A 52,693-nucleotide genomic window follows, 5' to 3' on the forward strand; every position below is an offset into this window, starting at 1 on the left:
TTTTTATTGATTCGACAAAAAAGGCTGCTGACCCTGCCTTTCAAGGCAGTTTGTCAGCAGCCTCAATCGCCTGGTCAAGTGTAACATGACCAGGCGATTTCTCTTGCTCCCACTGTGACGGGAGACTGTCTCCTCTTTCTCGTTCACACATTATATGACAACACACGCCACCGCGCCATTCTTCATTGTTTCGTTCCCGCCAGGATGATGGTCAGCATAGGCCCACTCGATGGACTCCTTATATATCTTCTCTATTTCATTGATGCGCACTTTAAGGGTCGGGGTCAACTCCCCCGCCTCGGCTGACCATTCCTTAGTGAAGAGCACGGCCTTTTTCGGCCGTTCGAACGGAGCGAAAGATTGCGTGACACGTTTGATTTCATCACGCAACAAGGCTTGCACCTCCCGATCTTGGACAAGTTCGGCAGGCGGTGTCGGCGCAACCCCTTTTTGCTCCATCCAGCCGATGAGGCTCGGAAAATCGGGAACCACCAACGCAACCACGTACTTGCGCCCATGCCCGACCAATGCGGACTGCGCAATGAACGCGCTTTGGTTCAACGCGAGCTCCACCGGCTGCGGGGCGACATTTTTCCCTGTGGACAATATCAGCATGCGCTTCTTCCGCTCCACCACCCGCAGGTATCCATCATGGTCCAGCTCTCCGACATCACCGGTATAGAGCCACTCTTCACTCTGTCCGCTTCCGGTCTCCTTCCCCTTTTTGTAATAGCCTTTCATGACGTTCGGACCCCGCACAAGAATCTCCCCATCCTCCGCAATGCGCACTTCCAGGTTGGGCAGTGGTTTGCCAACCGTGCCGATTTTGGCCCGCGCGATCGGATTGATGGAAATCACTGGGGATGATTCGGTCAAGCCGTATCCTTCGAGAACGGGCAAATCGACAGCCCAAAAAAACCGAGCAATGACAGGGTCAAGGGCGGCACCGCCGGAAATCATCCCGCGGAGACGTCCGCCAAACTTGGCATTCACCTTGCGATAAACCAATCGATCCGCCAGTTTCCATTGCCACCGCAACTTTGGCGGCAATTCATCGAAGATCAACTTGTCTACCGGCGTTTGCAGATAGTAGTCATATCGTTTCAATCCCACTTGGACCGCCCAATCAAACACTTTGCGGCGAAACGGGGCACTCATCGCCATTTGCTGCTGCACCTTGGCATACACTTTCTCAAGCAACAAGGGAACGCTGGTCATGACCGTCGGTTTCACTTCCTGCAAATTTTCCTCTATTTTATGAATGCTTTCGGCATAGGCAATGGTTGCCCCGACAGACAAGGGCATAAACTGCCCCGCCATCCGCTCAAAGACGTGGGACAATGGAAGATAAGAAAGCAAGACATCATCGTGGCGCGCCTCTAGGCACCAAAATTGAACTCCCTCCATATTGGACAAGAAATTGCCGTGGGTCAGCATCACTCCCTTGGGTTGGCCTGTCGTTCCCGATGTATGAATGATGGTGGCCAGCTGGTCGCGGTCAATCTCTTTCCATCTTCGCTCCCAATCGGGGAACGGATGATCGGCGCCGCTTCGTACCAACTTGAGATAGGGAAGGATTTTCTCCGACTCACACACCGTCCCATCGGAGTGCATAAGCACAATATGGCTGATGTCCGCTTCTCCGCGGAGCACTTTCTCCAATTGCGCCTCTGATTGGACCGCTACCATCCGACAATCGGCATTGCGCAGGATATAAGCGGTTTGCTCAGGTGAAAGGGTGGGGTAGATCGGCACACTTACCGCCCCCAAACTGCAAATGGCGAAATCGAAGATCGTCCACTTTGGATTGTTTTCCGACAAAATCGCCACTTTGTCGTTCTTGCCGATGCCAAGGCCTGCCAAACCAGCCGCCACTTGCCGGACTTCTTCCCAAACATCGTAATACGTAAGGCTCTGGTAACTCCCCCCACTTTTCCACATCAGGGCCGGTTTGTTTGGAAAAGACGCTACGGAACGCCAAAGCATGTCCAACAGATTTTTTGCCTTCATCGCAAGACCTCCCCCACTGAAAAAGGCGCTACCCCTCGGACGGCTTAAATATATTGGCTGACATCATATTGGCGCAAGATCTTTTCCATCTTCATCGCGAGCCCGATATTGCCTTTGATTTTTAACTTGCCGGACATGAAAGCCGCAGTTCCGCTGATATTGCCCAAAAGCATATCCTTGAAATCACGCACTGACATTTGCAGGATGCAATCAGCCTCGGCCGGTGCGCCTTTTTCGGCCTTCACTCGGCCTTCTGTCAGGTGAAGCTGGAACGTCGCGCCATCATCCCCTGACAGGTCATACTGATAAATGGCGTTTATGCCTTGCACCGACTTTGGATTTTCCCCCAATACTCGCTCGATCATGCTGAACACTTTATCCAGATTGAACTCCTCGCCCATGTGTGATTCTCCTTTCTCAAATGCCAAGGCCCGATCCGGCTTTTGCCGATCATAAACCGGTGGCAATCACTTTTTTTTGGATTTGCGTGGTGCCCTCGTAAATGGATAGGATTTTGGCGTCCCGCATCCATTTTTCAACCGGGTAATCCCTCATATAGCCGTATCCTCCGAGAATCTGAACGGCATGGGTCGTGACTTCCATCGCCATCTCCGCCGCAAAAGCTTTGGCCATGCTCCCCTCCACGGCGCAAGACTCCCCCCGATCGGCCAATTCAGCCGCGCGCCATGTTAACAGCCGCGCCGCATCGATCTTTGTCTTCATATCGGCCAACATAAAAGAAATCGCCTGGTTATTAAAGATCGGCTTGCCGAATTGAATGCGCTGTTTCGCATAGTCCAGCGCATATTCGTAGGCAGCGCGTGCCACTCCCACAGCGGCAGCCGCCACCGCCGGACGGGAATATTCCAGCATTTTCATCGCGCCAATAAAAGCCATGTTTTCTTCCCCCAGCAAGTTCTCTTTGGGCACGCGGACATTTTCAAAGATCACATCGGCGGTATGGGAAGCCCGGATCCCCATTTTCCGCTCTTTTTTTCCACCTGACAGCCCTGGAGTGGAACCGGGGACAATAAAAGCCGAAACACCGTGATAGCCCGCATCAGGATCCGTTTTGGCAAACACGACATACAAATCGGCGATTCCACCGTTGGTGATAAAACATTTGCGCCCGTTGATCACCCACTCGTCCCCATCCCGTACGGCCCGGGTTTGGATCGCCTTGACATCAGACCCGGCATTGGGCTCTGTCAACGCCATTGCCCCAAGTCGTGGGTGATTCGGGTCACACAATTGGGACAGCCATTTGCGCTTCTGCTCTTCCGTTCCCATATAATAGATCGGCAAGCCGGCCAATCCAAACGCCAACAGGGAAGTCGCAATGCCCGCGCATCCCCAAAACAACTCTTCCCCAATGAGACAAGCGGCCATCACACTCGTTAATCCGCCACCCCCGTATTCTGTTGGAGCGGCATAACTGGTTAAACCAATCTTGGCCGCCTTCTGGAGAACTTCCCGTGGAAATTCCTCTTTCTCGTCATATTCCGCCGCCACCGGACGAATCTCTCTTTCCGCGAAGCCATGGGCCCATTTCCGCAATTCAGCTTGTTCGGCCGAAAGTTGAAAACTCACACCCGCCGAAGGTTCTTTCTTGTTCCCAACCATGCTGTCCCCTCCTTTTGAATACCAGTACGTACTGGTACGATCGAGTAAAAAAAAGCCGGATAGGGATTGACTCCTCCACTTAAGCCATGGCGCAATTCACAAACGAAGCAACCACAATCCGGTTCAGCAAACGGGCCAGGCGATCCAGATCATCCTTTTCATCGGACGATGAAAGTTTTTGAATCACAACCTCGTTGATGGCCCCCACCATTGCCAGAGCGACCACTTTGGCTTCCCCGTCGGGCAGGGAGGCCTGCGCTCCAGCTTGCACCGTTTGATAAATCAGCTCCGCAAAGCTTCGATGCGCTTCGCGACGCGCCCGTTCGACCGCCTGACTGACGCCGACCGATTCCACCAACAATAATTTGGCGACAGCCGACCGTGTCACGCATATCTCCATATAGCGTCGAACCCCAACATAAGCTTTATATCCCATCCTCTCTTCAGATTCGACCACCCTTTTCACATCTTCCATCATTTCATCGGCCAACCGTCGGTACAGAGAGGCCAACAGCTCTTCTTTGCTTTGAAAATATTGATAGAACGTGGTTTTTGACACTCTCGCCCGCTCGACGACTTCAAGGATTGAGGTTTGTTTGAACCCTTTGCAATCAAACAAGTGCAGGGCGGCATAGAGCATTTTGTTTCTGGTTTCACTTGGCATGTTGGTTTTATGCAATAAACTCATCATTCCACTTCCTGTAGGCCGGGTTGAACCGGTCAAGATGAACGGCTCGTATCATACCGAACATTCCGATGATCTTGAGTTGATTCATCCCTACTTGGCGTTCTGCCCAACAATCCAATTATTCCTTCAACCGCCTTATTGGTGTCAGGTCCTTTTGCTACAATGGTAATTTCCGCTCCATGAGTGCGATCCAAGGTGATCACCTGCAAATATTCTTCGTTTTGTTTCAATACTACATCCGCCTCATATTTTCTCGCTTTCCTTCACAATTTCCCAAGCCGCTTCTAACAGAAAAGACCGTTTTAACATGACCATTTGGCTGATTGGAGATTCATTTCCCGGCTCAGGTGGAGGGGGCTTTTCATTCCCCGGCTTATTGACCATCTTCTTATGATCCCACCTTTTCTCACCTCGTTTCAAATGGGCCATCCAACTCAATCAACCCTTCATTTGATCTGGATTCGCGCTTTTTAAAGCGCTTCCATTTTATATCGACTTTCAAGCCGCCTCCTTATCACGAATAATATGATTATTCTAAATCGTATGCAACCCTGAGAATATAGGATTCTCCCTCCCTATATTTATAGGGAATACTTTCATCTGATCAGAAACTGTTTAACTCTTTCATGTTTGTTGTATAATAGTAATTAGACATATTATTCTGTTATATAATATTTTCATTCGTTTTTCTGATAATATCATGTCATCCGTTCGACTTACCCACGAGAAAGTCAGACTCATTTTTATCCGAAAAGAAGCCCAGAAGCATAAACCAAGGAAGGAACGGTCACCATGAAACGAGTCAGTTTTTTGTCCCCTCCGCTCCTCTCCCCTCAAGAATGGGAAAAAATCTTTCATTCCGTGAAATCCGGCACCCCTGAATGTTTGACACAATGGAAAATAAAGCTCTCCACCTTTCCCTTCTCCGCAAGCCAAAAACAAGCGGCCCACCAATTGTTTCAGTACTTGCTTGAGGGCATCGACCAGGCAGCCGATTTCCCCACATATGAGAAAAACTTTTCCCGACTGGTGTTACAGCAGATCCCACTGTTGCAGTTGAGCCAGGTCATCGCCGTCATCGACATCTTTGAAGAAATCCTGTTTACCCTCTTGCTCCAAAAACTAAGCCATCCAGACATCTTGACCAGCTACCGTTGGCTTCACTCCCTGGCGCTGACCCTTTCTTATTCCGTCGCCAATATCGAAACGAATCCGCCATTGGGAGAAAATACCATCCCCGATAATCCAGCGAAACATCGGGAAGCTGTGGTGCGATTGGACGAACTTCTTCTCACCGCGAGATCACTTGAACAGATGCTGACAAGATCTGTCCGTTTTATCACAAAAGTCTCCGGATTTGAACGCGGCGCCTTGTTCTGGTATTCTCCACTCACCCAAACAGTGGAGGGCATATATGGCTATGGCGTGGACATTGGCGACATTCGGCGCGTCCGGGACATGGAACACAATATTTCCGGCATCACGCAAGCCATTAAAGGAAACCGGCCCATTTATATACGAGATGCCCAACTTTACCTCCCCAAGCATTATGTGGAGCAGTTTGGGTTGACCGCCCTCATGGCGGCGGTCCTTCGCGGCGGAAAAGGACAAAATGCCGGTTTTCTGCTTTTGGACAAACGGGGCCGGGCCTTTGACCCTGATCCGGAAGTGGTCCAACAACTGGCGGAGCTGATGTCACGCGTATCCCTAAACCTTGGTTCGCGGCTCTATGAAAATGACTTTCCTTCTCCAGCGGCTTCCTCCCCCCTCACGGTGCGGGAAACGAAAATCCTGCAAATGATCGCCGATGGCCAATCCACCAAACTGATTGGGGAAGCTCTCCACATCAGCGAATACACCGCCGCCGAATACGCCCACTCCGTCCTTAAAAAATTAAAAGCCGCCAATCGGGCAGAAGCCGTCGCCAAAGGACTTCGCCAAGGGCTGATACGATAAGGCCCCTCTATGTGAAAGTCGCCCCTCACTTTCCATCAGGAAGCAGGGGCGAACGTGTTCTTCAAATATCAAAACTCGATGATTTCCTCTTGCTTGATTTCCAATTTCAGACTCTGGGATGCGTTGTGCAATGTATCAGCAAACAGCAAGGCATCTTTTTGATTGTCAATGATTACGGCAAACATTTCATTGTCGCTTTTTTCACTTCGATTCCATACATCCCTTTGGCAAATCGGCCCGCAAAGATATTGACGGTTTTTGCGTTTAAAGCGCACTTGATTCCCTCAGTATCGGGATGAATGAATCGAGCTTAAAGAACCCAGCTTTCGTTTCAGCTTCTCCAATTGCAAGGAGGCGTACGAAAGGGCTTTGATAAAAGTCCGCCCGCTTTTTTGCTGCCTCAATAAAGTAAGCGGAATGTATTTTTGAATTTCCCCCTGATGATGCGGCGATCCATGAACATCATCCAATTCGATCAGCTCCAGATTGAGTGCATGGTTTAACAGGAACATCTTTTCTTCAAAAGGGATGATCTCATCCCGAAGATTAAAGATGTAATGCAAGGGGATACGAAGTCGTCTGATCTCTTGCTTCGAAATGGCGAATTCCCTGAGGTACTCCGGCAACAGACATTCATCCAACCGGCACTGGTGAGCCAAAGTCTGCTTGATGATGCGGGGAACTTGCGTCCAATGTCTCTGATCATGGAAAAAATAATGAAGTGGTGTTTCAATGGCCGTAATGCCTTGGATTCTGGAATCCGCTATGGCCGCCCGGATTCCCAACAAACCGCCAAACCCCATGCCGACCAGGTAGGCTTGGCTCACATTGGCCCGTGTTGCCAGTTGGTCCAATAGGGAGGAAATCATTTTATGCGATTCAGGTTGACAAATAAGCGGATTTTCCCCCACACCCGGCCCTTCAACGACAATCACGGAAAATCCCAGCTTCGGTCCCAGCAACAACAAGGAGCTCCATTGTTCTTTTAAAGAAAAAATCCCTCCCATCACAATCAACACCGGTTTTTGCGGATCACCAAATCCCGAAAGATACACGGGAATGGAACCGTTACGGTCATGCACTTGCGTTTTTTCAACAGGAACTTCCAAATCAAACACCCACTCATTGAAGGTTAACAGGCATTTGTCCAAACACTTCTGACGAACAGGGGAAGATACGTATGGAAATCTTCCCAGGCTGTAACATAAATAGGCTTCCATTTGTTTATTTTCCTGATAAAGCCGATCCCCTTCAGCCATCCATTCCGATGCCCAATCCCCCGCACCTGTTCCTTTATCATGATGAATGCGCCCCAATACGCTTTTTATCATCTCAGGATTCAATGGCAGTGAACTCGCAGACAACATCACAAACCGTTTGGATTCTTCCAAATCACTCCACAAATCGATTCGCCGCCCTTTCCCTATCATCCGCAAATGATTGATTATTCTATTTATTGATTATATAATTCGTCTTTAAATTGAATTGACCGGGACCTCTTTCATGCCATTCACCCTTTTTCACGATGAAAATGACAAAATCATCCAGTAAAAAGGCATAAAAAACCACCGGGGTTACCCAGTGTTCCGAAAAATCACCATTGGTTCACCCTCCCAAAACGCTTACGAGGTTAGCTGTCGGGTTCGGGCCTCAAGAGTAGCCCTTCCTAGATGGATTCACCCCAAGTGGCTTGACGCCACAATGTTGGTTCCCCCGCTCCATGACGGATTCAGCGAATAGACCATGATTTACTTTGAAACATATCTTACTCCTACACAAGCATATTTTCAAGCTATTTTTCTCATCGCGGAAAGTCGCCCAACAAATCGTGGAAGTTTGCCGTGAACATAAAATCACCCACATTGTCATGGTCATGTCGGCCCGGACCCGTTGGGAAGAGATTTTGAAAGGGTCAATCATCACACATCGAGAGACAACCATTTTCTTGATTCTAGATTATTAGCCTAAAAATAAAGGTTGTTTAGCAATTGTTGTTTTTGCCATTAATTCTTGCCCAAACCTTTTCAATTTCGCATAGAATCAAGCAATGATTCACATAATACGTACTGATTCCACCCCGGTTTTCGGCCGGGAAAATCAACATCACTTGGGTAGGTGTAAAGCACATGGAAAACGTTCAAGACTTGAAACACACACTTTCTTACCTCCACTCCGAACTGAACCGCATTGAAACGATGGCGGGAACATTGTCCACCATCGAACGCGAGCATTTTAACAGACTCACCAACTTTGACCATCGTGAATTGGTTGACATTGCGGTTGAGGAGCAAAATGCCGCCCGTCAGCTCGGCACCATCAAGCAAATGTGTTTGGCGATGGCGCAAAAGGTGGAAGGCATCAAAAACGCAATCGACCGTGGCAAACTTGGGGGGCGTGCCAACCGTGATGAACTTCATTAAGAGATGGATCCGTTCCACAATCAACGAAACGGTAGATCAAGCGATTACGCGGGCCATCCGGGATCAATACATAGAAAACTTGTTTGAAATGGTGCCTGCCACGACGAAAGTGGGCGTCACCAACCTCATGGAAATCGCCATGAGGGCCAATCAAGGAACCCCGGTTTCCCGCCCCTTGGGAAGCCCAATTCATTTGTCCCCATGGGAGAAGATCCTGTTCAATCCCGTTCACCTCTTCCGTTTTCCCACCCCTGAAAACGTCGGGATTAGCACATCCGTCACCATTGGGCACCGCGCCAAAAAACCGATGACCCTTTCCATTCCCGTCATGATCGCCGCCATGTCTTTTGGCGGCGCGCTAAGCAAAAACACCAAAGTGGCCTTGGCCAAAGCGGCCACTGCGGTCGGCACAGCAACCAATTCCGGTGAAGCGGGACTTTTGAAAGAGGAACGGGAGGCGGCCAGCCTATTCATCGGTCAGTACAACCGCGGGGGGTGGATGAATGATCCGGACAAATACAAGCTCCTTGACGCGATCGAGATCCAACTGGGGCAAGGTGCCCAGGGTTCCACCTCGCAACGCACCGCCGCCCATAACATTGGGGAGGACTTCAGGGAAGTTTTCGGCTTGCGCGAAGGGGAAGATGCGTTGATTCATTCCAGGTTGCCTGGTGTCAATTCCAAAGAAGATTTCATTCGATTGGTCAGGCGGCTCCGCGATGAAACCGGCGTGCCGGTCGGCTTGAAAATCGCCGCCACGCATCATCTCGAGCAGGAATTGCAGATTGCCGTGGAAGCGGAAGTCGATTTTATCACAGTAGATGGTGCCGAAGGGGGAACGCACGGGGGTGCGCCCACTTTGCAGGATGATGTCGGCTTGCCCACTCTCTTCGCCGTCACCCGGGCTTCCGAGTTCCTGGCGCGAAAAGGGGTTATTCGAGACATCAACCTGATTGCCACGGGAGGACTGGTCACCCCCGGACAAATGCTGAAGGCCATCGCCTTGGGCGCGGACGGCGTGTATATCGGCACTGCGGCCCTGATGGCGCTGGTGAGCGAACAAATGGTGAAAGCCACCCCCTTTGAACCGCCTACCAGTTTGGTCGTTTATACGGGAAAAATGACGGACCAATTGGATGTCGAGCAAGCGGCCTTAAATCTGGTCCGGTATTTGAACGCTTGCGTGCGTGAAATGGAATTGGTTGCCATGTCCTTGGGCAAAACCGCTTTGTCCGATTTGTCCAAATCGGATTTGTGCACCGTCGATCCGTTCATCGCCAAGGCGACGGGCATCCAGTTGGGTTATGTCGCCCCCGAAAACCAAGCGCGTTTCTTTGAGGAGACGCAAGCGATGTTTCACGATTTCCAACCACAAGCAAATGAACAAACTTCCATCCCGCTACAATGAGAAGATGAGCGAAGGTTAAAAAGGGCTGGCCTGAGGCAGGCCAGCCCTTTTTATATTCATGCCCTCATCACATCAGTCCACTTTGCCGCCGATGATCTTCCAGTTATGATCTACCGTCGCCATCACAGTTCCTTTTTCGCGAATATAGTTCGTCAACAGTTCCGACACTTCGATATTGATGTCTTTCACCACCGGCTTATTGGCAAACATCGGATAATTTCCGCCGCCGCCCGCTCGGTAGTTGTTGAGGACCACGTCGTATTCCTTATCCATGACAAGCGGATGCCCATTCATGTCAGACAATTCCACAATGCGTTGCCCTTCCGGTTTGGACACATCGATTGTATACCGGATCCCTTCCCACATGTCGTAATTGTAATGTAGCACCTTGGGCGTGAGAAATTCGGGATTCACTTCAACAGGATCCGTGCCGCTGTTTTGTTTGAAATAAGTGGCTGACTGTTCCAACGCCGCTTTGATATCGGCTCCTTTGACCCGAATCACCTTCAAGGTATTGGGATAAATATAGGTGCTTAAGATGTGACGGGCCGTCACCTCGCGGGGTAAACCCGTAACGGTATTGTCAAATAAGGAAGTGGAGGAAATGGGCGCCCCGCTTGCCTCCATCTGCAGACGATTGATGAATTCGATCAAAGCATTGTCATGCGTGCGAAAAGCGTGATGATCCGTCACAACCATATTCCCATCGATTTTGCCAACGGGTTGATCAAGAAAAGCTTGTGTCTCTTTTTCATACTGCGCGGTAAGTTTTAAGATAGCTGGATCAGGTTCCACCGTGGATGACTCCAACAGTCGGCCTTTCTTGCTGATAACATTCCAGCGCCCTTTGCGTCTCTCCAAGTCGAGATCCACGACCGACAGATGAGAGCCCCACTTGTTCGGTTCAGCGATGAGCACCCCATTGACGCGCACATCCGCCAATGGCGTATGCATATGCCCGGCCAAAATCACATCGATCCCTTTCACCTGTGTCGCCAATTGATACACTTGATTTTCCCCGTCCGACTCCGGCAAGGGGACAATGCTGCCATCCGCTTCCTTTTTATGCTCCAAACCGCCATGGTAAGAGACGAAAATCACATCCGCCTTCTCCCGTTTTTTCATGATGGGAACCCATTTCTTCGCCGCGGCGACGACATCCACAAAATCAAGATGGGCGATATTGCGGGGATCTTCCCAATTCGGCACCTTTTGCGTCGTCAATCCCAAAAAGCCGATCCGCAACCCATTCTTCAACTTGATGATTTTATACGGTTTTGTATAAACCTGCTCCTTGTTTTTGCGGAGCGTGTTGGCGGATAACCAAGGGAATTTCGCTTCTCCCATCGCTTTTTCCATCACGTTGCGCCCATAGTTGTATTCATGGTTGCCAATGGCCATCGCGTCATACCGCAAGGCGTTCATGACCAACATCATCGGATCAATTGGGGCGTTGTTCACGCGCGCATGCACATATTCCATGGGCGAACCTTGAATGGTGTCACCGCTGTCAAGCAAAATCGCTTCGGGGTTGCGGCTGCGCACCTGCTTTACCAACGTGCTGATTTTGGCCAAACCATGATTGGCCGGGGCATTGTTGGTATATTGGATCGGGGTGATGTACCCATGCAAATCACTTGTTGACATGATTGTCACACTTGTTTTTTCTTTTGCTTCCGACTGATAGATCCCCATGAAGACTACTGCTGTGATAACGAGAAGCGTCACAGCCAGACTCCACCTTTGTCTCATTTGCGTCACCTCGTGCCTTATTATCTCTTCCGCGTTTTCAGTCCAAAATCGCCCCAACGGGAAGAAGTAGCCATTCCTTTGATCAAGAGACATGGACCAATCAAATCATATCATACTCTTCACCATATTATTTAGCTTCATAATATATTTAATAAATTTAAAAATAATATCTGTAGCATGGTTGAGTCATTTCCGGCTGTATGAGCCTTCAACGAAGAAATTTGCGGAAATGGCTTGCCGCCTATTCCCGCTACAACCGCACCTTGACCAACCGATCATCCCCTGCACGGGGTTGACCGCGCCCATCCGTATTGTTGGTCAGGATGTACAACTCATTTTGAACCGCCACCGCATCGCGGAGCCTCCCCAATCCTTCCAGTGCCGTCGTCACTTCATATCCCTGAGCCGGAGTCACCTTCAACAATCGCTCTCCGCGCAAAGCCGCAACAAACAGCTCTCCGGCTGGCGTGACGGCCATTCCGGAAGGAGCCCACGTCCCGCTGTCAGAGTGTGCCACTGGAGAAACCATCCCTTCTTTGGTCTCATCCCCAATGATCTCAGGCCAGCCGTAATTTTTCCCCGGTTGGATCAGGTTCAGTTCATCATGCCCACCCGGCACACCGCTTGGCCCATGTTCGGATGACAGCAGTTGTCCCGCTCGGTTCCAAGCCAATCCTTGGGGATTGCGGTGCCCATAAGTGTATACATAGGACTGCGGGAACGGATTGTCCGCAGGAATGCCTCCATCCAGCTTGAGACGCAGGATTTTGCCCGCCAAGCTCTTTTTGTCTTGGGCCAGCTTTTTCTCTCCGGCATCCCCCGTCGTGGCGTATAAATGTCGGTCCGGACCAATGGCCAGGCGGCCGCCATTATGGTTGGGACCGCCTGGGATTCCCTCCAGAAGGGCTTTCCGTTCAATCCACTTGCCGCTTTGTTCCAGCCACTCGATCAAGACAATGCGGTTGAAAAGGCGCCCGTTCTCTTCATAGGTATGATAGATATAAGCCCGTTGGGATGTGGCAAAATCAGGTGCCAATGCCAACCCGAGCAGGCCCCCTTCTCCTGTTGCGCGATTGGCTCGTTTCAACTCGATGGAAACCCGTTTGCTCCCGCCACTTTGCCTGACATGGACCAGCGTGCCACCCCGCTCAGTGAGGTAAAAGGTTCCGTCGGCATAAGCGACAGACCAAGGAACGTTCAAATCCTGTGTCACTGTTTCCCATTTTCCCGTCTCTTGCACCGGTTTTCTCTCCTTGCCCGCCGTATCCTCACCCGTCGTGCAAGCGGAAAGGATCAGCGGGATACGAGTAGGCCCACCATTCGCATTCGGATCATCTCTATCACCTCTATATGATTCTCTAGACAACCTATTTTCTCGATCGGCAGAACGCCCTCCTGTTCATCAAAATAAATAAACAGCCAAACACAGCAAGCCGCTCCGCCACCGTAACGGAGTGAAGCGGCGCATTCCTGTGCAACCTACTTAAAAAAACGGGACATGCGGCTTAATATGGGGCCGTTTTCGCACCAAAGTCATTTCCATAGCGGTCGGACACGAACCCATGCGCGTAAGAAGTGGTGCCGGCATCGTTAAACTGGTTGGTGTAATTGGTATCCCCAGGCGACACAAACGTCTCGGTCTTATAGGTATAATAGCGGTTTCCATCACTGGCGTATTCCGCGCGGTACAAGATGACTTCCCCATAGCGGGTCGAGTTATAATCATTAACATACATCCGTCCCCAGGCAGTGCGGCATGTGGGGCTGTAACGGAGTTCCGTTGTGGCCAAGACCGTTCCGGCCTTATTTTTGACCACCACGCTTTTGGCCGTGATGGCGTCGTTGGCGCAACCGGAGATTTCCGGGTCCGTATCGTCATAAGCGGACATGACCGTCACGTGACCCTTATTCACTTTCTTGCCATGTTTCTTGGCAATCTCCTTTTCTGAAGGCAAGTGAACGGAACTTGCCCCATTGTAATGCTCGTAGATCAAGCCCCCTTTCGCTTCCACACGCACCGGTTCCTTGGCGCGGGAAGGAGCGGCCTTGTCCACCTGCGCCGCAGCGCCGACCGGATTCGCCAAGAGAAACGAAATCCCCAACGCCACCAAAACCAAGCTACCCTTCTTCATAGTCATCCCTCCATCATGTTTGAGACCTTATCTTACAGCCTCTATTTGATTTATTCGTAAGTTTCTGATATTTTTTGGTTGATTTGAATGAAAAAAACAATAACGAAACCTGCTGACCCGGATTGTAATTGACTGAGTCTCACACATTAGTGGAGTCCGTCTTTCGTGAGGAAGACGGAAAAGCTAAGTGGTACCGCGGTCCCTCGCCTCGGCAATCAGTCGATGATGCGTCTGATTGCGGGGCGAGGGATTTATTTTTGTGGGAAAACAGGGAAGGAACGAAACATGGGACAGGAATGAACATCAATTGCGAAGAGGATTGGATGAGCGGCAAATGCATATGATCGCCTTGGGTGGAGCCATTGGCACAGGATTGTTCTATGGTTCCGCCACCACCATTCAGATGACGGCACCCGCGATCACACTGGCGTATCTCATTGGCGTGATCGTGATTTTCTTTATTATGCGCGCGCTGGATGAAATGATCGTGACTGAGCCTGTCTCGGGCTCATTCAGCCATTACGCGAGCCGGTATATCGGACCGTTTGCCGGTTTTTTGGCGGGCTGGACATACTGGTTCATGTGGATCGTCGTCGGCATGGCCGAACTGTTGGCGTCAGCATTTCCTCATCAACTCAGTGAGGAGAATTGATTATTTACCCTATCGACCTTGGCATCTAACCAAGCGATAATATCCTTATATACTTCTTCCCTGTTCGTTTCATTCAACATCTCATGCCGACCGCCTTCATATAACTTCAGCGACAGGTCCTTGATGCCCACTTGCTTAAACTGGCGATGTGTCTTAAGCACCGCTTTGCCGTCTTGTCCCACGGGGTCCCGGTCGCCCGCGAAGAGCAAAATGGGCAATTCCGGCGGGACTTGGGCCAACCCCTCACGCCGCTCCAATTGTTTGATTCCCGTAAACAGGTCATAAAAGAAGCCGGCGGTGGGAATCTCCCCGCACAGAGGGTCTTGCACATACTTATCCACCGCTTCAGTATCCCGGCTCAGCCAGTCAAAGGACGTACGGTTCGGGCGAAACCTTTTATTGAAGTTGCCAAAAGAAAGTTGATTCAGGAGGCGGCTTCTAGCCCGTTTCCCTCTCACCTTGCTTTCCAGTTGGGCGATCAGGATTCCGAGCGAACTTAACACGCCCCTGTCCGAGCCGGTTCCTGACAAGATGACCCCCGCCAGTTCCCTGCCGTATCGCTGGATATAGGCTCGCGAGAGAAAGGAGCCCATACTGTGGCCGAACAAAAAGAGGGGCAGCCCGGACATCTCTTTTTTGATCACCCTTGTCAATTGATATAAGTCATTGACGGCAAGCTCCCAGCCATTCTCATCGGCAAAGTGCCCCACATCCCCCCCCATTTCCGCCGTTTTGCCAAAGCCGCGATGGTCATTGGCGTAAACATGGTACCCCGCTTCGGTCAGGGCGGTGGCAAACTCCCCATAACGCTCCGAATGTTCAGACATACCATGGGCGATCTGGACAACTCCCTTCACTTGGTCTTGACTCAGCCATTTGTTCACATGGATCTTCATATCATCCGTCGATAGGAAAGTAAAAGAAACTCGCTTCATGTTTTCCTAACCTTTCTCAATAAGTGAATGCACTTTTAACATAACAGGTTGTTAAAAAGTTGTCTAATTGACACTCCACATGGCTGAAGCCATGGCATTCTTGGGCAATCCCTTCTACCGAAGAAAACTGCCCCACTTACACCCTGTCCAATTACCGCGCTTTTCCAAAAACATTCCGCTATCATCCGGCATTTGAAATCGCCTTCCACAATTTTAAATTGCTTTAATTTTTCAACTTAAAAGCTATCAACAATAGCAATGGGCTTTAAAAGAAAACATATCTATATACCAATAGTCGTAATAGTTTTCATATTTTGCGATTTCATTTATAATCTTCATAAGAGTCGCACCCCACGGCGGACTCCGATTGATTATCTCTTGACAGGAGATGCTCGGGCCAAAGGTCAACTCAGTAAGATGAACAGTTGGATTAAATCCAAAACCGGTAGCAATCCGGGGAATATCAAAGCAGGATATGAGCTGAACGGGAACGTTGTAGAAAATTATAACTCTATCGCATTTACGACCCCGTTCGCGGTCAGTGCGATGATCGATTCCAGCAATCAAAATGGCTCAACAAATTATGGGATTACTCCGTCAATTCCCCCACCTCAGATAATGCCTATTTTGACAACAGTATCCGCTTGCTTAGCCTCATTGCAGTATCGGGCAACTGGTGGACACCCTAACGGAGAGACTCCGTTCCGGTGCGAAAAAATAATTGGAAATAAAGATGACTATTGGATGAGGGGATTATGTTGGAAGTTTACAGCCCTATTGTTTAGAACGTTCTTCGCCTGATGGCTACGCCGTCAGGCAATTTCTTTAGAAGCCCCGGAAATATAACCCTTCCCTCACCCCATTTATATATTTTTAGTTTGACTTCATGGCATCAACACTGTGAAATAGCGACAATCACCAACAGAATGGAACCAATTGCGCAAAAATGATCCAATTTCACCAAGCCATTCATCCAAGCTCTTTTTCACTTAAAACATATATATATATCAGTAGTAGATTTGATAGCTAAACAACATAATCAAATCTACTAAAATCAAATGATAAAAGGGGAGATTTTCCATGTTTATTAAAAAGAGAGTGAAGCGCAACAAGAAGAAATGGATTTGGATTTGGAACAAAAACAAAAACAAAAACAAGAACCACATCCGCATTGACATTGATATCGACGTGGACAAAAAACGCAAGAAAAAAAAGCACCATCACTAAGCTATTAATTAAACCGGCCAAACGAACTACCTTGCTGACCTGGTAAGGTAGTTCGTTTTTTGGTCATTAGCGGCATGAATGCTAACCAGATTCATCTTAATAAAAATTAAAACTATTGTTATAATATGATTATTCGTTATATGATGTAAATGAAACTGCGCTAATCGCCTGTTCTCACGGTTAACTTACCTAACCAGAGGTGATCAATGTGTCAAGCATCCTGATCAAGAATGCCCAGATTGTAACCATGGATCAGAACAACCGGATTTTATTAGGCGACATATTGGTGGAACATGACCGCATCAAAGCCATCGGCCCCGACATCCAACCCCCAGCCGGCGCCAAAGTGATCGACGCGACCCATCGCATCGTGATCCCCGGATTTATCCAAACGCATATTCACTTGTGCCAAACGTTGTTCCGAGGACAAGCGGATGACCTTGAACTGTTGGATTGGCTAAAAAAACGGGTGTGGCCGTTGGAAGCGGCGCACGACGGGGAATCCCTTTATTACTCCGCTCTGCTCGGGATTGGTGAATTGATCCAAGGTGGCACCACCTGCATTGTCGATATGGAAACGGTTCACCATACGGAACATGCGTTTACAGCCCTCGCCCAGAGCGGCATCCGGGCACTGTCGGGAAAAGTCATGATGGATAAAGGCGATGAAGTGCCGACGTTATTGCGGGAAAAAACCAGCCAGTCGATCCAGCAAAGTGTGGATCTGTTGGAAAAATGGCACCTGCACGATGAAGGCCGCATCCAATATGCGTTTTGTCCCCGTTTTGTGGTATCCTGCACCGAAGAATTGCTGGTGGAAGTGCGTGATCTGTCCGAGCGGTATCGGGTCAGCGTCCATACGCACGCCTCGGAAAACCGGGGTGAGATCGCCTTGGTTGAAGCGGAACGCGGGATGCGAAACGTCGTTTATCTGGATCATATCGGCCTTGCCAATGAACGCTTAATCCTGGCGCACTGCGTGTGGTTAAATGATGAGGAAAAAGAGATCATCCGTAAGCGCAAAGTGAAGGTAAGCCACTGTCCCGGTTCCAATCTCAAGCTCGCATCAGGCATTGCCGATGTTCCCGACCTGCTCGACAAGCAGATCTCGGTTAGCTTGGGCGCGGATGGTGCCGCATGCAACAATAACTTGGACATGTTTAACGAGATGAAGCTGGCAGCGGTCCTGCATAAGCCAACCCATGGCCCAACCGCGATGAAAGCGCGCAAAATATTTGAGATGGCCACCATTGGCGGGGCGCGGGCAGTCGGCCTGGAAGATCAGATCGGCAGTTTGGAAGTGGGCAAAAAAGCCGATCTGGCCATCCTCAACCTAAACAAATTCCATGCCTTCCCCTCGGCCGAAGTGGATCCCGTCTCCCGAATTGTCTATTCCGCTTCCAAAACCGATGTGGAAACCACGATCATCAATGGCAAGATCGTCATGGAGAATCGAATCATGAAAACCATCGATGAAGAAATCGTCCTGAAAGAAGCGAATCGGTCAATCAAACGACTGCTCAAGCGACTTCCATCCATCACTTAGATAAGGGAAACAAGCACAGACCCTGTCAACGGCTGGAACATTTGTCTTTAATGGCATCTCAAATAGTGAATCGCCAAGGCACCTATTTGCATGATCGCCCACTGCCCCGGCGGAAGCGGCGAACTTGTCCGTCCAGGCAACCAGGTTTGCCTAAAGGCTAAGGCCCTTCCATTTCCAACTCTTCCACTCGTTTTTCCGCAACTTTCGTATCTTTTTGCGCGTAAAACGTTTCCGCTTTCTCCACAATCACGGTGGTGTTGTATTCGGGAATGCCCGCGTACTTCTCATACACCCCTTTGGGGATCAACACGTTTCCCTCCGGCCAGTGCACTTCGATGTTCCCCACTTTCATCTCGGCGAATTTGACCCTTCCTTGGAAGAGTCCATGTTGGTTGTAGACGACAATCCGTTCTCCTTCATTCACGCCGATCCGCTTGGCATCTTCCAGAGAGAGCAACACGTCATCACGCTCCGCCGCATTGAACGGATCGATCTCACTGTAGATCATCGAATTGAATTGCTTCCCGCGACGGGTGGTGAGATAGAACTGCCCTTCCGCTTTCCTCAGCTCCGGCAGTTCAATCGCGATCAGGTTGCCGCGGCCATCCGGGGTGGGACAAATCCCTTCTTCACAAAGCCAGGCTCCACCCCACTGGAAAACATCCCCTTGCTTCCGCAGATGTTGAATCCCCTCATAGTTGGGAGCCGCTTTGGCGATTTCCTGCCGCATCTCCTGTAAATTGTCAAACCAGATCAACGCCTTCTGCTCCGGCTTCACACGGACGGCCAAGTCCCGATAGATTTCCCACTCCGGCCGCGCCTCTTCAATGCGGGGACCTTCAATCTCCGGTGAGAAATAAACCATGCGCTCAGTTGAGGTCGAGGTGACCCCTCCGGGAATCTCATAACGTGTCATCGCCGGCAACACAATCACTGCTTCTCGTGCCTCCACCAATGTGGACGTGTTGAGGATGATATCCTGATGCACCCGGATTTCCATCTTTTCCAGACACATTCTCACAAAGTCCGGATCGGGCATCGTTTCCAAGAAGTTACCCCCTGAAGTGTAAAAGAGGCGGCATTTGCGCTCATGGTCATCAGGCAATAAGGCGTTTTCCAAGGTAAGCCCCACAATGTCGCCTTGCCAGCGCGGCACTGAAAAGCCCCATACCTTTTCAACGCGTTCCGCTTGCTCATCCGTGAAGTCGCCACCCGGCAAACTGAAGGGATCCGCTCCCATCTCGCCTGATCCCTGCACACCTGAATGTCCGCGAATCGGCATCACACCGCAATGCTCCCGGCCGATAAACCCCCTTAACAATGCCAAATTGGCCACTTGTGAGACATTGTCCGTCCCAAACCGGTGCTGGGTCAGTCCCATCGACCAGACAAACACCGCCGATTTCGCCCGGGCCAGGATTCCGGCAAACTCCCGCATGCGCTCCCGCGGCAAACCGGACGACCGCTCCAACGTATCCCAATCATATTGGCAGACATGCGCCTTCAACTGTTCATACCCATTCACGTGCTCCCGCACAAACGCATGAGCTATGGCAGAGCCGGTTTCTTCCTCTTCCATCTCAAACCAGCACTTCATCACGCCATTCATAAACGCGATATCGCCGCCAATATTCACTTGGTAGAAGCCATCCGCGATCTTCGTCCCAAACAGCGCCGAATCGGGGATGGATGGAATCCAGTATTTCTCCATCGATGGCTCGTGGTACGGATTGATCACGAGGATCTTTGTCCCTTTGCGTTTGGCCGCATACATGTATTTGGTTGACACCGGCTGGTTGTTGGCCGCCACACTCCCCCAAAACACCAGCACATCCGTCCCGATCCAGTCTTTGTAATTGCAACTGGACGCACCGATCCCCAGTGAACGTTTCAACGCGGTCTTCGAGGGGGAATGGCAGATGCGGGAAGCATTGTCGATGTTGTTGGTGCCCAAGAAGCGCGCCACCTTGGCCGCCATGTAGTAGCTTTCATTGGGAGTGCCGCGCGAAGTCAAATAAAAGGCGAGGCCTTTGGGGTTGATGCGTTTGATCTTGTCGGCGATGAGGTCTAGCGCTTCATCCCAACCGAGGCGCGAGAATCGGCGTTCACCCGCCCGCCTGATCAACGGATAGGGGATTCGGCCCAACCGGCGAAGCTGGGTGCTGTTCCCTTTGCTCAACTCGTCGATATCCCGATGAAGCACTTCCGGCTTGATCGCCGGCATCGTATTTAAGCGGAGCACATTCAACCGCGTCGTGCAAAGGTGCGGTCCCGCCAGCGTCTGGTCATGCAATCCCGCCACCCCAAGCGCACAGCCATCGCAAACCCCTTGTGTCAAAATCCTCGTCGCATATGCCAGATTGTCACGATTCTCCCAAGCCACCTTAATCGTATCCCGAATATGGTGTGGCTTCACCTTGCCCAATCCAAAGGGGATCGGGCTCACCCACAGCTTGGGATCGGGCAGTGACGGCAGTTTCATTGGTCCCGTGTGTTTGGTTTTACCCAAAACATCCTCTCCTTATCACTTTTCTATGATGGCGACCTCGACGACTTCATTCATGCTCTGTTTCAGGCCGCCACTTTCTTTTCCATTCAGCAACCATTGATCAATTTGTTAGAATATATTTTATAATGATTATAAAATGAAAACGTTTGCTCCTCAATCATGACACGATAGAAAAGAGGCGGAGACCATGAACATTTCTTCATATAGAACCATCCTCAAATATGCCCAAGGCTCCATCCACGAGCAAGAAGAGCCCATCGTGATCGAATACCCCCTCACCATCGTGGTCAACGGCGAAGAATTCGCCACGCTCGTCTGCACGCCCACTCATTTGGAAGACATGGCCATCGGCTTTCTCGCTTCGGAAGGGATCATCCGTTTCGCCGACGAGCTCGAAGCCATCTCCATCGATGAGCGACGCGGATTCGCTTATGTCCAAACCAGCAACAAACTCCCGACCGCCAAAGAATTTTACGCCAAGCGCGTGATTGGTTCGTGTTGCGGCAAAAGCAGGCAATCGTTCTATTTCTACAATGATATCCAAACAGCCAAGACCGTCAGAAGCAAAGCCACCCTGTCCATCGACCAATGCTTTCATTTTATGCGGTTACTCCATCAAGAATCGATTGACTTCCAACAGACCGGCGGCGTCCACAACGCCATCCTATGCAACGCGGAGGGCATCCTTGTGGCCCGTACCGATATCGGGCGCCACAACACCCTGGACAAGATCTTCGGGCACTGGATCCGCCATCCGTTTCCCTTACGTGATACCTTCATCGCGTTCAGCGGACGTGTCTCCTCCGAAGTCCTGCTAAAGGTGGCCAAAATCGGTGTGGGCATCATCCTTTCCAAATCAGCCCCCACCGAGTTGGCTCTGAAGATGGCGGAGGAACTGGGCATCACCATTGTAGGATTCATCCGCGGCGAGCAATGCAATGTGTATACGCATGCGGACAGGATTCTGTTGTGAAGATTGACCACTCCCCATGCCTAAAGGCAGGGGATTCTTGGGTAATCCCTTCCACCCAAGGGAACTTAACCAAGCTTAGACCGCCAGCCCAGCGGCAATGAGTCTTAAACCTTCTTGTAAAATGTTTATCGATGCGTTGATATCTCTGTCATGGTTTGTGTGACACTCTGGGCATGTCCACTGTCTGAGGTTGAGACTTTTTACTTCCTTGTTTCTGTAGCCACAGTTGGAACATCGTTGGCTGGATGGAAAGGTTTTTCCGACTTTGACCATGATTCTTCCATACCATTTAGCCTTATACTCCAACATGGATACAAATTCAGACCATGACGCATCGGTGATTGATTTAGCTACGTTGTGATTTTTAATCATGTTTTTTACCTGTAAGTCTTCCAGACAGATGACTTGGTTTTCGCGAATCAGTTTGGTAGACAGTTTATGTAGAAAATCATGTCTTGCATTAACGATCTTTTCGTGGATTCCAGAAACCTTGACCCGTGCTTTGTTCCAATTGGAACCGCCTTTTTGACGGCGTGATAGGATTCGTTGCCATCTAGCTAATTGTTTTTCATACTTTCTGAAGAACTTGGGCGCATTGATTTTTCCACCATTTGAGATGATTGCGAAATTTTTTAAGCCGAGATCGATACCAACCGCTTTCCCTTTATCTACTGGGACATATGGACAGTCCTTCATTTCACACAGGATGGAAACAAAATATTTACCCGACGGGTTGCGGCGGATCGTGGCAGAAAGTATTTTTCCTTCGACTTCACGGGATTTAGCAAATTGAACCCATCCCAGCTTAGGAAGTTTCATTTTGTTTCCTTCTATTTTGATGTTTTGGTTTACACATTGACTGGTATAGGATTGGACTTTGTTCCGTTTGCTTTTGAAACGTGGACGGTCATTCTGTTTTTTGAAAAAGCGTTTAAATGCATCGTCCAGATGCTTCAATGCATTTTGAAGTGAAGTGGAATCCACTTCTTTTAACCACACGAATTCCTTCTTTCATTGCGTGAGTTGAGAAGAGCAAGCATGGTACGTTAATCCCTTTCCTGTTTGCTTGTATGCTTCATTCCACTTGGTTAAGAAGTGGTTAAAAACAAACCGACTACAACCCATTGACTTATTCATGAGTGTGGCTTGTTCTTTCGTTGGGTAGATACGAAACTTAAACGCTTTGTGCATTTGGTTTTCACCTCCTTTTCCTATATCATATGCGTAAATACGCAATAGAAAAAGGAGGAAAAACGAACACGAAAGAAATTTACCACTTCTTTAGATGAAGAAGTGATTAAGCAATTAAAGCTACAAGCTGTTAAAGAGAATACAGATGCTAGCAAGATTATTGAGAAGTTAGTCAAAGAAATATTTACAAAAATTGCCAGACTTACGAGAGGGTTAAACCTCCCCCGTCCGACGCTCGCTCTCATCCCCATAGCTGAAGCTAGGGTATCTCGCTCGCATTGATATAAAACCATCTTTAACATTTTTCACTTCCCTTGTGCAACTTGACAACTGAGAGCCCATTTTCTTCAATCTTTTTTAGTCTGCTCGGGAACACTTTTACAGAGGTGAATAGGATGTGCGGAAGATTTTCTTTATCTACGAATATCAATCAATTAAGAGACCTATTTGAAATGGAATTCATGGAAGAACTGCAACCTCGGTATAATATTGCCCCCACACAAAGCGTTCTTACGGTCGTCCAAGAAAAGGGAAAACGAATAGGGAAAACTATGCGATGGGGCCTGATCCCTTTTTGGGCAAAGGATGTGAAGATAGGATACAAAATGATCAACGCCAGAGCCGAGACGATTGATGAAAAGCCCATGTACAAAGGACTGTTCAAGAAACAACGTTGCTTAATCTTGGCTGATGGTTTTTATGAATGGAAAAAGACAGGGAATGAAAAGCACCCCTACCGTTTTCAAATGATCAGCGGAAAACCTTTTGCTTTTGCAGGACTATGGAATCGATGGAGCAATGGAGATCAATCGTTCATCACCTGTTCCATCATCACTACAACACCCAATGAGATTACCAAAGAGGTCCATGATCGCATGCCGGTTATTCTTCCGCCGGATGCCTATCAGATGTGGTTGGAACCCGACATGAAGGATACCGATTATCTTAAGTCATTGTTACAGCCTTATCCCGCTGATGAAATGGATGCGTATGAAATATCGACACTGGTCAATTCTCCAAAGAATGATAATCCTTCGATTTTGAAGCCCATCCATCGCTTGTGAATAAGGCAAAAACCATCCCTTCTTACGCCCGGCTCATTGCGGCTCGCTGCCCCAGACCGAGGTCCCTTGATAATAGAGGGTCACTTTGTTCCAATCATATGCAGGGCGAAAGTGAATATGTGGGTTGCGAACCGATCTCAATTCCACGCCAACAAGCCCCGCCGCCAATGAACAGGACTTGTTGGAAAGGCTCTTTTCCTTACGCTTCCGCTTTTTTGCGCCAACTGATGATGAGGAAAAAGAGAAAAAAGATCATGAACAATGCCACGCCGAGCCACTCAAGCTCCAACTCCGCCTGTGGGTTGAAATAGAGGAACAGTTCATACAAGCCAATCCCGTAAGCCAACAGCACGATCATCCACCCCATCGTGATGGAGGCCCATTGGCTGGTTTTGTCACTGCTCTTGAGAGAACGGTAGATGATCACGGAATCGAGGGTATCTGTAATGACCATGCCAATCGTAAACGTAAGCCCCAAGAGTAGCGGCATCACCTTGGAACCATTGCCGGCGGCCATGGCCCAAACAGACGTCTGGCTCACGGTATCGGCCGCCAAAGCCAACACTCCGCCGATCATCACAATCACGAAAGGATTGGTCGTTTCGCGAAAGGCCTTGGGAAGCCATTTCCCTTTCACCCCTTGCGGCTGGAACTCCTTTTGGTCATTTGTCCGTTTCACCAAGTTTGAAATGTTCAGGGTGCCGATAATCAACAAGGTGATGATGGACAACCAGGTGGCCATTTGATCAAAATAACCGGGAAAAGAGAACATCCGGCTGATGAGCCCAATGATCACGGCCACCCCGGTCACAACCAACCCATGCCCCAACGAAAACAACGTGCCAACCCAACGGGCCATGGGCCTTTGCTTGTTCCAATTGTACCGCGTCAGTCCGTCGATGCAGGCCAAATGATCCGCATCCAAGCCATGTTTCAACCCCAAGACGAACACCAACGCAAACAAGGACCATTCTCCCATTTATGACGCTCCTCTCTTGGTTGTTCTTTAAAATTCAATTCCCTTCACCGCAGGCACGCCCGCTTGATAATAATGCTTCACCGCATCGATCCGCGACACCAAGTCAGCTTGCTCCACCACTTCCGGCAAAGCGTTCCGTCCGGTCAACACCAGGTGCGTATGCGTTGGCCGCTGTTTAATGAGCGCAAGTACTTCCCCCCGCGGCAAGACATCGTCGACGGGAAAGGAGGTGATCGAGAGCGCATTATTGATTTCATCCAGAATGGCCACATCGTACTCCCCGCTCATCACCCGCTCTTTCACCACTCTCCAGGCCCGGGCCAAAGCGTCTCGATGCTCTTCCGGCGTTTTGGTCCAAGTGAAACCGATCCCCAGTTGGCAGATCTCCACCCCCAGCTTTTGCAAGGCCAATTGTTCACCATATGTGCGCTGAGGCGACTTGATGAACTGCCAGATGCCCACCCGTTGCCCACGTCCCACGGCGCGCAAAGCCAATCCCAACGCCGCCGTTGTTTTTCCCTTGCCTTCCCCCGTATAGACCAAAGTTAAGCCGCGGCGGTTCCCCTTCCTCTGCTCAGGCATATGGATCCCTCCTGTGTTGGCGAGCGTTCAGGCACTGCTCCAGAAAGCGGACGGCGATTTGCGGATTGGAGACAAAGTGCAGATGGGTATAACCGGCCAATACGTTCGCACGGGCATATCCTTCCCGCGTTTCCCCCCGCCGCCCTGTGGTCAGATAAGCGAACGGCCATGACTCGTCTGCGGTTTCCAAGGTCGAATAATGAAATTCATGACCGCGGGCCACATCCCCCGCCTTGAACAAGATATTGCTATCCAACGCTCTCACTTCCCGGTATCCAAGGGCGCTCAAGCGATTCTTCATCCGCACCGTCCCCGGGATGAGGCCGACCATCGGAAACGTTTGACCCGTTGTCGTGACAATGCTCTCAGCCAAATACATATAACCGCCGCACTCCGCAAACGCGGGCAATCCCCGCTGAATAAAGCCGCGAATCGATTGCTTGGCCCGTTCGTTCTTGGCCAACCGTTCCGCGAATTCTTCAGGAAACCCCCCTCCAATCAAGAGGCCATCCGCTTTCGCCGGAACGGCTTCATCCGCCAATGGACTGAAAAAAACGAGCTTCGCCCCCAAACGCTCCAACAACTCCAAGTTTTCCGGATAGTAAAAATGAAAGGCGCTATCTTTCGCCACGGCCACAATCGGTTCACCCGGCAAAGAGGACAACGAATCCAGAAAGGACGGCTCCGGCATCGTCAGGGCGGGAGTGTCATGCGCGATGGCAAGCAAACGCTCCATGTCCACGCCTTGTTCAATCTTTGTCGCCAGACGCGCAAACAGCTCCGCACACTCGCCGCGCTCAAGGGCGGGCACCAATCCCAAATGGCGCTCCGGCAAAGTCAACGCCTCATCCCTGCCCAACCATCCCAACACGGGGATGCCGCATTCCCGCTCAATCGCCGCTTTCACCAATTGATAATGCCCTTCGCTGCCCGCCCGATTGGCAATCACGCCGGCTATCGGCACCCGGGGATTCAACCGCTGATATCCCAACACCACCGCCGCCGCACTGCGCGCCATACTGTGCACATTCACCACCAGGATGACGGGGCATCCCAGTTCCAAGGCAATGGAGGCGCTGCTTCCCTCATCGCTGAGCGGATCTTTGCCATCATATAACCCCATCACCCCCTCCACCACCGACAGGTCCGCGCCTTCACCGCCACGGATGAAGCATTCGCGCATCTTCTCTTTGCTTAACATCCACGTGTCCACATTGCGCGACACCCGCCCCGTCACCACCGTATGGTAGGTGGGATCAATGTAGTCAGGCCCGCACTTGAACCCTTGCACCGTCAGGCCACGGCGCTTGCAAGCCGCCATGATCCCCAAGGTAACGGTCGTTTTCCCCACGCCGCTGCCTGTCCCGGCAATCAGCAGCCTCGGTCGATTCACCTTCATGTCATCACTTCCTTTACAGATGGAAAAGGAACCTGGGCAATGGATATCGTCACATTCCCCGCTTTCTTTTTGGGGAGCAACCAATCAGCCGCCCCCGCGGACAAGAGCGCGGCGGGCTCGCTCACCCCATAGGCGCCCGTATAGCGGTACACAGTGGGAGACGGCTCGGGCAGAGAAACCGCATTCAATTCGGCTGGAGCGTAAGTGTCCAAAGACCAGCCGTATTTTTGGCAGACGGCCAGCAGTCCCGGTTCCTCTTTCTTCAGGTCAATCGTGGCCACATTGCGAACACTTTTGATCGAACAGCGCTGTTCATTCAATGTGTGCACAATCACGTGCTCGATCTCTTCCGGCGATGTCCCTTTGTTGCAGCCAATCCCCAACACCAGCACCTTGGGGCGGTAGAGCACCCCGTTATGCAAATAATCCTGTTCTTCCCTTTCCGTAAGCAGGCGATGCGTCACCACCAGTGCGGCGTCAAACGACCCTGGGTCCGCTTCCGTGAATGAGTCAACCACCCGAATATGCTTGGGCAATGGCCGGTCATACGTCCACCAATCCGGCTCGCCCGATTCCTGGACCACCACCACCCGCTCTTCGTTCACCACGGCCGCGCTCACTGGCGTCGCCTTGGCAAAACTTTCAATCTCCCAACCAAAAGAGCGGCCAAACAAGTCCACCGCGATCGTTTGCTGCACATCGGAAGCCGTGGTCACCACGGGCGTCGCCCCCAAACAGGCGGCCACTTGCTTCGTCAACTCATTGGCGCCTCCCAAATGGCCGGATAACACGCTGATGGCGAATTGCCCTGAATCATCCACCACCACGACAGCCGGGTCGGTTTTTTTGTCTTTTAAAATCGGTGCGATCATGCGGACGACCGCTCCGAGGGAAATCAACAGCACGATGCCGCCATATCGCCGGAACAAGTCGGGCAAGATGAGCTTGACTGATCCTTGAAACAGGGTGATCGGCCGAGTCGCCTCATCTCCGTGGGCAAACTTGTCCATGTAATACACATCGGCCTGATCCAACTGCTCCAGCAAACGCCGCGCCAATTGCACTCCATGTTTGGTGATGGCCACAATGGCGATGGGTCGCTTCATGGGGCATCCACCCCTTTCCTGAACCCATGGGTAAACGTCTTATCATACAGGCGCGAGCGATACATCTCCGCCTCAGCCAAGCGGGACGGGTCCAAAGCCCATCCGGCCAAAATCATCGCATGGCTGCGGATGCCCGCTTGGCGCATATCCTCATCCAACCGGCCGAGGGTGGTGCGGATCACTTGTTGGTCCGGCCAGGTGGCCCGTTGCACGACGGCGACGGGGGTCTCTTCCGCCCAATCGGCTGCCCGCAGTTCCCGCACCACTTTTTTGGTCAGGGTGGCGCTTAAATACAAGGCGATCGTCGCGTGATGGGCGGCCAATTCCGCCAACTTCTCCCGTTCCGGCACCGGTGTTCGCCCTTCCGCGCGGGTCAGGATCACCGTTTGCGTCAAATTTGGAATCGTCAGTTCCGCTCCCAAGACCGCCGCCGCAGCAAACACGGAACTGACGCCTGGAATGATCTCCACCTCGATGCCCTGTTGTTTCAATAACGCGATTTGCTCAAAGATCGCGCCAAAAACGGCGGGATCTCCCGTGTGCACCCGGGCTACGCTTTGTCCTTGGCGCACATGGGCCACCATGCAATCAACCAGTTGCTCCAAGTCCATCCCCGAACTTTTTAGCACCACCGCATCCGGCTTCGCTTGAGCGATGAGGGCATCATTGACCAAAGAATCGGTAAACAACACCACATCAGCCGCCTGCAATACGCGCAGGCCTTTGACGGTGATCAACTCGGGGTCTCCCGGTCCCGCCCCCACAATGTACACTTTGGCCGCCAGTTTTGTCATTTTCTCACCACCATCAATGAGAGATAACCCAGTTTCCTCCCTTTTAACTCCCGGACATCCCACCACACCTGTTCCTCCGGTGAGGTCACTTTGCTCACCACCACCGCGCAGTCAAGCAACTCCAATTCGGTCAAGACATCGATCAGCAAGTCCAGCACTTTGGCCACTTTCAAAAAAACCACCGCCACATGCGTCTGCAGTGCTCGTCTCATCGCTTCCCTATCGTCCGTCGCCGGCACGATGACCACTTGTTCATCTCCATCCGCCAAAGGGGTATGTAACCGGGAAGCGGCGCCATTCACGGACGAAATGCCGGGCACGGAGAGAAGCTCCACTTGGGGGTGAAGTTCCCGCATCCGCCGCCCCAGATGGATAAATGTGCTATAGAGCATGGGATCACCCTCAGTCACAAAGGCGACATCTTTCCCTTGTGAAAGATGGGACCACACGGTTTCCACGGTGCGGTCCCATTCCCGCCCCAACACTTCGGGATCACGCGTCATCGGAAAGATCAGCCCCACCATCTCTTTCTCATGGGCATGCACATATTGCTCCACAATGGCCAACGCATAGCTTTTTTCGCCCATGCGCTTTTTGGGGTAGGCAATCACGGGGGTTTCCTTCAACAAACGGTACGCTTTCACCGTAAGCAACTCGGGATCACCCGGCCCCACTCCAATCCCAATCAATTTCCCATAGCGAGCTGAGCGACTCATCAATATCCCCCCTATTATTCCTTGCGCCAAGCCGCAATCACATACGTCGGATTAAGCGCAGCGAAGCGCGTCATGTTCAGGATCGGTTTGCTCCGCGCCACTTGGAGCAACGTCACCTGCACCTCCATGCCCTCCGCTTCCAAACCCGCCAAGGCCGTGGACAAGGTTTCGATCGTGACGGCGTTCACCACCAACCGCCCCCCCGCTTTCAACCGCGCACAGCATACCAGCAACAACTGGCGCAACTCCCCGCCGCTGCCCCCGATGAAAATGGCGTCGGGATCGGGAAGTTCGTCCAGCCTCGCAGGCGCTTTGGCATGAATGAGGTGAATATCGGCGCGGAACTTGACCCGATTGGCTTCGATGTTGGCCAGATCGCCTTCGTTTTTCTCGATCGCATACACTTGCCCATGGGGGGAACATTTGGCCGCTTCAATCGCCACCGAACCGGAACCCGCCCCAATATCCCAGACCACGCTGTCTTCTTTCAAACGCAACTCCATCAAACTCAGAAGGCGAATCTCCTTTTTCGTGATCAGCCCTTTGTCCGGTTTGCGCTGGGCGAAGGCCTCATCGGCCATGCCCGTTACCCACGGCCGGCACACAGCCTCATCCTTGCGCTTTAATATCACGACATTGAGCGGAGCGAACTCCGCTTCCGCCAACGGTTCCAGCTCCCACCAGCCTACCCGTTCATCCGCGCCGCCCAGGTTTTCCGCCACAAACGCCTTATACTCCGTCATCTGAAACCTTAACAGATACCGGGCAATCGCGCCGGGGGTATTCAGCTCATCCGTGAGCAACGCCACGGCGTCCCGTCCATCGATGCGCTGGGCCAAACCAAACAACGGTCGGCCATGAAGGCTCTCTACCGGCACCCCCTGCCAACTCTCCCCCATCCGAGCAAACGCGAGCTGAAGCGAACTCACATGGGGGTGAATCTCCACCCGCTCCCGTCCCAAACGACGCACGAGCAATCGACCGATCCCATAGAAAAGGGGGTCCCCCGAAGCCAGCACGACAATGCGCCGCTCCACCATCGCCGCGGCGATGCGTCCGATCATGGCCGAAATCTCATTCTTTAGCGCCCATTTCTCTCCGGGATGCTCTGTGAAATAGGATAAATGCCGCTCTCCCCCAACCAGCACATCCGCTTCTTCAATCTGTTTCCGATAGAGTGGAATCAGCCCATCCTTCCCTTCCGCGCCGATCCCGATCAATTTCACCGTCTGTGTCACTCAATTCCGCCCTCCCCAACAATTCGCCTTTCATTTTCACCAGAATCGTCTCCACTGTCATGCCCCCATCCACGTGCCGCAATCCATGTTGGCAGATTAACTGGCTCATCCGGGTGAAAAACGACATCCGCCCCGCCTCTTCCATCAGTTGGCCCGCATGGGTGGCGCTGTTGGCTTCCCGCACAGCCTGAACGAGATCGGCTGGCGCGCCCGCTTCCACCGCCAATTGAGCCAAAAAATCAAAGTCAACGGCGGCACTTTTGGAATGGACCATCATCACGCCTTGAGCCACCTTGGAAAACTTCCCCATCATCCCCACCAAGGTCACCCGTTCCACCCCGACGCGTTTGGCGTGTTTCAAAGCAAATCCCACAAAATCACCCATCTGGATAAACGCCTCTTCCGGCAAATGCGGAAATCGTTTCATCGCATGCTTTTCACTGATTCCCCCTGTGGTCAAAACGAGATGGCGGCATCCATTGGCCTTGGCCACTTGGATCGACTGCGCCACGCTCGCCCGATAAGCGGCCGTGGAAAAGGGAACCACAATCCCCCGCGTTCCCAGAATCGAGATGCCGCCGACAATCCCCAAGCGGGCATTTAACGTCTTTTGGGCGATCTCTTCCCCGTCCGGAACAGAAACCACGACCCGAACCCCGCGGTTCACCCCGTGTTCGGCCAGCACCGCCGCCACCGTCTCCTTGATCATCCGGCGCGGCACCGGATTAATCGCCGCTTCACCCACCGGCACGGGCAAACCGGGTTTGGTCACCCGGCCCACTCCGACCCCGCCATCAATCTGAATGTCGGCTTCCTCAAGCCAACTGACCGTGGAGACGATGGTCGCCCCATGCGTCACATCCGGATCATCCCCGCCATCTTTGACGGTGCTGGCCTGAGCCATGGAACCGTCCGACTCCACCTCTGTCATCGCAAACGCGGCCGTCTGTCCGATGGGCAACTGAATCACAACGTCACGGATGGCTTCCCCCGTGATCAACGATAGCAAGGCCGCTTTGGTTGCCGCTGTCGCACAGGCGCCCGTCGTATATCCGGTGCGGAGCGGTTTAGTTTCCGACTCTGCCTGCTTTTGCATCATGTCAAACCCCTGTCTCTCGTTCCGCCAACAGAGCCAAAGCATTCACAATCGCCACCGCCGCCGGGCTTCCTCCTTTGCGGCCCAGATTGGTGATAAACGGCACATCCAGCTTGAGCAATTCCTCTTTTGATTCCGCGGCGGACACAAAGCCCACTGGCACGCCGACGATGAGCCCCGGTTTGGCCTTCCCTTCCCGCACCAAGCGAATCAGCTCCAACAAGGCCGTCGGTGCGTTGCCTATCGCGAAAATGCCCCCTTCCGCTTCAGCCACGGCCTTTCTCATCGAGACAATGGCCCTCGTCGTGCCCAAACGCTTGGCTTCTTCCATCACATCCGCATCAGAAATATAGACCCGCACATCACCGCCAAACTGCTCCAGGCGGCTCTTGTTGATCCCCACTTGCACCATCTGCACATCCGCCACGATCGGCTTGCCCGCCCGGATCGCCCGGATGCCCGCCCGAACCGCATCAGGATGAAAGGTCACGCTCCGTCCCAGATCAAAATCGGCGGTCGCATGGATGACCCGTTGCACGACACGAAACTGTTCCTGTGTGAAGTCATGCTTTCCCAACTCATCGGCAATGATCTGAAAACTCAAGTCCTCGATTTCCTGTGGTTTCGTCGTAACGGGGCGAAAAGGTTCACTCATGGGACATCCCTCCTGTTTTCTGATCAGTGCTGGCGGTTTGCCACACATAGGTTGTGGACGGAAGCGGAATGAAGTCCGCGTTCCATGTTCGCTTCGCTGTCACCCACAGGGTACAGGCAAAACCGCCCTTCCATTTATCGGATAATCGACCCGCTGATTTCTGTTCGCACATGACCGATCACTTGCTCGACACTGGAACATGCGTGACCATAATCAATGCGGGGGCGGGAAATGAGAATGACATGAAGTCCCAATTCCAAAGCCGCTTCCACTTTCTCATCAACCGAACCGATCTGCCCGCTTTCCTTGGTAATCACCGTCGTCACTCGATAATGTTGATACAAGGCCCGATTCAATTCCTTGCCAAACGGCCCTTGCATGGCCACGATGTTTTTCTGCTCCAACCCCAGTTGTTCGCATTTTTCCATATTATCTTTGCGCGGCAACATCCGGGCGACGAGACGGAGGCCGGGCTCGGCGGACAACCGTTTGACAAAGATGTCCAACGTTTTGCTGCCCGTCGTCAGCATAACCACCCCTTTTCGCCGCGCGGCCGCTTCCGCCGCCTCCTGATAAGAGGACACGGTTTCGATCAACGGATGCCGCGCCGCCCGCCATTCCGGCCGCTCATAACGCAGATAAGGGACGCCGGCTGTTTCGGCCGCCGCGATGGCATTTTTCGAAGCCTCTTCCGCAAACGGATGACTGGCGTCCACCACCATGTCGACGCCCCGCTCCTGAAGCTCGTGCAGCATCTCGTTTGCCGTCAAGCGACCCACCCGCACCGGAATCTCCGCTTCCCGCAAGCTTTTGGCGGCATTCTCCGTCACCACCGACGCCAAGAGCGGGTACCCTTCCTGTTTCAGGGCACAGGCCAGTTCCCGGGCATCACTGGTGCCAGCCAAGAGAAATAGCATGGTTTCTCCCACCTTTACGCATGATGATGTCCATGATGATGATCATGATCGTGGTGATGTTGGTGGTGTCCAGCCGCGATCGCTTGTTCCGCCAACGCTTGCCAATTCAATGCTTGCCCATGCGCCAATTGGTGGACCCGGCGTTGCCAGATGGGGACAAGGCCGTCATCAAATCCGAGGTAAGGCACCATTTCAGCGTGCACACCTGCGCTCTCTTCGTTAAACTGCCGAACCATCTTCTCCATCCGTTTGATCAACACACCGGTAAACAAGAAATACGGCAACACCACCACCCGCTTGGCTCCCAAGCGGACACACCGCTCCAGCCCGGCTTCCATCCGCGGATCGGTCACGCCGATAAAGCAGGCTTCCACCCATGGGACGTTAAGGCGTTCCCACAGCAAGCGGGCAATCTTATACAAGTCACTGTTGGCTCCGGCATCGCTTGAACCGCGTCCCACCAGCAAGATCGACGTCTCTTCCGCCTCATTCGCGCCCGCGGCCTGCTGGATGCGCGCCTCCAAAATGGGCAGGATCAATTCATCCACTTCCAGCGGCCGTCCATAAGTGAAGCGCACATGGGGATATTGCGCTTGCGCTTCATGCAGAAACAGTGGGATATGGACTTTGGCGTGCCCCGCCATGAACAGCATTAACGGGACGACCTTGATTGAGGTGGCGCCCCGCTCAACCGCCCGTTTGACTCCCGCTCCCATATCGGGCTCCGCCAATTCCAAAAAGCATGTCTCCACAATCGGTTCCGCAAACTGGGGAGCCATCTTTTCGGTGAAGCGCAACAACTCACGGTTTCCCTCGGCATCACGGCTTCCATGGCCCACAAACAAAATCGCTTCCATCTCGTTCTCTCCCATCTATTGTTTTAGGGCGTGTCCGGCGATTCATGCAGTCACTTACGCTCTAATCGCCGCAAGCCAGCGGTTCAATCGTGATGTTGCCCTCGGTGTACCGAAATCCGCCAATCTCTTCCACGCGCTTGAAAAACTTGTGAAAGCGCTCATTGGAATCAGCCTGTTCTTTATAGGCACGCACCGTTTGTTCCACCGCCGTGATCAACTCATCCGGGGTGAGCCCCTCCGCCACCCGTTTTGCCACTTCGGCATTGCGCCCGATTTTTTTGCCTCCCAAGAACAGGTCGAACGAACCGCGGCGATACACAATCCCGATATCCTCCGTCACCGCCCCATAGCAGGCCATGGCACATCCGTTAAACCCGATTTTCAACTCCTTGGGCACATCCAGTCCCCCAATCCGCTTCTGCAACTCCTGCAACTGCGGAATCGACTCCCCTTTATCGCCATCGCAAAAATCGCACGCCTTCAATTGCACCACATCCCCCACCGGCTCCAACAAGAGACCCGCTTCCGTCAACTGTTCCACTACCCGCTCCGGATTGGCGGTCGGCACTTTTAACATCAAGCGATGATCAGGCGTATAATGAATTTCCCCTTGGTCCCCCGCCACTTCGGCCACGCACCGCATCTGCTGCGGCGTCATTTTTTTCTCGGCCAGTCCGGGGGATACCGCCACCTCAAAGATCGAAGCGGAGCCGGACTCACGGCTCTCCCGCAACATCGCCAACGCTTCTTCCGCCACCGCCACCGGACTCATCCCCCCTGCCGCTGCCGGCTGGGACATCATGGACTCCAGGGCCCACGGCTCCGCTTCCGGACGCAGGCGCTCATGCGGTTTCAAAGGCTGCACCACCTTGTCCAGGGTATATTTGCGTTGGTAGCCGCGCGGCGTGATCATCAGACCTTCGTACACAAACGTGCTGCCATTGCCGATCAGCACCGTTGTCAGCATGCCGATCTCATGCTCCAGCATTTGGCTGAGGGTGGTCAACACGATCTCCTGCCGCTCACGGTACGCGCTCTTCACCAGCCCCACCGGGGTCTCCGGAGAGCGGTGCTTCAGGAGAAGCTTTTGCGTTTCGACAATTTGCCTCGTTCGCCGCCCACTTCGGGGATTGTACAAAGCAATGACGAAATCCGCCGCTGCCGCCGCTTCGATGCGTTTGGCAATCACTTCCCATGGAGTCAAGTGGTCGCTCAAGCTGATCGTGCAGGCATCATGCATGACCGGCGCCCCCAACAAGGAAGCGCAGGAATTGATCGCGGATATGCCCGGAATCACTTCCACTTCGATCCCCGAGTCAGGCCGCCAGCCTTTCTCAACCAACACTTCGTACACCAATCCCGTCATCCCGTACACACCCGCGTCCCCGCTGGAGATGACCGCCACAATCTTGCCCGCTTCCGCCAGCCTGACCGCTTCCTGCGCCCGGCTCACCTCTTCCGTCATCCCCGTGCGCACGATCTCCTGGTTCGTCAACAGCGGGCGGATGAGATCAACATAGGTGTTGTACCCCACGATCACTTCGCTCTCCATGAGCGCGGCCCGCGCCCGCCCGGTAATATGCTCCGCATGCCCAGGTCCAAACCCAATCAGCAGGATCTTGCCAACTGAACGATTCATGCAACCACCCCACCACCAATATGATTGAATATTAATTATTTTAAAAATGTTCAATCTAAAAACACGACGTCATACCCGCCAACTCCGTCCGCATGCACTTCACAGCAAAATAAAAAACACCTTCCGCTCACCCAAGCAGAACGTGTTTATAGGTCGCATCCAACCACAGACAACCAAGCAGGCCTTCCCAAAATGGACACATCCCACCTGCCGTCGTCCCCTATAAACACCTCCCCATCCGCGTAGGTCAAGCGGTGTTGTCAGAAAAGGCAGGTCTCCTGGCTCATGGATCGTCGTCTTGAATCGGCATTTGGCCTTCCCATCATAAAGTACAGTGACCAAATCCAGACTCCCCATTTACAGTGGCGGGACCGCGCCGGCCTTTCACCGGTCTTCCCTCTTCGGGAGCGCATGCAAGCACTCCACCTTTTCCCGTTGTTTATTCATTTTCGGGCAAAATCAATCTATTTATAGTGTAGCCTATTACTCTTTCAATTTTCAATTTTCTCACTAGCTATGGCGGGGGATGGACTTGCTTTTTTATTCGGATGCTACTTCTATCTTAGTTATTCTCAGTTGATTGGCAGTTTTAATCGGAAGGGGGTTTTGGTAGAATACCTCACTCGTCGATTCCTAAGTTTTGCTAAACAAACGTTCCAATCATCGGCCCCGAAATCATAAAAACGGAAAATATCGTTTGCAGAAGAGATATAGCCGACTGAGCCCTGTTCATCCGACACATGCATCTTAAACAATTTCATTCCAGAAGTCTGTGCGAATTGCGATAAGATAGTAGTTGGAAAATATAACAATCAAGAAAAACAAATCAGGAAACAGAAAAACCATTGAAAACTCTAGATTTTCCATTTTGATTTACAAAAGTGTGGTTTCGTAAACCATATTATTACTAAATCATAGGAATACTTCAGTCGAATCTCTTTTTTTGTTTAGAAAACCCGAAATTAATTCATAAATCATGAATTTAACAACTAATTTAATTGGGAAGCTTAGACTAACAAAAATTTCAGTTATATTTTCTGGCTTGAGCAATATAGGAAACGAATCTTTTGGTTTAACCCTGACAACATCGCTTCTTCATCAAATAACCTTCTTTTCCTGGGAGTTGTTCATATTTTCTAAGAAAACATTCATTGTACCATGATACACCCCGGCTTAATCGCCGTTTCTCTTACGTATGAAATCAGCGGATTCAGCCCATCCCTCCCCTTTAAATGAGCAGAAATTAAACGACTTGAGTCACATCCTCAAGCCTTTTCGCATTCTTAACCCCAAAGAAAAAAGACTACCCCCATTCGAGTTAGTCCATTAATGCGCTTTCAATTCTTTATGTACCGCCACCCGTTTGGCCGTCATGGTTCTTCTGCTTGACAGGCTGGACAGAGGCCGTACATCTCCAGCCGATGCGATTCGATGCTGTACCCGGTCGCCTGAATGACTTCACGTTCCGCCATTTGAAGCAAGGGGTACTGGAAATCGGTTATTCTGCCACAGCGGCGGCAGATTACATGATCGTGCTCCATCATATTGGCATCGAACCGGCTGGAGGCATCGCTGTAGGTTAATTCCCTGACAAGACTGGCCTGTTTAAACAAGCGCAAGTTGTTGTAAACCGTCGTTGCGCTCATGTTGGGGTAATCCTTTTTCAGCGCTTCATATATATCGTGCGCTGTGGGATGATGAGTGGATGACAGCAAATAGGAAAGAATGGCGTTTCGTTGCGGCGTCATCCGCACCCCGATTCGTTTGAGCGTTTCGATTGCATCGACGTGATGATTGTTCTTGATGCTCATCTCCCCCTTCGCCAAGGGCTACACCATGTTGACCAACCGCCGATCCTTTCCGGATAAACGGTTGGTCCCGTCATTCCTGTCGTTCTTATTTCACAAATGGGCTCAAATCAATGTTCAATCCTTTGGCCAAGCGTTCGCCATACTCTTTGTCGGCCCGATAGAAGTTGCAGATGGCCAGTTTTTGTGTATATTCGTTCACTTGCGATAAATCATTCACCAGATTTTTGATCAGATTTTCCCGCTCCGCTTCCGTAAAGGCCCGATAGCGTTCTCCGGCTTGCTGAAAATCCAGGGTTTTGAAGATTTTTTGGCGACCGGCCACCCCTTCCAGCGGGGTTTCACTTTCCAAATAAGCCGGATCGGCTTTGGGGCGATCCTCATAGCGGTTGGGCTCGTAATTGACCGGACTGATGTCGGTGCGGGTCTGCATGTTGCCGTCCACTTGATAATTATTCACTTTGGCATACGGGCAATTGATCGGCAAGTTTAAGTAGTTCGGTCCGATCCGGTGGCGCTGGGTGTCCGGGTAAGAAAACAAACGCCCTTGCAGCAGCTTATCTTCGGAAGGTTCGATACCGGGCACCAATGCGCTTGGAGAAAAGGCGGACTGTTCCACCTCCGCAAAGTAATTTTGCGGATTGCGGTTGAGTGTCATGCGGCCGACCAGTTGCAAGGGATAGATGTCTTCCGGCCAAACCTTGGTGGGATCGAGCGGATCAAATTCAAACTTGTCCATATCTTCAGGCGGCAGGATCTGCACATACAGGTCCCACTCGGGATAATTTCCCTTGGCGATGTGCTCATACAAGTCCCTGGTCGCATGGTTAAAGTCTTTTCCTTGCACTTCACGGACCTCTTCGGCAGTGAAGTTCCTTACCCCCTGCAACGGTTTCCAATGATATTTGACATAAACGACTTTCCCTTCCGCATTCACCCATTTGAAGGCGTGCACGCTGAACCCTTCCATTTGCCGGTAGTTGGCGGGGGTGCCGTAGTCAGAAAAAAGCCAAGTCATCATATGGGTGGATTCGGGCGTTAACGACATGAAGTCCCAATAGCGGTCAGGATCCTGAATATTGGTGTCGGGAGCCGGTTTTAAGGAATGAACCATATCCGGGAATTTGATGGCATCGCGAATGAAGAAAACGGGCAAGTGGTTCCCGACGATATCATAGTTGCCTTCTTCCGTATAAAATTTGGTTGCAAAACCGCGTGGGTCACGGGCGGTTTCGGGCGAACCCGTCCCATGGATGACGGTGGAGAACCGGACAAATACGGGCGTTTCTTTCCCCACTTCCTGCAAAAACGCCGCCTTCGTATATGCTTTCATGCTATTTGTCACTTTAAACACGCCATGGGCGCCGGCCCCACGGGCATGGACCACCCGTTCCGGAACGCGTTCGCGGTCAAAGTGGGCCAATTTCTCGAGCAAATGGTAATCTTCCAACAGCGCGGGCCCTCTCCGGCCCGCCGTGCGGGAATTCTGATTATCTCCTACCGGTGCCCCTTGGTTGGTCGTTAAGCGTTTTTGATCCATTTATCCACAACCCCTTATAATTATTATATATTGATCATTACTCTCATTTAATAATAATTCTAAATAAGGGAGGGCGCAAGATCTTTTTTGACAAAAAAATAAAACCCCCGGGCCAATGCCACCTGAGGTTTCCGAACGAACACTCCCAACACTTTTTGTCCAAGCACAACCGGCGATCAGCCATTCATCTTGAAATGGCAATCACCCTCATTCTCTGCAATTATTTTTATGTACTGATTCCTTTGGCTTAACAGCCTTTCCATGTATTTGGCCAAAAACAGCTTATCGGCAATGTTTCCCAACCAGCCCAAAGGGGATGTGTAATCAAAGATATCGATCATTTTGGTTCCGTTCCCACATTCCAAAAAAATATGCTCATGCCTGAATCTCTTGAAAGCTCCGCTAACCATTTCATCCACAAAGTACTTGGGGGGGTCGAATTCCGTGATTTTGCTGGTCAAGCGCTGTTTAACGCCAAAATGAACCGCTTCCCAAGTCACGCTTTGCCGCAAACCGATCAGCCCCGTTGTGACTCCGGCGACGGCCTTTTCTTCGGTATGGAAAACGGACTGCATATGGACATCGATACTTCGGGCCAAGTCAAAACAGGTCTCAATCGGAGCGTTTATGTAGCATTCTATTTTAATGACAGGCATCTCATTCACTCCCCAAGAATTGATTACAATCCGATTAACCATCCCAGGACCTAGCAATCATTTTTCAAATACATAAAGCTTTCCATTCTTCGGTGTGCCAAGCTTGGGTCCTTTAAACCCCCTCTTTAGCAACTCTTTTCTCAAAAACATCATCACCACACCATGGCTCACAATGAGCACATCTTCCTGGCTTTGGGACAATATTTCATCCAAGACAACCTTCACTCGCCTTTTCACATCCGTTATGCCTTCCAATTGTGACTTGTGATTGAAGAGCCACGCCACCCGCGCCAAAACCGCCCACATGAAAAAAGGCAATTTCATATCCCTCTTAATAAACGGGTAGACTGAAATCTCTCTTAACTCTTTCTTTTTTATGATCTTGCCGTCATAAATTTTTCGCGCCGTTTTTTCGGCTCTTGGCAAATCGCTTGCGAAACATCGTTTCCATGCTACGCCTTTCAAATCCACTTCGCCTTCTTCTATGTCAGCGACATCGTATTCTTCAAGCCATTTAATCAATTCTTTTTGTGTCACCCATGTATTTTCCGGGTATCCCTTCTTCACTTTAAAATGGCGAACCAAACCTATTTTCATGCATTTCATCCTTTCTTCAATCGCTGCCAATCATCATCATTTTACCCCTTTATGAAACCATTGATTTATTCGAAAATGAGCATAATATTATATCCTTCGCATCAAACAACCCTCTATCGATAGAATCAACTATTTTATATAATTAATTTAGACCGTATTGTGAATATACTTAATTTGCAGAGATCTAGTGGAGGGATCATTTTGGTCAACAAACGCTGGTTCTATGCCTTGGGCTTCTTCACCTTTTTGTTGATTATGGGCGCCTACGTGATTCCGTTCATCCCCCAATTTGTCGTGCCTTTATATGAAGGGGATGCCGTCGCCAACCAAATCAGCTATATCAACTACTTGTTAACCTTGATCGCCACCTTGGCCACGATGGGCGGGATCATCTTCTCCGTATACAGTTTCTATCAATCCTCGCGCGTGCCCAACATGGTGAAAGAAGAGGTGAACCGCAGCATCCAACAACATAAAGAAGAACTGGATGAAAAGTTGTTAAAATCACTCAAAGCGATGATGATTTTATCCGAACACTCCATTCTCGGACAAGAACTTTATCCGATTTCACTGGAATCCAAACTCGAGCGGATCGAAACCGCTGAAAAAGAGATTCCCGAGCTATGGGGCATGAAATATTACAAAGCCTTGATCTATTGGTACAGCCCGCACGCCAAACAGAGTGAAAACCGGCAAAAAACGTTAAGCCTGTTAAGCGATCACTGTGTGAAAAATCCCGATCATGTCGATGCTTGGATCGAGATTATCGATTGGTACCATCAGCGGGAGGACCATGTTCGCGCCTTAACCAATCTGGAAACGCTCCTGCGCCGGTATCCGCACGCCTACAAGATGGCCGAAACCCGCCTGCAACATGAGTTGAACACCGATTTGCGCAAGTGGCGCACCAGCGTCATCGAAAAAGCCAAATTAAAAGAGATGAAAAAAGAAGGCGCCAATCGGCAAATCCTCGAGCGCTTCACGATTGAGGAGCTCAAGGAGTACATCAAAGAAAAAGCGGCAACAGAGGAATCTTGTCCAAGCTCTCGTACAGCGCATTGCGGCAGAAACTGAAAAAGAAATCGGATGAAGAAGAGTAAGAAGTTCAGAGGCATGGAACGTTTGTGATAGCCACTTCATTATTTAATAGTATGAATTCATTATTTTGAATGTGTAATCAATCAATTATATAATATTTCAACAAACATCTTATTAGGAGGTGTTTTATTGCAAAAACAACTCATCGCCAGCCTTTTAACTTTAAGCTTATTCACCCTTCTGCCACAAGCCACTTATTCGGCCCAGCCTTTTTCTCATGAGCAAACGCAACAAACAGCGGATCAAGAAGCCGACCGCAGTTTATTCAATTCCGAACACTATGATTTCGTGAAGTACTCCAAAATCGGCACCCTGCTGGATGGCCTCTCCAAGCAGAGCAACCGGATCAAAGTGGAACGAAAAGGGAAATCCGCGGAGGGTCGGGACCTGTATGTGGTCACCATCTCTGAACCCTCCGCCAAAGGGAAATACGGGCACTATAAAGCCCTGCGCAAACAGATGTTTAAAAACCCCGAGAAAGCGCAAGCTTGGGTGGATAAACATCCGGATTTCAAAGTGCCGATCATGATCAACGCCTCCATTCACGGCACGGAGTTTGTGGGCAGCGATACCGCACTGCAACTGATCAAGCGATTCGCTTTGGATCATGATCCAGAGACTGAACAAATCCTCAAAAACAATATTCTCATTTTCAATGTGGTCGCCAATCCGGATGGCCGGTTCCATGCCACTCGCTTCAATGGAGCCGGGATCGATTTGAACCGCGATTTTATCACGCAATCCCAACCGGAAACGAAATTGGCCGTCGATTTGATTACCGAGTGGAACCCCATGGTGCTGTTCGATTTGCATGGATATGTGAATGGGTATGACCGATATCCCGGATTGATTGAACCTTGTACTCCACCGCACAATCCCAACTATGAATATGATTTGTTCAGCAAGTGGGCACTTCAACAGGCAACCGAGATGGAAAAAGAGATCGTCGCCAATAAACAACAATACTCTTCGGACTTGTACAAAAACATGTCAGGAACTTATATCCCCGCCCGTCCATTGCCGGGTCAAGACAGTGAGGGATGGGACGATTACCCGCCGATCTTCACCCCAATGTATGCCATGTACCATGGGTCTTACGCCTATACCCTCGAAGCGCCCACCAATGATTGGGACGGAGTGCGCTGGCATTATGACGCGGTGATGGGAGGTCTCCGTTTTGCGACGCAACACCGGGTGGACATGATCAAATACCAGATTGAAATCTTTAAGCGCGGAATCCGGTTCAACCACCCCAATCATCCGGAAAACTTTTTCCCATCCGCTTATATCTTGCCGATATCCCCGCAAGATGCGACAGCTGTGAATAAAGCGGTGAATCATCTGCTCGCCAACGACATCCAAGTGGAAGAAGCCATCGAAGCCTTCCATGCCAACGGGAAAGATTATCCCAAAGGCACCTACGTGGTTCCGATGGATCAGGCCAAAGCGGGCCTGGCCAACACCATGCTGTGGAAAGGGGAAGACATCAGCGATCAAGCATCCGCCATGTATGATATCTCCGCTTGGAATCTTCCCGAACTATGGGGCTTTGAGGCCATCCCGGCCAAACAGGAAATCACCGTCCGCAGCAAAAAGGTGAATCCTGCCGTTCCGCAAGGGAAGTTAGTCGGCAAGGGGACGTTCCACATCCCCAACCGTTCGGTGAAAGCGGTGAAGCTCGCCAATGATCTGGTCCGTCTGGGAATCCCCGTCAAGCGCGATCAACAGGGCGATTTCTATTTCCCTTCAACCGTCAAAGATCCCAAGATCACTGAAGCGGTGAAGCGCTCGGGACTCACTCTTCATTCCAAACAACCAAGCGGCCCCCTCTCCCCGGTATCGAAGGTGAAAGTGGCGATGCTGGAAGATGGTGGAATGTGGAAACAACAATCCCATGCCGGAACCAAACTGGCTTTGGAACGGCTTGGATTTGAAGTGACAGCACTCCATCCACGCGAAGTCGCCAAGAATGGCCTGGGGGATGCGGATGTCTTCATCTATGCGGCAACCGATTTGCTCCTGGCGGACCCTGATTCCCTCGAACTACCCAATAAGGAGTTCGGTTTGGAGTCCAAAGAGCAAATTGCCCAAGTGAAAGAGCGACTGCATCAGTTTGTTGACAAAGGCGGAAAATATATCGCCATCGGGGCAGGGGCATCCCATGCCACGAGTGAGATACTGGATTTGACCGATGTATCGGTGCATGTCGGTCCCGCCAATGCGAATGGCATTGTCAAAGTGGACACCTTCGGCACCTCGCTGACCCTGGGGTACAGCAAGCAAGACATCGGCTTTGTCTATGATCCCGTTTGGTACACAGGCACGGAACACGCCCAAGTCGTGGCCGCCTACGCCAATACCCCTGATTTCTTTGTGGCTGGCCATTGGAAAAACCGAAACCAAGCGCAAGGACAAGCCGTCATCGTCAAAGAGAAAGAAAAAGATGTCACCTTGATCGGATTGGAGCCCGGTTTCCGCGACCATACGGATTACTTGTTCCGTTTGCTTTCCAACGCCATTGTACAATAATGATCGTCTTCATCAGATTTATGGAAAACCCGTCCGGCTGGCGCAGCCGGACGGGTTTGTTTATTTCACTTATTTAGCGGTTTTCCACAAATAAACCTTTCTTTTATCAGCTCCGCACTTGCCCCGTCCCCCGGCCGATATATTTATAACTGGTCAATTCCCTCAGCCCCATGGGACCACGGGCATGCAATTTTTGCGTGGAGATGCCAATTTCGGCGCCAAACCCGTATTCAAACCCATCCGTAAATCGGGTGGAAGCATTGTGGTATACCGCCGCCGCATCGACGCGGCGCAAGAACGTTTCCGCCGCTTGAACATCGTCGGTAACAATGGCTTCGGAGTGCTTCGTCCCATACCGGTCAATGTGTTCAATCGCCTCATCCAGCGTCTTCACGACTTTGATCGCAAGCACAAGATCCAAAAATTCATCAGCCCAGTCTTCTTCACCCGCAGGGAGAATGGTCGCGTTCCCGCCCTCTGCCCCTTGTTCCAACCATGAGCGCGTTTGCTCACAACCCCTAATCTCCACTCCCCGTTTTTGCAGTTGCTCCACGATCTGTCGCATCCAAGCCGGCCCCACCGCCTCATGCACCAAGAGCGTCTCCATCGCATTGCATACCGAAGGACGTTGTGTTTTGGCATTAAGTATGACCTCAGTCGCCATACCCAAATCCGCCTTGGCGTCGACAAACACGTGGCAATTGCCGACGCCCGTCTCAATCACGGGCACTTGCGCATGTTGCACCACGCGTCCTATCAACCCGGCCCCACCACGCGGGATCGCGAGATCGACCAACCCCCTGGCTTGAATCAGGATATCGACAGAGTCACGTTCCGTGCGGTTGATAAATTGGATGGCCTCCGCCGACAGACCGCTCCCGGCCAATCCCTCACGCAGCGCAGCTACCAATTCACGATTCGTCCGCAAAGCTTCTTTTCCACCCCGCAAAATGACGGCATTTCCCGTTTTCAAGGCCAAACCCGCCGCATCGGCCGTCACATTGGGACGGGACTCGTAAACCATGGCAATCACGCCGATCGGCACACGCACTCGTTCGATCCGCAATCCATCCGCCCTCGTGAAAGATTCGACCACTTCCCCGACCGGATCGGGTAAAACGCTCACTTGACGCAAACCTTCCATCATGTCCTTTAACCGTTTTTCATGCAGGATGAGACGATCGATCCGGCTTTCAGATTGTCCCGTTGCGCGCGCTTCTTCCACATCGAGGTGATTGGCGGCAAAAATCGCTTCCCTTCGCGCCCACAGTTTCTCGGCCATGGCCAGCAACGCCCGATTTTTCTGCTCCGCCGTCGCGGTCCCCACCTGCTTGGAAGCGATTTTTGCCAGCTGGGCTTGTTGCAACACTTCTTCTTTCAACTCTGTCAAACTTATCATCCTATTTCGCCTCCTTCATCAAAGACGATTGCCCATAAAACCGGGTTCCTACCGCCTCTCCATCCATCACCCGTTCCAGCACATCCGGTTCGGAACTTGAAGCGACAACCACATCAATCCCCGCTTCCATGGCGATTTTGGCGGCCGTCAACTTGGAACGCATCCCCCCTGTGCCCACTGCCGTCCCATTGGCTCCAGCCATCTGTTCCAACTCGTCGGTAATCACCCAAATGTCTTGAATCCGCTTGGCCTGCGCATCATGACGGGGATCAGACGTATACATCCCGTCAATATCCGTCAGCAGCACCAGCAACTCGGCATCGGCCATGACGGCCACCAAGCTGCTGAGCGTATCATTGTCACCGAAGCGAATCTCTTCGACTGCCACCGTATCATTCTCATTGATGACGGGCACGATGGCGTGGGCAAGCAACGTCTCCATGGTGTCACGGATATGGGCCAAACGATTGGGGGACTGGATATCGGCGCGGGTCAACAGCAATTGCCCTATCACGATCTCATGCTCCGCAAACAAGCGCTCATACAACTGGATCAACAGCCCCTGACCCACCGCCGCCGCTGCCTGCTTCTCCGGCATGGCAATCGTGGCGCGATCCCAGCCCAATTTGCCCAGACCCGCCGCAATCCCCCCGGATGACACCAATATCACCTGATGTCCTTTCTGGTGCAACCTGGCAATCATCCGAACCAATCTGACCACTTTCTCCACCGCCAAACACCCCTGCGCATCAGTCAAACTGCTGGACCCCACTTTGACGACGATTCGTCCTTGTTCCATCTCCATCCCCTCTCCAACACAAAAGTAAAAAAATCCTCTCATCCCAGAAGGACGAAAGGATTTTCTTTCGCGGTACCACCTTCGTTGACACCATCCACCATAGCAGATGACGCCCACTCCAAACCGAATAACGGTCGGTTCCCGGTCCGCTTTTCACAGACTGCTCAGAAGGCGGGTTCAGTCTGATTCACCGGCAGGGGCTCCCAGCCACGACCCCCGCTCTCTTGGCGGTTCCACAGACTTACTCACTTCCTCAACGCAACAATATTCCATAGTTAAGAATATTTATACAAAAGAGCCTCCATCTTGTCAAGGTCCATTCATTGAAAATCGACAAAGAAGCAATGATGGCCGCTTGATTCTTCTTTTGGATGGATATTGTGAAATGGTGCTTCTCGTTTAGTCTGCAAAACAAACAAGTCTACTTTAATGTAGACTTAACAACAAAAAACCTCCCCTAGGAGGTTGGTTAACTACAAGTTATTTCAAAAGTCGTTGATGAGCGCTATAAATAAAATTACTTCTGGCATCTTTTTTTCAAAAAATACCCTTTTTTGATGAAATGATACGAATATACATAATAGATGGATCAAAAATAAAAGGAGGAAAAAGAAATGCAAGAACAACAAACAAACCCGTTGTCTTATCGGTCCCCAAGCGGGTTGGGAACCGCCACTGTGATTTTGTTAAGCATTTACCTGGCATTTTCGATTCTTTTGTTGATCGGCGATGTGATTAAATGGGGTGAGCACATCGGAATGACTGGCCTGACGCTCACCGACAGCGAATGGCTTCGGGCGCAAAGCTTCACCAAAATCGCAAATTTGATGGGAGGAGTGACATTGCTGCCGACGTCCATCGTTTTTTTGATGTGGGTGTACCGCATCCACAAAAATTTGCCCGCGTTGGGGGTCGGACATGCAAGAATGAGCCCGGGCTGGGCCGTCGGTTGGTTTTTCGTGCCTTTTGCCAAGCTGGTGATGCCTTATCTGGGAATGAAGGATGCATGGTATGCTTCATCCCAAAGGATTTCAAAATTAGGAGGGGTCTTATTAAAAAATTGGTGGGCGTTTTGGCTCCTTTTCCAATTTGACAGCCGAAAGATACGTCAAATACTCCATGCAAGTGAGCACCTTGGATGAACTCACCGTTGGAGTCCGATTATCCCTCACTTCCGACCTGCTTGATATCATTTCAACCATTCTAGCAATTATATTGGTAAGGCAGTTGACCCGGCGACAGGAAGAAACCTACCGCACTCTCTCCTCCCGTCCGTCGCCCGAAGACGCTTTCTAGAACGTGTCCGGTAAGTAGTGAAGTAGGACTAGATATTTGACAAACAAAGATGTTTAGTATCTATGAATGAGCATTTTTTATAAGCTCCAAAGATTTGTTCATCCCCCCGATTCGGAAGCTTTTGGGGTAAATACTTCATTGGCTTCTTCTTTATACCTTTTTGGCGCCATGGGGAATTCATCTGCGATGTTCACTGCCCCTTTTTCATTCATCCAATAATATCCGTTTAAGGCAAACAGCGATGTAAGCAAGAAATACAATGAAGTTCACATGGCTAATAAGACAAGGTGACCCTATGTTTAAATAAAGGTCACCTCTCAATAATGAACCTATTTTTGCCTACACTTTCCGTCGGCGGCGCGGCGTTGGCGATGTGACCGGCTTGATATCGGCCCCCGTTGCTAACGGTTTCTCCCCACCCGCAACAACCGCGGTCGGTTCCGCCTGTTTCTGCGGTTGTTTTTCTTTGGTGGCATTCAGGCTTCGCTGCAGCGCCTCCATCAGATCAACCACATTGCCCGCACGCGGCGCGGCCTCCGGCTCTTCCACCTCCTTATTTTGGATCTTGGCCTGAATCAGTTCTTTGAGCGCCTCTTCATAGTTGCTTTTGTAGTCGTCACGAAAAGCCCCACTGATTTCTTCGATCAATCTGGTCGCCATTTGAAGCTCTGCTTCACTCACCTCTGTTGCCGCCATCCCCTCAACGCCGGGAACTCCTTCCACCGCTCGCACTTCCGCGGGATAATGGATGATGTTCATGAGGAGGCAATTCTTGTGGAGGCGGATGACAGCCAAGTGCTCACTTGTGCGAAAGGCGACTTTGGCGACCGCCACCTTACCCGTCTGGTCCATGGCTCGATACAGAAGTTTGTAGGGTTTGCCGCCGTATTCTCCAGGGCCGAGATAATAGGACTTCTCGTAATAGATCGGATCAATGCTCTCTTTGTCTGTAAAGTGAAGAATCTCAATGGTGCGCAATGTGGGCAAAGGCAATTCGTTGATGTCATCGTCCGTTATGATGATATAGTTCCCCGGGGCATACTCATAGCCGCGAATGACTTCTTTTTGCTCCACTTCACGATCACACACAGGGCACCACTTTTTGTACTGAATCGGATGCTTGCACTCTTCATGCAAACTGCGAAAACTGGTCTTATGATCCTCCGTTGCTTTGTACAAACTGACCGGGATATTCACCAATCCAAAACTGATACTCCCTTTCCACATGGATCGCATTGAGGTTATGCTCCTTTACGCTTTTTTCTTATGCTTTCCAAAGTGAAGGGTGTTTTATCACTCGGGGTTGGAACATGTTGGAATACTCTTTCGCATCCACGCCCGTCGTGGAGAACGCCTTCCAAAAAGTGCATTTGGAACTTGCCATCTCCCATGTCACAATAACATATTGGGAGGTTATAACTTATGCTTTTCACTCCGCTTAAACCCATGCTGTTAACTATTCATTTGCATGTTGACCTGGAAGATCCCCGGTATGTATACCAATGCAAAATGGACGGATATCGCGCCCTGTTGCACAAAGGGGGCGACCGGATTGAAATATACACGCGACATGGCAACAAAGTGACAGAAAAATTCCCGGAAATCGTGAAAGCCGCCCGGCAAATGAAAGCGGACGAAGCGATATTGGATGGTGAGCTGGTCGTGTTTTCGGACCAACGGCCGGTTTTTGATCATGTGCGGAACCGGGGACTCCTTTCCGATCCAGGCTCCATTCAGCAAGCTGTCAAAAAATATCCGGCAACGTTCGCTGCTTTCGACGTGTTATATATCAATGGCAATGAACACTTGAAAGAGCCATTGCTGGAGCGCCTGAATCGCTTGGAAGACCTGATCAACCCGTCCAACTCGCTGATTACCGTTCCGCATTTTGAGGACGGCCAGTCCCTATATGATTGGACCCAGAAGCATCATTGGGAGGGACTGGTGTGCAAGGAGAAAAACTCCCGATACCATTTAAACGCACGCAGCGGCGAATGGATCAAAGTGAAGCACTGGCGAACCCTCGACTGCGTCATTCTCGGTTATAAGCTGAAACCCTTTGGAATGGTGGTCGGCGCCCATTTCAAAACAGTGGAAAACAAGCCTTTGGCGTTAGTGGAAAGGGGCTTTCATCCCGAGGAGATCGAAGCTTTTCTGGCAGTGGCCGGGCAGATCCACACCTGGAAAGACCGAACCGGAATTCAGTGGATTGAACCCCGGCTTTGTTGCAAGGTGAAATATTTGGATCGCACGGAAAACCACCAATTGCGCATGGTGCAATTCGAACACTTCCTCATCGATCATCATCCCGCCGCTTGCCAATGGGTCAGCTAGGACGTGTCTGATAAAACTGTCTGCGGCCGTTTTCCCATTCGCTTCACTTGTCCTTCGGCGCTCATCGGGAAAAAGTTTTTCCCCCACCTCCTATCGATCAACTTGATTTGCCAGACACGCTCCAGCCCCCCCTGTCCCCCATCGCATAAATTGACTCATGCAAGGCAACCCTATTCCAAAAGTATATTTGGGCGGTGTTGCGGAAGGTGTTGGAACGGTTGGAGGAATTGAAGGAAAAATCGGAAGGGACCCTCTTTGAGGAATTTGTGGAAGCCCAGGTAGAAAGCTATAAAAAGCAGAAACAAAAAGAACTCAAGAAAGCGAACATCAACAACAAATGGATTGATCACGCTGATGAGCTGTTTAATTTATATGCACAAATCACCGAAGAATTCAAACCGCAAATCGAGCCTTTTGTATCCAAGGTGGAGTTCGTGGATAAGAGAGAAGAAGACGCGCTTGTGATGTTCACGGTCACCAATTTCAAAGGCGAAGCGCACTCTTTGCAATGCGCCGACCTGCACACGCTGGACGACTATGAAAAACTGGAAGACGACGAGTTTGTGGAAACGTTGGATGAAGAGAAGGAAGAAGGTGGCGTGGAGTTTTTTTTCCATCGGGACGAAACGGTTGAGACAGTGAAACACTCCGACATCTTTCATGCGGATGACCCGTCGGCCACCCTCAAAAAAGTGGTGGAACCGCTGATTTTGGAACTCTTTAAGAAATCGTTTGATCTTGAATCCCTCATGCAAAAAGAATCAGACATGGAAGATCATTGACATCGTCGAGCCTTGTAAACAGTGCGTTTTGGTGTATACGGGGTGGTACCGAATCGTCTATTCCACTTCTACTCACTATTGGAAAAGGTGAATATGCTTCCGTTTTAGGTTACATACTTCCACCGTCCACAGCCCGGATATCATACGAGCATGCCGGGCGCACACACAAGCCCCCGTTTCATCGCGAAACGGGGGCTGCTTGTTAAATTCTCTTCAGTTTTGATCTTGGTTCTGGTCTTGGAATTGGCTACGCCAGTTTTTCACTTCCTGTTGGAGCAGGTCTTGGAGTTGTTTGTGGGCTTCGTCCGCTTTGGATTTGTCTACATGGAGGGCTTGGGCCACTTCATCCCACGTTTTCTTCTGTACCTTTAAAGCCAGGACGTCTTCGTAGCTCTTGCCACTTGCTTTGGAAAGAACGGCCGCCGCCACGGCTCCTTCCGGATGGACGTGCGAGTGGTAAAGGGCATTTTGGATGTCTGCCGGAGTGCGTCCCAGATATTTAGCCAAGACATCAAACATCACGGCTGGATGGTTTTTCAGGAAATAGAGTTTCCAGTTGACGCCAGGGAAGCGTTTTTTTAACTCCTGCCACACGTCTTCCTTCTTCAGCTGATACGTGGACAGCACCTCTTGCCAGCTCTGTTTGGACTTGATGGTAGAGATCACATTTGTTAGGGAATGGTTGCTCTTCTTGGCAATCACTGCGACCACCGCCAGCTGACGCGGCGGAATCATTTCCTGCTGCATGATCTTTTTCACATCTTCCGACTTCATGCCGAGATAGGTGCCAATTCTCTCAAGCAGTTTTTCCATGCGTTTATCTTGCACTTCTTTGTGATGCTTGAAGAAACCGGCATGCTTGAACCATCCTTTGCCCTGAAAGACGTCCTGCACGTCAGCGTAGCTCACCTGGCTCGCCCCGACGATGATGCCACCGGCGAGGCCGATGGCCGCTCCGAACGCGATGATTTTTTTGAGAGAAATCATGTCCAATCCCCTTTCTGTTTTTCGGTTGTCTACAGGATATCTGGAAAGTATGACAAAACCATGATACAGATTTGACCCAATCAGGAAAACGGAAGGAAGAATATGACAGCGGTGCCCCGTCCCAGCTCGCTCTCGGCGAGAATGTGGCCGCTGTGCGCCTCTATCCCTTTTCCTAACGAGAAAATTGTGATAGAATATTGATTAGTAAAGCTAATCGCTTCTTTTTTTCAGAATCAAAAGTTGCGTAAAATTATCATTTTGTGCAACTTATACATAAACCCGGAACGAAAGAATCAGGTCTCACGGAGGTGCTAAGCGTGAAAAAAGTTGCGTAAAACTCATCGAGTCCTTTTTTGAGCATCTCGAACAGGAGGGAATGAGTCCAAAAACGATTCGTACGTACCAAAATATCCTTTCGCAATTCGAAACATTCGTTACGAAAAATGGGGGTGACCTGAACAACCTCACCCGAGTCGATATTCAAAGCTATATAAATCACATGGAACAGGAGGGCAAAAAGCCATCGACGATCAACAACCACTTTGCTTGTCTGTCCTCTTTTGCTCGATTCCAGAAAAAGACATATATAATGGAAGGAATTCGTCGACCGGAGGTAAGACGCATCCAAAACATCGCGCCCAAGTCGCTGGATCGGAACGAACGGAACCGACTGTTGCGTGAAGTGGAGAGTGAGGGAAAGCTACGAAACATCGCGATCGTTTATTTTCTTTTGTATACCGGTCTTCGCGTATCCGAACTGGTTGCCTTGAACCAAGACGATGTGACGATGGGAGAACGATCAGG

At 50.9% G+C, this 52,693-nt stretch carries 45 protein-coding genes, 4 pseudogenes, 2 riboswitches and 1 other annotated feature; of the genes and pseudogenes, 15 read left to right on the forward strand and 34 right to left on the reverse strand.

The window, feature by feature from the left end; translation table 11 throughout:
• Positions 1 to 150 precede the first annotated feature (150 nt).
• From ACFQNG_RS04375 to ACFQNG_RS04395, 5 genes and pseudogenes are all read right to left on the reverse strand, one after another.
• Positions 151 to 2,010 carry an AMP-dependent synthetase/ligase gene (locus ACFQNG_RS04375; protein WP_379863646.1) on the reverse strand — a complete coding sequence of 620 codons (1,860 nt, stop codon included), beginning with the start codon at positions 2,008 to 2,010 and terminating at the stop codon, positions 151 to 153.
• 44 nt (positions 2,011 to 2,054) lie between these two features.
• Complete coding sequence (locus ACFQNG_RS04380; RefSeq protein ID WP_379863647.1) at positions 2,055 to 2,411, reverse strand: SCP2 sterol-binding domain-containing protein; 357 nt, start codon at positions 2,409 to 2,411, stop codon at positions 2,055 to 2,057.
• Positions 2,412 to 2,460: 49 nt separating this feature from the next.
• A complete protein-coding gene (locus tag ACFQNG_RS04385) occupies positions 2,461 to 3,600 on the reverse strand; it encodes an acyl-CoA dehydrogenase family protein (RefSeq protein WP_379863698.1) in 1,140 nt (379 codons plus the stop codon).
• Between the two features lie 112 nt (positions 3,601 to 3,712).
• Entirely contained in the window at positions 3,713 to 4,321 is a 609-nt protein-coding gene (locus tag ACFQNG_RS04390; RefSeq protein WP_379863648.1) for a TetR/AcrR family transcriptional regulator, read from the reverse strand.
• Positions 4,322 to 4,353: 32 nt separating this feature from the next.
• A pseudogene (locus ACFQNG_RS04395) lies at positions 4,354 to 4,569 on the reverse strand (HPr family phosphocarrier protein); the annotation flags it as partial.
• A gap of 544 nt (positions 4,570 to 5,113) precedes the next feature.
• Between ACFQNG_RS04395 and ACFQNG_RS04400 the strand changes: the two are divergent.
• Entirely contained in the window at positions 5,114 to 6,277 is a 1,164-nt protein-coding gene (locus ACFQNG_RS04400; protein WP_379863649.1) for a LuxR C-terminal-related transcriptional regulator, read from the forward strand.
• 68 nt (positions 6,278 to 6,345) lie between these two features.
• Here ACFQNG_RS04400 and ACFQNG_RS04405 read toward each other — a convergent pair whose 3' ends face one another.
• Together ACFQNG_RS04405 and ACFQNG_RS04410 are read right to left on the reverse strand one after the other, a co-directional pair.
• Positions 6,346 to 6,552 carry a hypothetical protein gene (locus tag ACFQNG_RS04405; RefSeq protein WP_379863651.1) on the reverse strand — a complete coding sequence of 69 codons (207 nt, stop codon included), beginning with the start codon at positions 6,550 to 6,552 and terminating at the stop codon, positions 6,346 to 6,348.
• A 9-nt stretch (positions 6,553 to 6,561) separates the two neighbouring features.
• Entirely contained in the window at positions 6,562 to 7,680 is a 1,119-nt protein-coding gene (locus ACFQNG_RS04410; protein WP_379863652.1) for an alpha/beta fold hydrolase, read from the reverse strand.
• 201 nt (positions 7,681 to 7,881) lie between these two features.
• A riboswitch (cyclic di-AMP (ydaO/yuaA leader) is annotated at positions 7,882 to 8,022 on the reverse strand.
• Positions 8,023 to 8,403: 381 nt separating this feature from the next.
• Here ACFQNG_RS04410 and ACFQNG_RS04415 point away from each other — a divergent pair.
• Positions 8,404 to 8,697, forward strand: a complete 294-nt coding sequence (locus ACFQNG_RS04415) for a hypothetical protein (RefSeq protein WP_379863653.1) — start codon at positions 8,404 to 8,406, stop codon at positions 8,695 to 8,697.
• Positions 8,684 to 10,105 (forward strand): FMN-binding glutamate synthase family protein, encoded by a 1,422-nt coding sequence (locus ACFQNG_RS04420; protein ID WP_379863699.1) that lies wholly within the window; start codon positions 8,684 to 8,686, stop codon positions 10,103 to 10,105. The genes ACFQNG_RS04415 and ACFQNG_RS04420 overlap by 14 nt, the downstream gene beginning before the upstream one ends.
• A gap of 72 nt (positions 10,106 to 10,177) precedes the next feature.
• On the opposite strand, the gene ACFQNG_RS04425 is transcribed toward ACFQNG_RS04420, so the two are convergent.
• The 3 genes from ACFQNG_RS04425 to ACFQNG_RS04435 form a co-directional block, all read right to left on the reverse strand.
• On the reverse strand, positions 10,178 to 11,857 hold the full coding sequence (locus tag ACFQNG_RS04425) for a bifunctional metallophosphatase/5'-nucleotidase (RefSeq protein ID WP_379863654.1): 1,680 nt from the start codon (positions 11,855 to 11,857) through the stop codon (positions 10,178 to 10,180).
• Between the two features lie 250 nt (positions 11,858 to 12,107).
• Positions 12,108 to 13,223 carry a PQQ-dependent sugar dehydrogenase gene (locus tag ACFQNG_RS04430; RefSeq protein WP_379863655.1) on the reverse strand — a complete coding sequence of 372 codons (1,116 nt, stop codon included), beginning with the start codon at positions 13,221 to 13,223 and terminating at the stop codon, positions 12,108 to 12,110.
• A 139-nt stretch (positions 13,224 to 13,362) separates the two neighbouring features.
• The gene (locus ACFQNG_RS04435) at positions 13,363 to 13,989 is read right to left on the reverse strand and encodes a DUF2690 domain-containing protein (protein ID WP_379863657.1); all 627 of its coding nucleotides are present in this window, start codon (positions 13,987 to 13,989) and stop codon (positions 13,363 to 13,365) included.
• Between the two features lie 307 nt (positions 13,990 to 14,296).
• Here ACFQNG_RS04435 and ACFQNG_RS04440 point away from each other — a divergent pair, with 307 nt between their 5' ends.
• Positions 14,297 to 14,641 (forward strand): amino acid permease, encoded by a 345-nt coding sequence (locus ACFQNG_RS04440; RefSeq protein ID WP_379863658.1) that lies wholly within the window; start codon positions 14,297 to 14,299, stop codon positions 14,639 to 14,641.
• Here the strand turns inward: ACFQNG_RS04440 and ACFQNG_RS04445 are convergent.
• Complete coding sequence (locus tag ACFQNG_RS04445; RefSeq protein ID WP_379863659.1) at positions 14,620 to 15,576, reverse strand: alpha/beta hydrolase; 957 nt, start codon at positions 15,574 to 15,576, stop codon at positions 14,620 to 14,622. The two genes, ACFQNG_RS04440 and ACFQNG_RS04445, sit on opposite strands and share 22 nt — an antisense overlap.
• A 1,080-nt stretch (positions 15,577 to 16,656) precedes the next feature.
• Between ACFQNG_RS04445 and ACFQNG_RS04450 the strand changes: the two genes are divergently transcribed.
• Positions 16,657 to 16,803 carry a hypothetical protein gene (locus tag ACFQNG_RS04450; protein WP_379863660.1) on the forward strand — a complete coding sequence of 49 codons (147 nt, stop codon included), beginning with the start codon at positions 16,657 to 16,659 and terminating at the stop codon, positions 16,801 to 16,803.
• Between the two features lie 208 nt (positions 16,804 to 17,011).
• On the forward strand, positions 17,012 to 18,349 hold the full coding sequence (locus ACFQNG_RS04455) for a 5'-deoxyadenosine deaminase (protein WP_379863662.1): 1,338 nt from the start codon (positions 17,012 to 17,014) through the stop codon (positions 18,347 to 18,349).
• A gap of 157 nt (positions 18,350 to 18,506) precedes the next feature.
• Here the strand turns inward: ACFQNG_RS04455 and ACFQNG_RS04460 are convergent, their stop codons facing one another.
• Entirely contained in the window at positions 18,507 to 20,858 is a 2,352-nt protein-coding gene (locus tag ACFQNG_RS04460; RefSeq protein ID WP_379863664.1) for an FdhF/YdeP family oxidoreductase, read from the reverse strand.
• A 187-nt stretch (positions 20,859 to 21,045) separates the two neighbouring features.
• Between ACFQNG_RS04460 and fdhD the strand changes: the two genes are divergently transcribed.
• Positions 21,046 to 21,831 (forward strand): formate dehydrogenase accessory sulfurtransferase FdhD, encoded by a 786-nt coding sequence (gene fdhD, locus ACFQNG_RS04465; protein WP_379863665.1) that lies wholly within the window; start codon positions 21,046 to 21,048, stop codon positions 21,829 to 21,831.
• A gap of 75 nt (positions 21,832 to 21,906) precedes the next feature.
• Here the strand turns inward: fdhD and tnpB are convergent.
• Positions 21,907 to 23,022 (reverse strand): annotated as a pseudogene (gene tnpB, locus ACFQNG_RS04470) (IS200/IS605 family element RNA-guided endonuclease TnpB).
• Between the two features lie 84 nt (positions 23,023 to 23,106).
• Between tnpB and ACFQNG_RS04475 the strand changes: the two are divergent.
• Together ACFQNG_RS04475 and ACFQNG_RS04480 are read left to right on the forward strand one after the other, a co-directional pair.
• Positions 23,107 to 23,304, forward strand: a pseudogene (locus ACFQNG_RS04475) (hypothetical protein); the annotation flags it as partial.
• 113 nt (positions 23,305 to 23,417) lie between these two features.
• Positions 23,418 to 24,086 carry an SOS response-associated peptidase gene (locus tag ACFQNG_RS04480; protein ID WP_379863666.1) on the forward strand — a complete coding sequence of 223 codons (669 nt, stop codon included), beginning with the start codon at positions 23,418 to 23,420 and terminating at the stop codon, positions 24,084 to 24,086.
• Positions 24,087 to 24,285: 199 nt separating this feature from the next.
• On the opposite strand, the gene ACFQNG_RS04485 is transcribed toward ACFQNG_RS04480, so the two are convergent.
• The 17 genes and pseudogenes from ACFQNG_RS04485 to ACFQNG_RS04565 all read right to left on the reverse strand — a co-directional run bounded on the left by ACFQNG_RS04485 (position 24,286) and on the right by ACFQNG_RS04565 (position 40,665).
• Complete coding sequence (locus ACFQNG_RS04485; protein WP_379863667.1) at positions 24,286 to 25,065, reverse strand: HoxN/HupN/NixA family nickel/cobalt transporter; 780 nt, start codon at positions 25,063 to 25,065, stop codon at positions 24,286 to 24,288.
• A gap of 27 nt (positions 25,066 to 25,092) precedes the next feature.
• Positions 25,093 to 25,647: a cob(I)yrinic acid a,c-diamide adenosyltransferase gene (gene cobO, locus ACFQNG_RS04490; RefSeq protein WP_379863668.1), complete on the reverse strand. Its 555-nt coding sequence runs from the start codon at positions 25,645 to 25,647 to the stop codon at positions 25,093 to 25,095.
• A complete protein-coding gene (locus ACFQNG_RS04495; RefSeq protein WP_379863669.1) occupies positions 25,640 to 27,046 on the reverse strand; it encodes a cobyrinate a,c-diamide synthase in 1,407 nt (468 codons plus the stop codon). Before ACFQNG_RS04495 ends, cobO begins: the two co-directional genes overlap by 8 nt.
• Positions 27,043 to 28,152: a cobalt-precorrin 5A hydrolase gene (locus tag ACFQNG_RS04500; RefSeq protein ID WP_379863670.1), complete on the reverse strand. Its 1,110-nt coding sequence runs from the start codon at positions 28,150 to 28,152 to the stop codon at positions 27,043 to 27,045. The genes ACFQNG_RS04495 and ACFQNG_RS04500 overlap by 4 nt, the downstream gene beginning before the upstream one ends.
• Positions 28,149 to 28,946 carry a precorrin-4 C(11)-methyltransferase gene (gene cobM, locus ACFQNG_RS04505; protein ID WP_379863671.1) on the reverse strand — a complete coding sequence of 266 codons (798 nt, stop codon included), beginning with the start codon at positions 28,944 to 28,946 and terminating at the stop codon, positions 28,149 to 28,151. Before cobM ends, ACFQNG_RS04500 begins: the two co-directional genes overlap by 4 nt.
• Entirely contained in the window at positions 28,943 to 29,662 is a 720-nt protein-coding gene (gene cobI / locus ACFQNG_RS04510; protein ID WP_379863672.1) for a precorrin-2 C(20)-methyltransferase, read from the reverse strand. The genes cobM and cobI overlap by 4 nt, the downstream gene beginning before the upstream one ends.
• Before the next feature lie 14 nt (positions 29,663 to 29,676).
• Positions 29,677 to 30,900 (reverse strand): precorrin-6y C5,15-methyltransferase (decarboxylating) subunit CbiE, encoded by a 1,224-nt coding sequence (gene cbiE / locus ACFQNG_RS04515; RefSeq protein ID WP_379863673.1) that lies wholly within the window; start codon positions 30,898 to 30,900, stop codon positions 29,677 to 29,679.
• On the reverse strand, positions 30,821 to 31,996 hold the full coding sequence (locus ACFQNG_RS04520; protein ID WP_379863675.1) for a cobalt-precorrin-5B (C(1))-methyltransferase: 1,176 nt from the start codon (positions 31,994 to 31,996) through the stop codon (positions 30,821 to 30,823). Before ACFQNG_RS04520 ends, cbiE begins: the two co-directional genes overlap by 80 nt.
• A gap of 4 nt (positions 31,997 to 32,000) precedes the next feature.
• Positions 32,001 to 32,651, reverse strand: coding sequence for a precorrin-8X methylmutase (locus ACFQNG_RS04525; protein ID WP_379863676.1), 651 nt, complete (start codon positions 32,649 to 32,651; stop codon positions 32,001 to 32,003).
• Positions 32,652 to 32,785: 134 nt separating this feature from the next.
• On the reverse strand, positions 32,786 to 33,568 hold the full coding sequence (gene cobK, locus ACFQNG_RS04530; protein ID WP_379863677.1) for a precorrin-6A reductase: 783 nt from the start codon (positions 33,566 to 33,568) through the stop codon (positions 32,786 to 32,788).
• Positions 33,569 to 33,582: 14 nt separating this feature from the next.
• Positions 33,583 to 34,425 (reverse strand): sirohydrochlorin chelatase, encoded by an 843-nt coding sequence (locus ACFQNG_RS04535; RefSeq protein WP_379863678.1) that lies wholly within the window; start codon positions 34,423 to 34,425, stop codon positions 33,583 to 33,585.
• A 61-nt stretch (positions 34,426 to 34,486) separates the two neighbouring features.
• The gene (gene cobJ, locus ACFQNG_RS04540) at positions 34,487 to 36,064 is read right to left on the reverse strand and encodes a precorrin-3B C(17)-methyltransferase (RefSeq protein WP_379863679.1); all 1,578 of its coding nucleotides are present in this window, start codon (positions 36,062 to 36,064) and stop codon (positions 34,487 to 34,489) included.
• 251 nt (positions 36,065 to 36,315) lie between these two features.
• A riboswitch (cobalamin riboswitch) is annotated at positions 36,316 to 36,509 on the reverse strand.
• Between the two features lie 201 nt (positions 36,510 to 36,710).
• Positions 36,711 to 36,861, reverse strand: a pseudogene (locus tag ACFQNG_RS04545) (MFS transporter); the annotation flags it as partial.
• A gap of 573 nt (positions 36,862 to 37,434) precedes the next feature.
• Positions 37,435 to 37,875, reverse strand: coding sequence for a Fur family transcriptional regulator (locus tag ACFQNG_RS04550; RefSeq protein ID WP_379863680.1), 441 nt, complete (start codon positions 37,873 to 37,875; stop codon positions 37,435 to 37,437).
• Between the two features lie 85 nt (positions 37,876 to 37,960).
• A complete protein-coding gene (locus tag ACFQNG_RS04555; protein ID WP_379863682.1) occupies positions 37,961 to 39,412 on the reverse strand; it encodes a catalase in 1,452 nt (483 codons plus the stop codon).
• A 176-nt stretch (positions 39,413 to 39,588) separates the two neighbouring features.
• Positions 39,589 to 40,068 (reverse strand): SRPBCC family protein, encoded by a 480-nt coding sequence (locus ACFQNG_RS04560; protein WP_379863683.1) that lies wholly within the window; start codon positions 40,066 to 40,068, stop codon positions 39,589 to 39,591.
• Between the two features lie 57 nt (positions 40,069 to 40,125).
• Positions 40,126 to 40,665 (reverse strand): histidine phosphatase family protein, encoded by a 540-nt coding sequence (locus ACFQNG_RS04565; protein ID WP_379863684.1) that lies wholly within the window; start codon positions 40,663 to 40,665, stop codon positions 40,126 to 40,128.
• Between the two features lie 201 nt (positions 40,666 to 40,866).
• On the opposite strand from ACFQNG_RS04565, the gene ACFQNG_RS04570 reads away from it, so the two are divergent.
• Both ACFQNG_RS04570 and ACFQNG_RS04575 read left to right on the forward strand, forming a co-directional pair.
• The gene (locus tag ACFQNG_RS04570; protein ID WP_379863685.1) at positions 40,867 to 41,739 is read left to right on the forward strand and encodes a hypothetical protein; all 873 of its coding nucleotides are present in this window, start codon (positions 40,867 to 40,869) and stop codon (positions 41,737 to 41,739) included.
• A 153-nt stretch (positions 41,740 to 41,892) separates the two neighbouring features.
• Complete coding sequence (locus ACFQNG_RS04575; protein ID WP_379863686.1) at positions 41,893 to 44,292, forward strand: M14 family zinc carboxypeptidase; 2,400 nt, start codon at positions 41,893 to 41,895, stop codon at positions 44,290 to 44,292.
• A 106-nt stretch (positions 44,293 to 44,398) separates the two neighbouring features.
• Here ACFQNG_RS04575 and ACFQNG_RS04580 read toward each other — a convergent pair whose 3' ends face one another.
• Positions 44,399 to 45,691 (reverse strand): glutamate-5-semialdehyde dehydrogenase, encoded by a 1,293-nt coding sequence (locus ACFQNG_RS04580; RefSeq protein ID WP_379863688.1) that lies wholly within the window; start codon positions 45,689 to 45,691, stop codon positions 44,399 to 44,401.
• Between the two features lies 1 nt (position 45,692).
• Positions 45,693 to 46,490 (reverse strand): glutamate 5-kinase, encoded by a 798-nt coding sequence (proB, locus tag ACFQNG_RS04585; protein ID WP_379863689.1) that lies wholly within the window; start codon positions 46,488 to 46,490, stop codon positions 45,693 to 45,695.
• 44 nt (positions 46,491 to 46,534) lie between these two features.
• Positions 46,535 to 46,756 (reverse strand) — a binding site (T-box leader).
• 348 nt (positions 46,757 to 47,104) lie between these two features.
• Between proB and ACFQNG_RS04590 the strand changes: the two genes are divergently transcribed.
• Positions 47,105 to 47,632, forward strand: coding sequence for a DUF4328 domain-containing protein (locus ACFQNG_RS04590; RefSeq protein ID WP_379863690.1), 528 nt, complete (start codon positions 47,105 to 47,107; stop codon positions 47,630 to 47,632).
• A gap of 493 nt (positions 47,633 to 48,125) precedes the next feature.
• On the opposite strand, the gene ku is transcribed toward ACFQNG_RS04590, so the two are convergent.
• A complete protein-coding gene (gene ku / locus ACFQNG_RS04595) occupies positions 48,126 to 49,022 on the reverse strand; it encodes a non-homologous end joining protein Ku (protein WP_379863691.1) in 897 nt (298 codons plus the stop codon).
• Positions 49,023 to 49,208: 186 nt separating this feature from the next.
• Between ku and ACFQNG_RS04600 the strand changes: the two genes are divergently transcribed.
• On the forward strand, positions 49,209 to 50,120 hold the full coding sequence (locus ACFQNG_RS04600) for an ATP-dependent DNA ligase (RefSeq protein WP_379863693.1): 912 nt from the start codon (positions 49,209 to 49,211) through the stop codon (positions 50,118 to 50,120).
• Positions 50,121 to 50,317: 197 nt separating this feature from the next.
• Positions 50,318 to 50,902, forward strand: a complete 585-nt coding sequence (locus ACFQNG_RS04605; RefSeq protein WP_379863694.1) for a hypothetical protein — start codon at positions 50,318 to 50,320, stop codon at positions 50,900 to 50,902.
• A gap of 213 nt (positions 50,903 to 51,115) precedes the next feature.
• On the opposite strand, the gene ACFQNG_RS04610 is transcribed toward ACFQNG_RS04605, so the two are convergent.
• Complete coding sequence (locus ACFQNG_RS04610) at positions 51,116 to 51,889, reverse strand: hypothetical protein (protein ID WP_379863695.1); 774 nt, start codon at positions 51,887 to 51,889, stop codon at positions 51,116 to 51,118.
• 376 nt (positions 51,890 to 52,265) lie between these two features.
• Here ACFQNG_RS04610 and ACFQNG_RS04615 point away from each other — a divergent pair.
• The coding region (locus ACFQNG_RS04615) for a tyrosine-type recombinase/integrase (protein WP_379863697.1) at positions 52,266 to 52,693 on the forward strand (428 nt) is incomplete at its 3' end.

This window comes from Laceyella putida, assembly GCF_042665195.1.
GTDB classification, from domain to species: domain Bacteria; phylum Bacillota; class Bacilli; order Thermoactinomycetales; family Thermoactinomycetaceae; genus Laceyella; species Laceyella putida.

Bases quoted from the DNA above. Each gene is read 5' to 3' on its own strand.
- ACFQNG_RS04375 (WP_379863646.1), bottom strand. From the start codon at position 2,010: ATGAAGGCAAAAAATCTGTTGGACATGCTTTGGCGTTCCGTAGCGTCT.
- ACFQNG_RS04380 (WP_379863647.1), bottom strand. From the start codon at position 2,411: ATGGGCGAGGAGTTCAATCTGGATAAAGTGTTCAGCATGATCGAGCGA.
- ACFQNG_RS04390 (WP_379863648.1), bottom strand. From the start codon at position 4,321: ATGAGTTTATTGCATAAAACCAACATGCCAAGTGAAACCAGAAACAAA.
- ACFQNG_RS04400 (WP_379863649.1), top strand. From the start codon at position 5,114: ATGAAACGAGTCAGTTTTTTGTCCCCTCCGCTCCTCTCCCCTCAAGAA.
- ACFQNG_RS04415 (WP_379863653.1), top strand. From the start codon at position 8,404: ATGGAAAACGTTCAAGACTTGAAACACACACTTTCTTACCTCCACTCC.
- ACFQNG_RS04420 (WP_379863699.1), top strand. From the start codon at position 8,684: ATGAACTTCATTAAGAGATGGATCCGTTCCACAATCAACGAAACGGTA.
- ACFQNG_RS04425 (WP_379863654.1), bottom strand. From the start codon at position 11,857: ATGAGACAAAGGTGGAGTCTGGCTGTGACGCTTCTCGTTATCACAGCA.
- ACFQNG_RS04435 (WP_379863657.1), bottom strand. From the start codon at position 13,989: ATGAAGAAGGGTAGCTTGGTTTTGGTGGCGTTGGGGATTTCGTTTCTC.
- ACFQNG_RS04445 (WP_379863659.1), bottom strand. From the start codon at position 15,576: ATGAAGCGAGTTTCTTTTACTTTCCTATCGACGGATGATATGAAGATC.
- ACFQNG_RS04450 (WP_379863660.1), top strand. From the start codon at position 16,657: ATGTTTATTAAAAAGAGAGTGAAGCGCAACAAGAAGAAATGGATTTGG.
- fdhD (WP_379863665.1), top strand. From the start codon at position 21,046: ATGAACATTTCTTCATATAGAACCATCCTCAAATATGCCCAAGGCTCC.
- ACFQNG_RS04480 (WP_379863666.1), top strand. From the start codon at position 23,418: ATGTGCGGAAGATTTTCTTTATCTACGAATATCAATCAATTAAGAGAC.
- ACFQNG_RS04485 (WP_379863667.1), bottom strand. From the start codon at position 25,065: ATGGGAGAATGGTCCTTGTTTGCGTTGGTGTTCGTCTTGGGGTTGAAA.
- cobO (WP_379863668.1), bottom strand. From the start codon at position 25,647: ATGCCTGAGCAGAGGAAGGGGAACCGCCGCGGCTTAACTTTGGTCTAT.
- ACFQNG_RS04495 (WP_379863669.1), bottom strand. From the start codon at position 27,046: ATGAAGGTGAATCGACCGAGGCTGCTGATTGCCGGGACAGGCAGCGGC.
- ACFQNG_RS04500 (WP_379863670.1), bottom strand. From the start codon at position 28,152: ATGAAGCGACCCATCGCCATTGTGGCCATCACCAAACATGGAGTGCAA.
- cobM (WP_379863671.1), bottom strand. From the start codon at position 28,946: ATGACAAAACTGGCGGCCAAAGTGTACATTGTGGGGGCGGGACCGGGA.
- cobI (WP_379863672.1), bottom strand. From the start codon at position 29,662: ATGAGTCGCTCAGCTCGCTATGGGAAATTGATTGGGATTGGAGTGGGG.
- ACFQNG_RS04520 (WP_379863675.1), bottom strand. From the start codon at position 31,996: ATGCAAAAGCAGGCAGAGTCGGAAACTAAACCGCTCCGCACCGGATAT.
- ACFQNG_RS04525 (WP_379863676.1), bottom strand. From the start codon at position 32,651: ATGAGTGAACCTTTTCGCCCCGTTACGACGAAACCACAGGAAATCGAG.
- cobK (WP_379863677.1), bottom strand. From the start codon at position 33,568: ATGCTATTTCTCTTGGCTGGCACCAGTGATGCCCGGGAACTGGCCTGT.
- ACFQNG_RS04535 (WP_379863678.1), bottom strand. From the start codon at position 34,425: ATGGAAGCGATTTTGTTTGTGGGCCATGGAAGCCGTGATGCCGAGGGA.
- cobJ (WP_379863679.1), bottom strand. From the start codon at position 36,064: ATGAATCGTTCAGTTGGCAAGATCCTGCTGATTGGGTTTGGACCTGGG.
- ACFQNG_RS04550 (WP_379863680.1), bottom strand. From the start codon at position 37,875: ATGAGCATCAAGAACAATCATCACGTCGATGCAATCGAAACGCTCAAA.
- ACFQNG_RS04555 (WP_379863682.1), bottom strand. From the start codon at position 39,412: ATGGATCAAAAACGCTTAACGACCAACCAAGGGGCACCGGTAGGAGAT.
- ACFQNG_RS04560 (WP_379863683.1), bottom strand. From the start codon at position 40,068: ATGCCTGTCATTAAAATAGAATGCTACATAAACGCTCCGATTGAGACC.
- ACFQNG_RS04565 (WP_379863684.1), bottom strand. From the start codon at position 40,665: ATGAAAATAGGTTTGGTTCGCCATTTTAAAGTGAAGAAGGGATACCCG.
- ACFQNG_RS04580 (WP_379863688.1), bottom strand. From the start codon at position 45,691: ATGATAAGTTTGACAGAGTTGAAAGAAGAAGTGTTGCAACAAGCCCAG.
- proB (WP_379863689.1), bottom strand. From the start codon at position 46,490: ATGGAACAAGGACGAATCGTCGTCAAAGTGGGGTCCAGCAGTTTGACT.
- ACFQNG_RS04590 (WP_379863690.1), top strand. From the start codon at position 47,105: ATGCAAGAACAACAAACAAACCCGTTGTCTTATCGGTCCCCAAGCGGG.
- ku (WP_379863691.1), bottom strand. From the start codon at position 49,022: ATGCGATCCATGTGGAAAGGGAGTATCAGTTTTGGATTGGTGAATATC.
- ACFQNG_RS04600 (WP_379863693.1), top strand. From the start codon at position 49,209: ATGCTTTTCACTCCGCTTAAACCCATGCTGTTAACTATTCATTTGCAT.
- ACFQNG_RS04610 (WP_379863695.1), bottom strand. From the start codon at position 51,889: ATGATTTCTCTCAAAAAAATCATCGCGTTCGGAGCGGCCATCGGCCTC.